General features: G+C 36.4%; 47 protein-coding genes and 1 pseudogene (2 of these 48 cut by a window edge). 39 read left to right on the top strand and 9 right to left on the bottom strand.

Annotated elements, in window-relative coordinates:
* The 14 genes from C7390_RS11815 to C7390_RS11750 all read left to right on the top strand — a co-directional run.
* Positions 1-84, top strand: partial view of a hypothetical protein gene (locus C7390_RS11815; protein ID WP_090140945.1) — the 3' end only. 378 nt of this gene lie to the left of the window's left edge; only the last 84 of its 462 coding nucleotides appear in the window; its start codon lies off the left edge, out of view; the stop codon is at positions 82-84.
* A gap of 256 nt (positions 85-340) precedes the next feature.
* Positions 341-775, top strand: a complete 435-nt coding sequence (locus C7390_RS11810; protein WP_090140948.1) for a hypothetical protein — start codon at positions 341-343, stop codon at positions 773-775.
* A gap of 43 nt (positions 776-818) precedes the next feature.
* Positions 819-2195, top strand: a complete 1377-nt coding sequence (locus C7390_RS11805) for a hypothetical protein (protein ID WP_090140949.1) — start codon at positions 819-821, stop codon at positions 2193-2195.
* 22 nt (positions 2196-2217) lie between these two features.
* Positions 2218-4401 carry a hypothetical protein gene (locus C7390_RS11800; RefSeq protein ID WP_090140951.1) on the top strand — a complete coding sequence of 728 codons (2184 nt, stop codon included), beginning with the start codon at positions 2218-2220 and terminating at the stop codon, positions 4399-4401.
* A gap of 74 nt (positions 4402-4475) precedes the next feature.
* On the top strand, positions 4476-5408 hold the full coding sequence (locus C7390_RS11795) for an ATP-binding cassette domain-containing protein (RefSeq protein ID WP_090140954.1): 933 nt from the start codon (positions 4476-4478) through the stop codon (positions 5406-5408).
* A 217-nt stretch (positions 5409-5625) separates the two neighbouring features.
* A complete protein-coding gene (locus C7390_RS11790) occupies positions 5626-6222 on the top strand; it encodes an accessory gene regulator ArgB-like protein (protein ID WP_116444240.1) in 597 nt (198 codons plus the stop codon).
* Positions 6188-6322, top strand: a complete 135-nt coding sequence (locus tag C7390_RS11785; RefSeq protein WP_318295688.1) for a cyclic lactone autoinducer peptide — start codon at positions 6188-6190, stop codon at positions 6320-6322. The genes C7390_RS11790 and C7390_RS11785 overlap by 35 nt, the downstream gene beginning before the upstream one ends.
* A 16-nt stretch (positions 6323-6338) precedes the next feature.
* Entirely contained in the window at positions 6339-6785 is a 447-nt protein-coding gene (locus tag C7390_RS11780) for a hypothetical protein (protein ID WP_116444239.1), read from the top strand.
* 71 nt (positions 6786-6856) lie between these two features.
* Positions 6857-8230 (top strand): hypothetical protein, encoded by a 1374-nt coding sequence (locus C7390_RS11775; protein ID WP_116444238.1) that lies wholly within the window; start codon positions 6857-6859, stop codon positions 8228-8230.
* 273 nt (positions 8231-8503) lie between these two features.
* Positions 8504-9220: a LytR/AlgR family response regulator transcription factor gene (locus tag C7390_RS11770; protein ID WP_090140959.1), complete on the top strand. Its 717-nt coding sequence runs from the start codon at positions 8504-8506 to the stop codon at positions 9218-9220.
* Between the two features lie 58 nt (positions 9221-9278).
* Positions 9279-10583, top strand: coding sequence for a sensor histidine kinase (locus C7390_RS11765; RefSeq protein WP_116444237.1), 1305 nt, complete (start codon positions 9279-9281; stop codon positions 10581-10583).
* 233 nt (positions 10584-10816) lie between these two features.
* Positions 10817-13291 (top strand): glycogen/starch/alpha-glucan phosphorylase, encoded by a 2475-nt coding sequence (locus C7390_RS11760; RefSeq protein ID WP_022501257.1) that lies wholly within the window; start codon positions 10817-10819, stop codon positions 13289-13291.
* Between the two features lie 76 nt (positions 13292-13367).
* The gene (locus C7390_RS11755; RefSeq protein WP_116444236.1) at positions 13368-14342 is read left to right on the top strand and encodes a SpoIID/LytB domain-containing protein; all 975 of its coding nucleotides are present in this window, start codon (positions 13368-13370) and stop codon (positions 14340-14342) included.
* 107 nt (positions 14343-14449) lie between these two features.
* Positions 14450-15268 carry a M23 family metallopeptidase gene (locus C7390_RS11750; protein ID WP_055306918.1) on the top strand — a complete coding sequence of 273 codons (819 nt, stop codon included), beginning with the start codon at positions 14450-14452 and terminating at the stop codon, positions 15266-15268.
* 222 nt (positions 15269-15490) lie between these two features.
* Here C7390_RS11750 and C7390_RS11745 read toward each other — a convergent pair whose 3' ends face one another.
* From C7390_RS11745 to C7390_RS11735, 3 genes are all read right to left on the bottom strand, one after another.
* Positions 15491-16555: an undecaprenyldiphospho-muramoylpentapeptide beta-N-acetylglucosaminyltransferase gene (locus tag C7390_RS11745; RefSeq protein ID WP_116444235.1), complete on the bottom strand. Its 1065-nt coding sequence runs from the start codon at positions 16553-16555 to the stop codon at positions 15491-15493.
* A 108-nt stretch (positions 16556-16663) separates the two neighbouring features.
* Positions 16664-17467: a radical SAM/SPASM domain-containing protein gene (locus tag C7390_RS11740; protein ID WP_207643376.1), complete on the bottom strand. Its 804-nt coding sequence runs from the start codon at positions 17465-17467 to the stop codon at positions 16664-16666.
* A 3-nt stretch (positions 17468-17470) separates the two neighbouring features.
* Complete coding sequence (locus C7390_RS11735) at positions 17471-17716, bottom strand: TIGR03905 family TSCPD domain-containing protein (RefSeq protein ID WP_022501252.1); 246 nt, start codon at positions 17714-17716, stop codon at positions 17471-17473.
* 601 nt (positions 17717-18317) lie between these two features.
* Here C7390_RS11735 and C7390_RS11730 point away from each other — a divergent pair.
* The gene (locus C7390_RS11730) at positions 18318-19010 is read left to right on the top strand and encodes a 5'-methylthioadenosine/adenosylhomocysteine nucleosidase (protein WP_022501251.1); all 693 of its coding nucleotides are present in this window, start codon (positions 18318-18320) and stop codon (positions 19008-19010) included.
* A gap of 905 nt (positions 19011-19915) precedes the next feature.
* Here the strand turns inward: C7390_RS11730 and C7390_RS11720 are convergent.
* Both C7390_RS11720 and C7390_RS11715 read right to left on the bottom strand, forming a co-directional pair.
* Positions 19916-21496 (bottom strand): glucose-6-phosphate isomerase, encoded by a 1581-nt coding sequence (locus C7390_RS11720; RefSeq protein ID WP_116444233.1) that lies wholly within the window; start codon positions 21494-21496, stop codon positions 19916-19918.
* Between the two features lie 229 nt (positions 21497-21725).
* Positions 21726-23093 (bottom strand): MATE family efflux transporter, encoded by a 1368-nt coding sequence (locus C7390_RS11715; RefSeq protein ID WP_116444232.1) that lies wholly within the window; start codon positions 23091-23093, stop codon positions 21726-21728.
* Between the two features lie 264 nt (positions 23094-23357).
* Here C7390_RS11715 and C7390_RS11710 point away from each other — a divergent pair, with 264 nt between their 5' ends.
* The gene (locus tag C7390_RS11710; RefSeq protein WP_116444231.1) at positions 23358-24320 is read left to right on the top strand and encodes a D-2-hydroxyacid dehydrogenase; all 963 of its coding nucleotides are present in this window, start codon (positions 23358-23360) and stop codon (positions 24318-24320) included.
* A 43-nt stretch (positions 24321-24363) separates the two neighbouring features.
* Complete coding sequence (locus tag C7390_RS11705) at positions 24364-25032, top strand: DUF4867 family protein (protein ID WP_055306912.1); 669 nt, start codon at positions 24364-24366, stop codon at positions 25030-25032.
* On the opposite strand, the gene C7390_RS11700 is transcribed toward C7390_RS11705, so the two are convergent.
* The 3 genes from C7390_RS11700 to C7390_RS11690 all read right to left on the bottom strand — a co-directional run bounded on the left by C7390_RS11700 (position 25029) and on the right by C7390_RS11690 (position 27540).
* The gene (locus tag C7390_RS11700) at positions 25029-25301 is read right to left on the bottom strand and encodes a hypothetical protein (RefSeq protein WP_055176835.1); all 273 of its coding nucleotides are present in this window, start codon (positions 25299-25301) and stop codon (positions 25029-25031) included. The two genes, C7390_RS11705 and C7390_RS11700, sit on opposite strands and share 4 nt — an antisense overlap.
* A 101-nt stretch (positions 25302-25402) precedes the next feature.
* On the bottom strand, positions 25403-26035 hold the full coding sequence (locus C7390_RS11695; RefSeq protein ID WP_055176839.1) for a DUF4230 domain-containing protein: 633 nt from the start codon (positions 26033-26035) through the stop codon (positions 25403-25405).
* 278 nt (positions 26036-26313) lie between these two features.
* Entirely contained in the window at positions 26314-27540 is a 1227-nt protein-coding gene (locus C7390_RS11690; protein ID WP_022501840.1) for a 6-phosphofructokinase, read from the bottom strand.
* 491 nt (positions 27541-28031) lie between these two features.
* Here C7390_RS11690 and C7390_RS11685 point away from each other — a divergent pair, with 491 nt between their 5' ends.
* The 14 genes and pseudogenes from C7390_RS11685 to C7390_RS11620 all read left to right on the top strand — a co-directional run bounded on the left by C7390_RS11685 (position 28032) and on the right by C7390_RS11620 (position 46961).
* Complete coding sequence (locus tag C7390_RS11685; RefSeq protein ID WP_022502347.1) at positions 28032-28592, top strand: flavin reductase family protein; 561 nt, start codon at positions 28032-28034, stop codon at positions 28590-28592.
* Positions 28593-28826: 234 nt separating this feature from the next.
* On the top strand, positions 28827-30356 hold the full coding sequence (locus C7390_RS11680) for a peptidoglycan DD-metalloendopeptidase family protein (RefSeq protein ID WP_055176842.1): 1530 nt from the start codon (positions 28827-28829) through the stop codon (positions 30354-30356).
* 261 nt (positions 30357-30617) lie between these two features.
* Complete coding sequence (locus C7390_RS11675) at positions 30618-31910, top strand: UDP-N-acetylglucosamine 1-carboxyvinyltransferase (protein WP_022502349.1); 1293 nt, start codon at positions 30618-30620, stop codon at positions 31908-31910.
* A 268-nt stretch (positions 31911-32178) separates the two neighbouring features.
* Entirely contained in the window at positions 32179-33687 is a 1509-nt protein-coding gene (locus C7390_RS11670) for a HAMP domain-containing sensor histidine kinase (protein WP_055306910.1), read from the top strand.
* A gap of 29 nt (positions 33688-33716) precedes the next feature.
* Positions 33717-34406 (top strand): response regulator transcription factor, encoded by a 690-nt coding sequence (locus C7390_RS11665; protein WP_022502351.1) that lies wholly within the window; start codon positions 33717-33719, stop codon positions 34404-34406.
* Positions 34407-34512: 106 nt separating this feature from the next.
* A complete protein-coding gene (locus C7390_RS11660; RefSeq protein WP_022502352.1) occupies positions 34513-34902 on the top strand; it encodes a hypothetical protein in 390 nt (129 codons plus the stop codon).
* A gap of 20 nt (positions 34903-34922) precedes the next feature.
* Entirely contained in the window at positions 34923-35582 is a 660-nt protein-coding gene (locus tag C7390_RS11655) for an RluA family pseudouridine synthase (RefSeq protein ID WP_116444230.1), read from the top strand.
* Positions 35583-35716: 134 nt separating this feature from the next.
* On the top strand, positions 35717-36817 hold the full coding sequence (locus C7390_RS11650) for an AI-2E family transporter (protein WP_318295687.1): 1101 nt from the start codon (positions 35717-35719) through the stop codon (positions 36815-36817).
* A 198-nt stretch (positions 36818-37015) separates the two neighbouring features.
* Positions 37016-38455, top strand: a complete 1440-nt coding sequence (gene proS / locus C7390_RS11645) for a proline--tRNA ligase (RefSeq protein ID WP_022502355.1) — start codon at positions 37016-37018, stop codon at positions 38453-38455.
* Between the two features lie 532 nt (positions 38456-38987).
* A pseudogene (gene ppdK / locus C7390_RS11640) lies at positions 38988-41612 on the top strand (pyruvate, phosphate dikinase); the annotation flags it as partial.
* Positions 41613-42140: 528 nt separating this feature from the next.
* Positions 42141-42704 (top strand): TetR-like C-terminal domain-containing protein, encoded by a 564-nt coding sequence (locus C7390_RS11635; protein WP_022502357.1) that lies wholly within the window; start codon positions 42141-42143, stop codon positions 42702-42704.
* Between the two features lie 154 nt (positions 42705-42858).
* A complete protein-coding gene (locus C7390_RS11630) occupies positions 42859-43407 on the top strand; it encodes an HdeD family acid-resistance protein (RefSeq protein WP_022502358.1) in 549 nt (182 codons plus the stop codon).
* A gap of 133 nt (positions 43408-43540) precedes the next feature.
* Positions 43541-44938, top strand: a complete 1398-nt coding sequence (locus tag C7390_RS11625) for a radical SAM protein (protein ID WP_022502359.1) — start codon at positions 43541-43543, stop codon at positions 44936-44938.
* A gap of 34 nt (positions 44939-44972) precedes the next feature.
* Positions 44973-46961 carry an oleate hydratase gene (locus C7390_RS11620; protein ID WP_055306907.1) on the top strand — a complete coding sequence of 663 codons (1989 nt, stop codon included), beginning with the start codon at positions 44973-44975 and terminating at the stop codon, positions 46959-46961.
* A gap of 219 nt (positions 46962-47180) precedes the next feature.
* On the opposite strand, the gene C7390_RS11615 is transcribed toward C7390_RS11620, so the two are convergent.
* Positions 47181-48437, bottom strand: a complete 1257-nt coding sequence (locus C7390_RS11615; protein WP_090141151.1) for a CCA tRNA nucleotidyltransferase — start codon at positions 48435-48437, stop codon at positions 47181-47183.
* 208 nt (positions 48438-48645) lie between these two features.
* Here C7390_RS11615 and C7390_RS11610 point away from each other — a divergent pair, with 208 nt between their 5' ends.
* The 8 genes in view from C7390_RS11610 to C7390_RS11575 are tightly spaced (at most 48 nt apart) and all read left to right on the top strand, a layout consistent with a single transcriptional unit that may run on beyond the window.
* The gene (locus C7390_RS11610; RefSeq protein WP_116444227.1) at positions 48646-49695 is read left to right on the top strand and encodes a protein kinase family protein; all 1050 of its coding nucleotides are present in this window, start codon (positions 48646-48648) and stop codon (positions 49693-49695) included.
* A gap of 48 nt (positions 49696-49743) precedes the next feature.
* Positions 49744-51186 carry a PEGA domain-containing protein gene (locus C7390_RS11605; protein WP_116444226.1) on the top strand — a complete coding sequence of 481 codons (1443 nt, stop codon included), beginning with the start codon at positions 49744-49746 and terminating at the stop codon, positions 51184-51186.
* 39 nt (positions 51187-51225) lie between these two features.
* A complete protein-coding gene (locus C7390_RS11600; RefSeq protein WP_318295686.1) occupies positions 51226-52428 on the top strand; it encodes a DegT/DnrJ/EryC1/StrS family aminotransferase in 1203 nt (400 codons plus the stop codon).
* A gap of 33 nt (positions 52429-52461) precedes the next feature.
* Positions 52462-53184 (top strand): sugar transferase, encoded by a 723-nt coding sequence (locus C7390_RS11595; protein WP_022502365.1) that lies wholly within the window; start codon positions 52462-52464, stop codon positions 53182-53184.
* 3 nt (positions 53185-53187) lie between these two features.
* Positions 53188-54264 (top strand): glycosyltransferase family 2 protein, encoded by a 1077-nt coding sequence (locus C7390_RS11590; protein ID WP_022502366.1) that lies wholly within the window; start codon positions 53188-53190, stop codon positions 54262-54264.
* 2 nt (positions 54265-54266) lie between these two features.
* Positions 54267-56150, top strand: coding sequence for a polysaccharide biosynthesis protein (locus tag C7390_RS11585; RefSeq protein ID WP_022502367.1), 1884 nt, complete (start codon positions 54267-54269; stop codon positions 56148-56150).
* A gap of 22 nt (positions 56151-56172) precedes the next feature.
* Positions 56173-57261 (top strand): glycosyltransferase family 4 protein, encoded by a 1089-nt coding sequence (locus C7390_RS11580; protein WP_318255946.1) that lies wholly within the window; start codon positions 56173-56175, stop codon positions 57259-57261.
* 11 nt (positions 57262-57272) lie between these two features.
* Positions 57273-57671: the beginning of a glycosyltransferase family 4 protein gene (locus C7390_RS11575; protein ID WP_116444225.1), read on the top strand. 687 nt of this gene lie beyond the right edge of the window; 399 of the gene's 1086 nt are visible here — the first part of the coding sequence; its start codon is at positions 57273-57275; its stop codon lies off the right edge, out of view.

The raw sequence follows: 57671 nt of genomic DNA, 5'->3' as shown, positions 1-57671 counted from the left end.
ATAAAATATAAGATAAAAGCGTACGCAGATTGTTATGGTGAAACAAGTGTAGATTATGAAATAATAGATAGATATTATGATTAATGACATAATGGGAATGAACATTGTGGTAGCTAATATGTAATAAATAAAAGTAAAATTAATTGACAGAATAGGTCTAATGAGTTAGACTTGTGGTATAAATACTTTGTGCATTAATTATAAAGAACCAAGAGCTCAGTTCTTAATATTTAGTATTAGTGCAACAAAGAGTTAAATTTAATTAAGAAGGGAGGAGGTATAGATAATATTTAGTTAGTAACCGAGTAACTAAAGATATTTGCCGAAAGGAGAAAATATTATGAATTTTATGAGAATAAAGAAAATAGGTAAAATGGCAACAGCGGCTATCATAGCATTTATTGCTGTTGTAGTATTTATTAATCCACAGAAAGCACAGGCATCACAGGGAGGTGCAGTAACGGTAACAGCTACTTCCAATTATGTACTTGACAATTCACATAGTGTGGATATTTCTATAACGGCTGATGTTGAATATGCATATGATGAGGGTTCTTATGGCTGGGTTATAAATATAACTCCACGAGGATGGAGTGATTATGGTGATGTTATTATAGGTAATATGGATTACGTAGATGAATATGGATATACAACATCAATGGCAACATATGTATTCCATTATACAGGTTATTTAGGAGATAGTGATTATGAGGGATATGTATATTTCAATTTTAGTGTTGATGAATGGGGGAATATTGATTACTGGTTAGAATAATAAAATATCTAAAATGTTGATTATGGAAAGGGGCGTATCGGCTATGAAAAAGATATTATTAATTATGATGACAGTTACAACAGCATTAGTTATGACAGCGTGTTCTGGAAAGACGAACAGTCAGACATCATCTGAGGATTATAAGTATTCCTCATATGTATATGATGACAATGCACCACAGTATTATATGTCGGATAATGCAGCGGCATCAGAGACAGGATATTATTATATAGCCGGTGCGCCTGTTAATAATAATAGAAATTCGTATATATATTATTATGATATGGTGAAAGATATGACCATACCATTATGTTCTAAGATGGACTGTGACCATAGGACAGAAGAGTGTGAGGCATATATGTCTAAGGATGCCTGTCTGGGAAATAAGATATGGTATCATAACCAAAGATTATATATGATTGAGAGGACTACAGAAAAAGATATACTTGTTTCCTATGATAAGACAATGAGAGATAAGAAAGAAGAGAAGACGCTATCAATAAATGGGCTGTCAGTTAATAAAAATTATAACAGTGCCTGTTTAACTAATGGTAAATTATATTATGAAATATCTGGAGATAATCAGATATATCTGTGTGCAGTGCCTATAGATACAGATGGGCAGGCTTATATTGTAAAACAGTATGCGAGTGGGTATTATTATCACGAAGTGATTTCATTATATCCAATAGAAGATAAGCTATATGTTAACTGGCTGAGTGGAATATCAGCTGATGAGTATAGATATTATACAGAGCAGATTGATGTGTCAACAGATGGAGTTGTTATTCAGTGTAATATGAATGAGAAGTATCCAGAAATAGCATCAACTATTATATATACAGAATGGTGTAGACAGTCGCGTTTTGATAGTGATGGAAATATATATTTTGCCTGCGTAGGTGATAATAAATATATAGTAAGAAAGCTTAATATAAGTACAGGGGATATCAAAGATATATATTTGCAGGAAATGCAGCACGAAAAAGACTACATGTATGTGAGTTTGAAAAATTATGATGGTAAGTATTTATATATTTATAAAAATGTCAATGGAGAAGCACTTGATGAAAAGAGCATCGAAGAAAAATTAAAAAAATACGACAATAATATATATATATTAGATACAGATGGTAATGTAAAAGATACAGTAACATTGAATGGAACAGATGATACAGCAAGTGGAAATATTTCAGGTGAATTTTATGGAGGAGATGACAGATGTCTTCTTATTGTATTTAGCACATATGGTATAAAAGGTCTGGAGTTATCTGAAGAAAAAACAGCTCTTAGGGCGGAACTTATAGAAGAAAGTAGAAAAAATAAAAAGGGAAGTCCAGTTGTCAGTGTTTCAGCCATTTTGGATAAATCTCAGATTGGCAGTGGTGCTATAACTTTGGAGCAGATTACACCTGAATAAGTTATGGGTGAGGTGAAGGCGTATGGAACTTGTAAGAATTGTAAGAAAAAGTCTACTTTGCATAGTGTGTCTGTTTATAGCAATGATATGTATAAGCCTTTATCAGATTAATTATAATCAGGATAGTAAAGTGTATAAGTATTACAAGGAGATTATCGCAGATTATAATAATATTAAAAATGATAACGTAGCATTTACAGCAGAAAAACTTACTAAAACGTATGAACAATATAAGGAAGAAGACAGCGAATATATAGAGGAAGCTGCTGGACTGATTAAGGAAAAAGAAAAATATATCGAAAGTTATAATGCAGATAACCAGTCAAAGAATTATAACAGAATATTGCAGAGTACACTTTTTGGTAATGACAATAGTTTTTATATACTTAATGCGAATAAACAGATTAAGGATAAGGAAAATCGCCCATCTGTTGATGTAGAAATGGTTAATACAACGGCTGTTGAAAAGCTGGTAACCAACAGAACGATGCCTCTTTTGTATATAATTATATTCACAGTTATTATTATCTATTTTACAGAAGAAACAGATAATGGTGTATTGGTACTTGTAAGAACAAGCAGGCGTGGGCGCATATTACTTCCGATAGTAAGATGTGGCATTATAATTATATATAATATTGTACTTTCATTTCTGTACAACGGAATATTGTATGCTATATATGCTCGTGTATATGGAATTTCTGGCGGTGCATATATACAGAATTCCAAGTTGTTTAATATGTTTCCATATGCTATAAGCATTAACCAGTTCTTTGTTCTATATTGTCTGGTATATGCACTGGCAATGTTTACTATAGGGTTATTTATATATTTTGTAATTAATCTTATAAGTAATTATAAAGTTGCTGTTACATTGGTTATAGTAATATTTTTGTGTGAATATCTGCTATATAATAAAATTCAGTATAATAGCCAGTTTAATGCTTTGAAGTACATAAACATAATAAATATATTGTTTTCTGGAACATCTTATCTTGTGTATGAGAACTGGGGAACCAATGGCTTTATAGCAGATATAAGTACTACTACATTTGTTATGACTGCGGTTATATTCCTTATAGGTCTTGTTGGAAATATAGTTGTGTATTCATCAAAGCATACTATCAGAAAGAAGAATATTATTGATATTATGCTTGATAAAATACATATATTGATACAGAAACTGATGTATAAAATGTCGCTTCTTTTAATGGAAATATATAAGACGCTTATAATACAGAAGGGAATTCTGTTTATAATTGTATTGGTGTATGTGCTTATGACATTTAAAATTCAACGAGGCGTGGATTACACTAATAACAATTATATGGTTAATAAATTCTATAAGGAATTTGATGGACGTGCGCCAGATGAAGATGTGGAAGCCTATATAACAGATTTAAGAGATGAGTTAGAAGAAGCAAAGCAGGATGAAGCTGCAATGTTATATAAAAAGGAGGAATTGTTAAAAGAGCAGCGTAACATAGATGCAATGCAGGCGGCAGTTGATTATGTCAATGAAATTAATGATAACAGGTCAGCATCAGCAGTTATAGTTAATCCAGCCAATTATAATGATATACTTGGAGAAAGAATGTATTCTAGTAATGAGAGCGTGAATTTTATAAGTATTATTATAGTTATATTATTATTTGCAGGGGACTATGCTTTTGAAAGGCAGAATAAAATGACAGCCCATATACGTTCATCTAAAGGAAGAGTAAGGTTATGGAATAATAAAATGTTAAAGGTCTTCATAATAACCACATTATTGTGGCTGATATCAACTATAATTAATGTACATAATATATCTGACCGTTATGTATATAACCAGCTTACACAAAGTATATGGTGTTTACAGATGTTTAAGGATTTTCCAGTTAATATAAGTATTCTGGCATATATTATCTGGTGTAGTGTATACAGGCTTATATGGATGCTTGTTGTTGCATTTACAGCTTATATTATATCTTATAGATTTAGCTATAAAGTATCGTTAATGGTTTCATTTGTTATGTTAATACCACACGTTATATATATATTAGGTGTAAACTGGGCGCAAAAGTTTTCAATAGTTGTAGGTATGGATATTAACAGACTGTTTAATACATATGGCTATAACGTAAAAAGCATAATTCTGCTTATTGTAGTATTTGTAATAATGCTTGTGATAGCCTGTGCAACATATCGTAAAAATATAAAATAATATTTTTAAATATTATATAGACAGAATATCCATTAAATAAAAGCTATTTGGTATGAGAAGTATGGAGGGTTATTATGGAACTTAAGATTACAGATTTAAAGAAAACATATGGAAATGTCAAAGCTTTGAAAGGGATAAATTATACATTTACGCCGGGAGTATATGGAATACTTGGTGCTAACGGTGCAGGCAAAAGTACGATGATTAATCTGATAACAGATAATGTCAGCCGTGATAAGAATGGCGGAAGCATAATGTATAGTGATGGTGAAGATAATACAGTATCTAAGGAGCTTGTTGATATATTAAAGCTTGGGGCAAAGTTTCGTGGGGTTGTAGGATATATGCCACAGCAACAGGGCTTTTATGAGGAGTTTTCGCCTAAGGCATTTCTTAAGTATATGGCAGAGATAAAAGGTGTTAAGAGTGTAAAGTCTGTTGATGAAGCTGGAAATGTGACCATTAAAAAAGTTAATCAGCAGATAGATGAATTGCTTGAAGTGGTCAATCTTACATCAGTTGCGTATAAGAAGATAGGTGGTTTCTCTGGTGGTATGAAACAGCGTGTACTTCTTGCACAGGCATTGCTGGGTGACCCAAAGATACTTATACTTGATGAACCGACAGCAGGTCTTGACCCTAAGGAAAGAATAGGTATCCGTAATTATATTGCTGAATTATCCAGAGATAAGATTATATTATTCGCAACTCACGTTGTAAGTGATATTGAGTGTATAGCGGATAAAGTGCTTTTGTTAAAGGATGGTGAGATAATTGCAACAGGAACACCTTCACAGCTTATAGAGAATATGCAGGGCAAGGTTGGTGAAGTTGTCTGCACTCTTTCAGATGTAGCTGATTTGCAGGGAAAGTACCATATAGGAAATATCAGGCAGAGAAAGAACGGTATGGTATTAAGGCTTGTCGGAGATGAGCTTCCAGAGGAGGCTGTAAGGGTGGACAATGATATAGATTTAGAGGATGTATATCTTTATTATTTTGAATGATAAATAGAAAATATAATCAATAGTAATAAGCGTGGAAGAAGGTTGTATGATTACAATTTTTTTCCACGTTTTTATATAAATAGGTGAGATGAGGTACAATTCACGCCAAAAAATGACAGTTCACGCCAATGGTATTGAAATGTTCGCTTGGATAGATATACTGAAATTAGTAAAAACAGTTGGAAGAAATGTTGTAGAAATTTAAAAGGCAGAAAATATGAAAATGCTGACAAAGAAAATAGTGGATTGTATATATGTTAACAAGATAATAGAACAGGATATGATAGCTGTATGTGAATATGGTGTTGAACTTGTATTGGCAGGAATAGTTAATATAATTGTAATATTATTCGTAAGTGTTTTGCTACATAGTATGTTATATGGAATTATATTTCTGTTAATATTGATATCAACGAGGGCGTTTATGGGCGGATATCACGCAACTACCCATATTAGATGCAATATTTCAATGGTTTGTATATATATAATATCATTACTAATGTTAAATATTAAATACGATGGTTATGTAATGCTTGTGCATATTCTTACACTTACAGGATATATAGTTATAAGCAGATACGCACCATTAGAAAACTCAAATAAAAGCTTATCGGAACAGCAAAAGAAGAAATATAACAAAATAAGTCAGATTGCATATATTGTGTTACTTGTAATAGCAATGGTGGTTAATTATAAAGACCAGGAGCTCAGTCTTTATATTAATATAATAATGGTTATCGTAGTTGTTTTATTGATAATAGGAAAGGAGAAGAACATATATGATGAAGAAAAAGGTATTAAAAGCAGTTGCTAATATATCAATGTACACAGCAAAAGCGGCTTCTAATTCAGCATCATTTTGGGGATTATATCAGCCTAAGGAACCAAAGAAAGTAGAAAAAGATAAAAAATAAGAAAGGGGTAATTTTTATGAAAGTTAAGAAGATTATAAAGACAGTTATAACAGTATTAGCAGTATTTATAGCGGTGATTATTATTAAGAATCCAGATAAGGCATTAGCAACGCAGACTGGTGAAGATGATGTTTATGCAGAGTTAACGGATGTCCAATTAGATGATTCACATTCTATAAATATATATGCACATACACACGTTTCATATGCATATGATGAAGGTGCATATGGTTGGATAGTGGATGGATATGTAGTTGGTAATGATGGTGTTGGAAGTGATAATGTAAACGTAGAGGTGCTTCAATTAGATGAACAATATGGATATGGAACATCACAATTATGTTTTAAATATTATTTTTATGGACATTCATTTATAAATGATTACCGAGGATATATTTATATATATGTATCTATTGATGAATGGGGCAATCTGGATAGTTGTATAGAGTACAAACCGATATAATGAATAGATATATAAATATAACGTGACAAATATTACATTGATTTAGCATATTAGAAAGAGGTGTATCGGCTATGAAAAAAATAATATTAATAATAATGGCAGTAGTTACAATGCTGGGAATATCTGCCTGTGGTGATAAGCAATCTAATCAATCAACTGTAACTGATGATTACAGGTATTCTTCATATACTTATGACGATAATGCACCGCAGTATTATATGGCGGGTTCCGCAGCTGCATCGGAGACAGGATATTATTACATAGACGGTGCACCAGTTATTAATAATAGTAATATGTATATATATTATTATGATATGATTAAAGATATGACGATACCATTATGTTCTAAGGTTGATTGCGACCATAGAACAGATGAATGTGAGGCATATATATCACAGAATATCTGTGTAGGAAGCAAGATATGGTATCATAATCAAAGATTATATATGATTGAGAAAACTGAGGAAAAAGATATACTTGTTTCTTATGATAAGACGATGAGAGATAAGAAGGAAGAGAAGACTTTATCAATAAATGGATTGTCAGTTAATAAAAATAGTAAGAACGCCTGTATAACTAATGGTAAGCTGTATTATGAATTATCAGGAGATAATTCACTGTTTATATGTGCGGTTTCTTTGAATTCAGATGAACAGGCATATGTTGTTAAAGAGTATGTGAGTGAATATAATTATTATGAAAGAGTATCGTTATATCCAATAGAGGATAAGATATATGTGAATTGGTTAAGTGGAGTATCTGCCGATAAAAGCTTATATTATATAGAACAGATAGATATCTCTACAGACAATGTGAGTAGACTGTGTGATATGAATGAAAAGTACCCTGAAATATCATCAACGATTATAAATTGGAATAGTGAAACGTATTTTGATAAGGATGGCAACTTATATTTTACTTGTGTTGATAAAGATAATTATATGGTTAAAAAGCTTAATGTAAGTACAGGAGATATCAAAGATTTATATGTACAGGAATTACAGCACGAAAAAGACTATGGTTATGTACATTTAAAGAATTATGATGGAAACTATATCTATATATATAAGGGTGTTAATCTGATGGCTTTGAGTGGAAAGCCTCTTGATGAGCAATTTAAAAAATATGATAATTATATTTATATATTAGATACTGATGGTAATATAAAGGATACAGTAATATTAAATAATACGGATGAAAAGGTATCAGGAAATATTAGTGCTGAATTTTATGGAGGAGACGAGCGGTGTCTGCTGATAGGATTTTCCACACACGATATAAAAGGCTTGGAATTATCAGAAGAAGAACAAAATCTTAGAATAAAATTAGAAGACGAAGTATTTAAAAATAAAAAAGGTTTCGTGGATGTTAATGTTTCAGCGATTTTGGATAAATCGCAGATTGGTAGTGGAAATATAACGCTGGAACCAGTTACACCAGAATAAGTTATATAAAAGGGGAATATAGTATTATATTGAATAATAGCAAAGAAATATAGTCAAAGGTAATCAACAAGTGCGGATGAAAGAATTTCTATGGAAGATTTTATGAATATAATGTGTAGATAATAGATAGAATAGGTAAATAACGATATAGATTTGGAATACGCATATCTTTATTATCTTGAATAATAATGATAAAATATTACTGTTTGAAGCAATTCATATTGAGGGGTGATTGTTTTAAACAGTAATATTTTTATATGGAGAGATAAGCATATGATAAGATTAGCAATATGTGATGACGATAATGAAAATATGAGTTATATGAAAGAAAAAATAAATGAAGCATTTATTAAAAGTGGTTATAACGATGAGATAATATATAATCTTTTTAATACAGGAGAAGAACTTGTAAATGCTCATATTGCTAATGAATTAGATATAGTATTTATGGACATTGAACTTGAAAATAAAAGTATTGGGTTTGATGTAGCAAGGATATTGTGCAGACAAAATAAAAACATTGCAATTATATATATGTCCAATCACGACCATTATGTCACTAAGAGTTTTGTATGCAGACCTTTGGGGTTTATAAGAAAAAAATATGCCAGTGAAGACCTTAAAATGGTTATGGATGAGATTAAATTATATCTTGGTGAAGAGTACAGAACAATAACATTTAACAACAATACTAAGAGAGTGGAATTAAATGCTAATGATATATATTCGGTTGAGGTATTTAATCATCAGCTTCGTATTGTTCTTAAAAATAATAAGGATATTACAATTAGAGATCAGATGGTAAAGCATATAGAGGAACTTGAAGAGAATGGCTTTATTCAGGTGAGAAGGGGAATAGTAGTAAATTCAAGGTATATAAAAAACATAAAAGAAGCGAATTTGATTATGGACAATGGAGAAATGTATCCTATTGGGAGGGAAAATGTTACTAAGGTAAAACAACAATGGCTTAATAAAAGATTATTGTAAGGGATTATTACGATATTATGTAAAGTTATATGGAGCAAAGATATAGGAGTGAGAGAATATGTCTGGTTGGGGAGTATACGATGTAATTATAGAGATTATTTTAAATATATTTCAGGGATTTATGGTTACCTGGTATTTGCAAAAATGTCTTGGAACTGATAGAGAAAAAAAGGATGTATACATAACGGGAACAGTGTATACATTTTTATATCTTATGTTACAGGGATATTTTACAGATTTTGAAGGTGTCGGAATTTTAATATATCTGGGGTTATCATTGTTTTTTAGTTATATGATGCTTGGAGGTACTTTTATAAAGAAACTTGTATATAATATTATGCTTGTATTTGTTCTGGCTTTCTCATCAGTTATTGCGGGGAATATTGTGGGACTGGTTTTATCCAAGGATTTTATGGAGCTTATAAAGACTAGAAATATAGATTATTATATTGCGGCATTTGTCAATCAGATTGTATTAATGTCATTTTTATTGATTATAGTTAAAATGGAAGAAAGAACAAGAAGCTTTTTGAAAGACCGGTACATTATACTTACATTGTCTATACCTATTATTACTATTATGGTATGTGCGGGAGTTTTAAGCATTGATGCTGATAATGGTAATAATATTGTATATACATCGGTTGTTATAATAGGACTTGTGGCTATAAATATTATAACAATTATATTGTTAATGATGGAACAAAATATATGTCAGAAACAGGCGGAAAATGCTATTCAGATGGAGATGTTGGAGCATCAGAAGCAAAATGTTGATGAGATTAATAAAGTGTATCTTGAAACTAAAAAAGTGCGCCATGAAATTACAAAAGTTATAGATATGACACAATATCTTATAGAAAATGGGCAACAAGAGAGAGCGGTCAATTATCTGAGTGAATTTCAGAAAGAAGGAAAGCTGTATAGGCAGGATAATATATATTCAGAAAATGCAATTATCAATCATATTCTCAACAGAAAGATAGAGTATTGCAACAATAATGGATTATCAATAAAGTGTATGGTATGTGGAGAACTTAAAGGTGTATCCGACTATGATATACATATTATTCTGGAGAATTTGCTGGATAATGCAATAGAGGCAGCATTAAAAGCAGTCAATAAAAGAATAAGTGTGGACATATATTCAGATGAACAGGCTATGGTAATAAAAATAAGTAATACTACAGAAGAAAATGTGTTAAAAAACAATCCGGAAATGAACACAACCAAAAAAGATAACAGCTATCACGGATATGGTATTAAGAATGTAAGTGAGCTTGTTAAGAAGAATAACGGAACAATAGAATATATACAGTTGGGAGTTGATATAGTTCAGTGCAGGGTATTGCTTATGTTGTAATAAAGATGATTTTCGTGAAAAGTATGTTGTTTTTTTAACAATTTTATGTTGTATTTACACTAAAATAAGTTTATTAAATTGCAATAGGTGTGGTAATCGTGTATAATTTACTTATATAGTATTTCTGGCTGGAGATACAGTTGGAAAGCGGAGTTGATGATTAATTAACTCTTAATTTGGTAATAAAAGGTATACAGATTGGGTATATCTATATATAAGGAGGAGAATACAGTATGACAGACACAGCAGTATCTTTTAGCAAAGAAGAATTTAAGAAGAAGGTCGTAAGCAATTGTAAGTCTTTGTATAGAAAGAACATAGATGAAGCTGACAAACAGCAGGTGTTCCAATCAGTGGCATATGCAGTTAAAGATCTTATAATAGATAAGTGGATAGCAACTCATAAGACATATGATAAGGAAGATCCTAAGGTTGTATATTATATGTCAATGGAATTCCTTATGGGTCGTGCACTTGGCAATAATATGATTAATCTTACTAAGTACAATGAGATAAAAGAAGCTCTTGAAGAATTAGGTCTTGATATCAATGTTATCGAAGATCAGGAACCTGATGCGGCACTTGGTAATGGTGGTCTTGGAAGACTTGCAGCATGTTTTCTTGATTCTTTAGCTACACTTGAATATCCAGCATACGGCTGTGGTATAAGATATAAGTACGGAATGTTTAAGCAGGAGATTAAGGACGGATATCAGGTAGAAGTTCCAGATAACTGGTTAAAGGATGGCAATCCATTTGAGATTAAGCGTTCTGAATACAAGTATGAAGTAAAGTTTGGTGGATATGTACGTTCTTACAGAGATGAAGCATCAGGACGTGATATATTCGTTCAGGAAGATTACCGTTCGGTTATAGCTGTTCCATACGACCTTCCTGTTATTGGATATGGCAATAACACAGTTAATTCACTTAGAATATGGGATGCAGAGCCAGTTAATACATTTAACTTAAGCTCATTTGATAAAGGTGATTACCAGAAGGCTATTGAGGAGGAGAACCTTGCTAAGAATATCGTAGAAGTTCTTTACCCTAATGATAACCACTATGCTGGTAAGGAATTAAGACTTAAGCAGCAGTATTTCTTCGTATCAGCATCAGTACAGAGAGCTGTTGACAGATATAAGAGTATGCACAACGGTGATGTAAGAAAGCTCTATGAGAAAGTTACATTCCAGCTTAATGATACACATCCAACAGTTGCAGTTGCAGAGCTTATGAGAATTCTTATGGATGAAAATGGTCTTGAATGGGATGAGGCATGGGATATCACAACTAAGACAGTTGCATATACTAACCATACTATTATGGCAGAAGCACTTGAAAAATGGCCTATCGAATTATTCTCAAGACTTCTTCCTAGAATTTATCAGATAGTAGAAGAGATTAATAGAAGATTTGTAGAAGAGATTAAAGCTAAATATCCTGGAGATCAGGAAAAGGTTAGAAAGATGGCTGTTATCTATGACGGGCAGGTTAAGATGGCACATCTTGCTATATGTGCAGGCTACTCTGTTAACGGTGTTGCAAAGCTTCACACAGAAATATTAGAGAAGCAGGAGCTTAAGGACTTTTATGAGATGATGCCAGAGAAGTTCAACAACAAGACTAATGGTATTACACAGAGAAGATTCCTTCTTCACGCTAATCCACTTCTTGCAGACTGGATTACAGACAAGATTGGTGACGGCTGGATAACAGACCTTAAGCAGTTAGAGAAGCTTTTAGTATATGTTAATGATGAAAAAGCAAGACAGGAATTTATGCAGATTAAGCATAAGAATAAAGTAAGACTTGCTAAGTACATTAAGGAGCATAATGGAATAGATGTTAATCCGGATTCAATATTTGATGTTCAGGTAAAGAGACTTCACGAATATAAGAGACAGCTTCTTAATATTCTTCACATAATGTATCTTTACAATGAGATTAAGAAGAATCCAGATATGGATATTGTGCCAAGAACATTTATATTTGGTGCAAAGGCAGCAGCAGGTTACAAGATTGCGAAGCAGACAATCAAGCTTATCAATAATGTAGCAGAAGTAATCAATAATGATGAGTCTATCAATGGTAAGATTAAGGTTGTATTCATAGAGAACTACAGAGTATCTAATGCTGAGATTATATTTGCAGCAGCAGATGTATCAGAGCAGATTTCAACAGCTTCTAAGGAAGCTTCTGGTACAGGTAATATGAAGTTTATGCTTAACGGTGCTATGACACTTGGAACAATGGACGGTGCTAACGTAGAGATAGTACAGGAAGTTGGAGCAGACAATGCAGTTATATTCGGACTTAGCTCAGACGAAGTTATACGTTATGAGAATGAGGGCGGATATGACCCAATGGAAATCTTCAACAATGATCAGGATATAAGAGAAGTTCTTATGGAACTTATCAATGGTAAGTATTCTAAGGAAGACCCAGAGATGTTCAGAGATATTTACAATTCACTTCTTAATACACAGGAAGGCAGAAGGGCAGATACTTACTTTATCCTTAAAGATTTCTGTTCTTATGCAGATGCACAGAAGAAGATTGATGAAAGATATAGAGATGAGAAGAGCTGGGCTAAGACAGTTATGATTAATTCGTTCAAGGCTGGTAAGTTCTCATCGGACAGAACTATAGAAGAGTACGCTACAGAAATCTGGAAGCTTACTAAGACACCGGTTAAAGTACAGTAATAACAAGAATAAATTCTATCCATAATTCATACTCTTTAATATGCGCCATATAAGTGCAGACATAAAGGAGTGCTGAATGTTGGATAGAATTTTTTTAAGCAATTCATATAGTTATAGAAATAAAAAATGCGTGGCGGTAATTGTATTTATCGCCATATATCTGCTTATACCGACTATTGTTACACTGAATGTTACAGGAGTTGTGTACACGCCTGTGAATGAAGATTACAGCGATGGAAGAAAAGTGATTGTAAAATACAGAAATGCCACGCAGGAGGTAAGCGTTGACAGATTCGTAGCAATGGTGCTTGCCAAAAGGCTTTATATGAGCAGTGAAGTAGAAGTTCTTAAAGCAGAAAGCATTATGATAAGGACAGATGTATACAGGCTTATGGGTGAGCAAATGATTATAGACAGCAGTGAGCTTGGAATGGAATATATGACGACACAGCAGATGAAAAGCAAATGGGGGAAGGATTACGAGGATAATTATAATCTTGTTAAGGACTGCACGGCTGCGACAAGTGGACTTGCAATCAGGTATAACGATAAGTATATTGAGGCAAGATATACATATATAACATCTGGAAGCACGCTTTCAGGGGCTTCAATACTAGGTGATGAGTATGCTTATCTTTCAGCAGTGGAGTGTAATAATGATAAAAATGCACAGGACTATCTTGTTGTTAAGACTATAAGCAATAAAGATTTTGTTAATTCATTTGAGAAAAAATACGACAGCATTAATCTTGATAAAAATAATCTGGCACAGCAAATTCAGATTGTATCCAAGAATGAAGCTGGTTATGTGTTAAAGCTTCAGATAGGGAATGTTGTTATGTCGGGAAGTGAATTTGCATATGTACTTGGTATTAATTCGCCCAATTTTAGTATTGAATATATGCAGACTGGCGTTAAGATAATGACAATCGGTGTTGGAGAAGGCTTTGGTGTCAGCGTATATACGGCAGATTGTATGGCAAAGGCTGGCTCATCTTATGAAGATATTATAGAAACATTTTATAATAAAATAAATATAATAAGTGAATAATACGCAGGATTATGGAAAGCATATTAACATAGAAAGGTTTTGATAACTGTAGGTTTTACCTACAGCACCGGACTTTATGCCCTTTATGGGCAGGAATGGAGGTTAATATGGATAAGAACACAGCCAGTAAGACAAAGATAGTTTCAATCGTTATATCATTAGGAATTATTGCAACACTTATTATAGGAGTAATTTCGGTGGTAAGAAGCGTTAATTCCAATAGAAATAATGAGAATAACATTGTTAATCTTAATGAAACTCAGGAAAATGTTGCAATAAAGACAGAAGATGTGACGGACGATGTGCTGGGGAATATCGATGATGAATTACAGGAAGCTAATGCTGGTGCAAGTATGGCGGTGGATACAGATAATATCAGTAATAAAGCAGATAATACTTATAACACACATAAAGCTGGCACTGACGATGCAGATAAGGAAACTGAGCCGACAGTTCCACCGACTTTATCATCAGAAGAAGTTATGGCTGAGGCAATGAAGAATTTTGCATTTGATGAGAGCAACAAGCTTGCGTGGCCAGTGCTTGGCCAGATTGTACTCGACTATAATATGGACGAGACCATTTTCTTTAAGAGTCTTGGAATGTACAAATGTAATCCAGCAATAATTATACAATCCGAGGTAGGAACTAATGTTGCAGCGGCGGCATCGGGAATTGTAACAGATGTGGCTAATCTTTCAGAAACAGGAACAACAGTTACAGTATCAATTGGAAATGGTTATGAAACAACAACTGGTCTTATAGAAAATGTTAATTTGAAAAAAGGGGATAAGGTTGTAGCCGGACAGCTGATTGGTACAGTGGCAAGCCCAAGTGCATACTATATAGAAGAGGGTCCTGGAGTGTATTTCAAACTTACACAATATGGAGAACCAATAAACCCAGACACATATTTTGTGGAATAGATAAAATAAGCACCCACTTAATTTCTTACAATAGTTTCAAATCATATATTATTTATATACGGCTTACAGTGGGTGCTTTATATATATTTTATGTAATAGAAAAATCCGATATAATTCCCTATTACATAAAAGGGACTAGTGCTAGTGATTAGCACTTGCGTGAAAATGTAGTTTGTCGCAAACGACCGAGCTTAGTGCAGGAATGTGCTTTGCACATTCTTTTTATTTAGCAGTAGAATTAATTAAGTTCATTATTATAGGAATAGCGTGGCTTTCCTTGCTTTCTGACATAGCGTTGATATATGTCTGTCTGTTAGTATAGAGTTCATTAACAGCTTTTAATAAGCTTTCTGGTGTAAGGTCTTCCTCAAATAATACACTTGAATAACCGTGCTCCTGAAATGATTTTGCATTAAGAATCTGGTCGCCACGGCTTGCGTTAGCTGAAAGTGGAATTAAGAGGTTAGGCTTTTTAAGGGCTAATAATTCACATATAGCGTTAGCACCAGCTCTTGATATTACGATATCGCTTATTGCAAATAAATCGCGCATTTCCTCACTTATATATTCAAATTGTACATAGCCTTCAATGTTGTTAAGTGAGTTATCAGTCTTGCCTTTTCCACAAAGGTGAACAACCTGATAATCTTTAAGAAGTTCAGGAAGAACTTTTCTTACCGCTTCATTAACGTGAACAGCACCAGTACTTCCGCCGACAACCATAATTATTGGTTTGCCACTTGTGAAATTGCAAAGCTTAAGTCCGGCAAGCTTATTACCCTGTAAAAGCTCCTGACGGATAGGAGAGCCTGTAAGAACAGCCTTGTCAGCAGGAAGGTACTTGATAGTTTCAGGAAAATTACAGCATACCTTTGTAGCCTTTTTAATAGCTATTCTGTTGGCAAGTCCTGGTGTCATATCTGATTCGTGTATGATAACAGGAATGTGCTTGTGTCCAGCTGCAAGTACAACTGGAACAGATACGAAGCCGCCCTTTGAGAATATGATATCAGGCTTAATTCTTCTCATAAGCCTGCGTGCCTGAAAATATCCCTTTATAACCCTGAATGGGTCAGTAAGATTTTTAAAGCTCTTATAACGTCTTAATTTACCTGAAGATATTCCATAGTAGGGAATGTCCAGATTTTCTATTAATGTCTTTTCGATTCCAGTGTATGAACCAATATAGAATACTTCGTAGCCAGCTTCCTTAAGGCTGGGAAGTAATGCTATATTAGGTGTTACGTGGCCGGCTGTACCACCACCTGTTAATATAATCTTTTTCATAGCCAATCCTCATTTTCTTAATTATAATTATTGTTTATGGTAAATTTTAATATTTTATAGCAGTAATTTACTGTTGCATTAGTGAGTGTCAGAATTCACGCGGTGTTATTATATTTTGTGTGAAAACCTTTCCTTGAAACTGCAATGCCTGCATAGCGGTTCAACTGCATATTTGTCATTGAAGCCCTGAACAAATGCCTTGCTTTTATCGCTTTTAAGTATATCAGAAAGCGGAGTATCAAGTATATTGCCAAGAGCCATAACGCCGTTGCCGTCAAGACAGCAGGGTACAACTGTTCCGTCACTTAATATGGCAATATGTGTGCGTATTCCCTGACAGAAGCCGCGTTCGTTATAATAACTTCCGTTAAGTTCAGGCCATTCAAATGGACTTTGCACATTGACATAAAGATGACGTTTGATAGTGCAGTTTCGCTCACCAAATAAAAATGGCTCATTTTTCGTGTTCCATAATCTTAACGAAATCTCTGTATCAGTCTTATCAAGAAGTGTCTCACAGGAATAGAACAAATCATTAATATAAGTATCCATATCTATGCAGTCGTTGTCATCGGCACTGTGCATAGATACATTAATCTGGTGTACTGGATATTTAATCAAAGTATCAAGTCTTTGTCTTATAAGAGTTCCATTGGTAGTGAGGTTGACCGTTATGCCACAATCCCTGCACAGGGAAAGTATGTCGGCAAGCTGTGGGTGAAGCAGTGGCTCACCCTTGACGTGAAGATATATATAATTCGTATACGGACGTATTTCATCAAGTATATGTCCGAAATCTTCAATCGGCATAAAATGTGCCGGGCGTTTGGTTTCCTGACAGAAAGAGCATTTCAGATTACAGGAACTTGTTATTTCTATATATATTCGTTTGAAGCGTTTAATATTTCCCATAAATTACTTATTGGCAATATATTGCTTGAGTGCAGTTGCAAGCTGGTCAGGACAGGATGTTGGCTTAAAGCCGCATTTAATTCCTTCCATACGTTTGATAGCTTCATTAACGTCCATACCCTCAACGAGTGCGGCAACACCCTGAGTATTACCAGAACAGCCACCCTCAAACTTAACGCCAGTAACCTTATTATCGACTACATCGAATTCAATAGAACGTGAACATACGCCTCTTGTAGTATATTTCATAATTATCCTCATTTCTACGCACAGTCAGTTAGTACAAAAATGTTATATAGACGGAAATGCATTGTGTGCGTTCAACGCATCCGAAGTTTCGAAGAAACATCTAAGTGACTACGAAGTAGTCATATTATATCATAGTTTCTGCGTTGCTTTTCCACGCATCTGAAGTTTCGAAGAAACATCTAAGTGACTACGAAGTAGTCATATTATATCATAGTTTTTGCGCAGTTTTTCAGCGCATCTGAAGTTTCGAAGAAACTTCTAAGTGACTACGAAGTAGTCATATTATATCATAATTTTTAAAGAGTTGTATTATGTAAGATGTAATTAATTCAATATTCAGGTGAAAATCAGAGTAAATCAAATGATTTTCGTTTATGATGTTATAGAGACTAATATTTAAAAATAAAGGTTGACACAAACATTGTGATATTGCCGATTAATTGGTACAATAAGTAAAACGCATTTTAACTGTGAATAATTAACTAATAAAGTAATAACAGGAGATTAGTGTGGAAAACAGATTTTCACACAGTGGATTTGTGACTGTGCGTACCATACACAAACCAGTATGCGAAAAATGTGCGCAGAAATGAGGATTATTATGATAGGTATTATTGGAGCTATGGACGAAGAAGTAGCTAAGATTGTTGAAGCTATGGAAATTGAAAGACAGGAAGATAAGGCTTGTATGTCATTTAAGGCTGGAAAGCTTAATGGCAAAGATGTTGTTGTTGTAAGAAGCGGAATCGGCAAGGTAAATGCGGCAGTATGCACACAGATACTTGTAGATGATTTCGGTGTTGATTATGTTATTAATACAGGAATTGCAGGTTCACTTAAGGCAGAGATTAATATTGCAGATATTGTTATATCAAGTGATGTATTACATCACGATATGGATGCTTCAGGATTTGGATATCCTTTAGGACAGATTCCAAGAATGGACGTATTGTCTTTTGAAGCAGACAAGCACCTTATAGATGTTGCCAAAGAGGCTTGTGATAAGGTTCTTCCAGAGATAGGAACACATATTGGCAGGGTTGTAAGTGGTGATCAGTTCATATCAGACAAGGCTGTTAAAGAAAGAATATCAGCTAATTTTGATGGATACTGCACAGAGATGGAAGGTGCAGCAATTGCACAGGCAGCATATCTTAATAAAGTTCCATTTGTTATATTAAGAGCAATCTCAGATAAGGCTGATGACAGTGCAACTATGGATTACCCTACATTCGAGAAGCAGGCGATTGAGAATTCGGTTAAGCTGCTTAAGGAATTGGTGGGACAGATATAGATATAGACAGATATAATTTCTGCTGATTTATTATGTCGGACGCGGAGTGCGGTTGTGGCAAATGGTTGTGACAAACGGACGGGCTGTGGCTAGGGGCTGTGGTGGTGCGTGTGAGACTGCTATAAGATAATTGGATATTACTAAGTCATTCCCGGTGGAGTTATGGTGCCGGACGCACCGCTCCAAATTCGCCATCGTGGCTCAGTTGTCGCTTGCCCAGACCTCGTGTCTGGGCATTGCTGTATGGTGGAGGGAATGACTAAGGAATATCAGCAATTATCTTATAATGTCAGTCCCCACACGCACCACCACAGCCCCTACCCGCACCCCTGTCGGGTTGCGATGGCAGGGGCACACACTACCGGGGTTGCGGATAATAGGGCAGAAATATGGCTGGGAAGGGGGATAGGAGTGTGGCGGGCAAGATGTAGTAGTTGGAAAGCTGTAGAAGTCAGTGGAACCTGTAGTTCGTGAAGTTAGCTGTAGAGGTGTATTGTATATTCCTTCACAATGCAGGAATTAAGGCGGACGGCTGGACGGTTGTGTCAGCGTGGGCTGGCGGGGGCTTGTTACGCAAGTATTATAAGCACAATTGAGATACAACTTAGCCTTTCCCCTCACCAAACAGCAATGCCCAGACACGAGGTCTGGGCAAGCGACAACTGAGCCACGATGGCGAATTTGGAGCGGTGTGTCCGTTCTCTCTGCCTATCGGGAAAGGCTTAGTAGTATCCAATTGTCTTATAACTTAAGTAACGAGCCCCCGCCAGTCCAGCCACACAACCACCCAGCCGTCTGCCTTAATTCCGTCCGTTATAAGCCGTAATTATATAACCTAATAAATCTAATATTACAGAATAATTTACAGCATATCATCTTATAATGCCTTAATAGCGCACAACCGCCTAAATCCCAAGCATCTGACTATAAACCTTCAATGCCCCATCAGTATCGTGTGCCAGCACTCTCTTAGCAAGCACCTTTCCAAGCTGTACGCCTTCCTGATCGAAGCTGTTGATATTCCATAAAAATCCCTGGAACATAACCTTATTTTCAAAATGAGAAAGCAAAGCACCTAAAGACTTAGGAGTAAGCTTATCTCCAGTTATAATGCTTGAAGGTCTTCCACCCTTGAAAGTCTTGTTAGGGTTCTCATCATCTTTTCCACATGCAAATGCAACAATCTGAGCCGCTACATTAGCACATAACTTCTGCTGGCTTGTGCTGTCCTGAATAGTAACATCATTTTCAAGCTGGCTGTTCTTAAATCCAATGAACTGTAAAGGAACGATATTAGTTCCCTGATGAAGAAGCTGATAAAAAGAATGTTGTCCATTAGTTCCCGGTTCACCAAATATTACTGGACCTGTAGGGTAATTAACCGGTTCATTAAATCTGTTGACGGACTTACCATTAGACTCCATATCAAGCTGCTGTAAATGTGCAGGGAAACGGCTTAAGCCCTGTGAGTATGGAAGTACAGCAGTACATTCATATCCAAGTACATTGCGTTCATATACGCCAATAAGTGCATCAAGCATTGCTGGGTTCTTAAGAATGTCTTTGTTTAATGCAAGCTTGTCCTCAGCAGAGGCACCTTCAAGAAAATCTGCGAATACATCAGGACCAAATGCCAATGATAATACAGCACCGCCTACAGAAGATGTTGAAGAGAAACGTCCTCCGATGTAATCGTCCATATAAAATGCATCTAAATAATCATCACTTTTGGCAAGAGGTGAGGTCTCGCTTGTTACTGCAATCATATGCTTTGCAGGGTCAAGACCAGCTTCCTTAAGAGCATTTTTAACAAATGATTCATTAGTTAACGTCTCAAGAGTTGTTCCAGACTTAGATACAAGAATGAATAATGAGTGTGCAACATCAATAGAAGCAAGTACAGCAGATGCATCATCTGGATCTACATTACTTATAAAATGAGCTTCCATTTTAAATGAATTATTCTTTTTAGCCCAGTTCTCAAGAGCAATATACATAGCACGAGGACCTAAATCACTTCCACCGATACCAATCTGAACAACAGTTGTGAACTTCTCGCCAGCACCATTAGTAATAGCACCATTATGTACCTTGTCAGCAAATTCAGCGATACGCTTCTGTTGTGTTGTATAGAATGTACGCTTGTCTACGCCGTCAGCATTAACAGCTTCACCGAGCTGTCCGCGTGTCATATGGTGGAGTACAAGTCTGTTCTCGCCGGTATTAACAACTTCGCCATTGTAAAGAGCAGCAAATTTGTTTGAAAGTTCAGCTTCTGTAGCAAGCTTTTCAAGTGCCTTAAGAGTTGTATCATCTACTTTCTTAGCTGCGAAGTTGTAGTTAAGTCCCTCAGCCATAGGAATATTATATGTCTTAACACGTTCAGCACCAGCTTCGCCCGACATAACCTTATTAAGGTCAACAAGCGGAGTTTCCTTTAATTCCTTAAAAGCTTCAAGTGTGTCAAGATTGTTCCAATTAATCATAAAATATCTCCTCCTAGTATAATTGAGTTGTAGGTAATTGCGAAAACTGCTAAGACCATTCGCAATTACCTATAATAAGTTGCAACATTAAAAGATATAATGCCAGAATATATCGAAATAACATTTAAAATGTTATCCATTAAGGCATTATATTGATATATTGTCGCACAAAATATCTTAATTGAATTATACTATCAATGTCTGTCGAATACAAGGAGAAAAGTCGTTATTATCTATCATTTTCCATCTGTTTAAGTTCGGGGAGAATGGTACACAGCATAGTTATAAAACATATGCTTCCGCCGATTATATTAGATACAGGTTCGGCTGCAAATACACCATTTGTTCCCATATTAAGAGCGTAAGGCATAATATATGTAAGAGGTATTACAATAAATACTTTTCTTAATAAAGAGAAGAATATAGCCTGTTTTTTCTTATTAAGGGATTTGAAAATGGTCTGTCCGATATATTGCAGGTCCATAAATATAAAGGCGGCAAAATATATCTTCAATGCTGATACTGCATTTTCCATAAGTGAAGTATCAGAGCTGAAAATATTAATAAGCATATGAGGGGCAAGAAGTATTATGCTCCACATAACTGCGGTATATCCTAATATTAATGCCCCCATAGTAAGTCCGGCTTTACGCACCCTTCCTGGCCTTTTGGCACCATAATTATAGCTGATAATTGGTGAAGAACCTTCGTTGATTGCGTATATAGGTGTCTCAACCATTTGCCGTATGCTAGAAACAATAGTCATTACAGAAATGTAAATATCGCCGCCGGTAACTGAGAGAACATTGTTACAGCATATTGATACTAGGCTGTTAGTAAGCTGCATTACAAAGCCGGAAGTACCAAGGCTGATTATATCTTTTGCAAAATTCAGACAATGTGGCAGTTCATTTTTTCTTATAAAGCTTATCTTTAATTCAGCTTTAAATCTTAAGAAATATATTACAAATGAAGCTGACATAAGCTGTGAAATAACAGTTGCCACAGCCGCACCTTTTATTCCAAGATTAAGGATAAATATAAATACCGGGTCTAATATAAGATTGGCAATAGCACCGATTGCAACAGAGAGCATACCGATTGTTGAGTAGCCCTGTGCATTGATAAATGGGTTCATTCCTGTTGCTATCATTGAAGGAAGGGTTCCGATAAGGTAAATGCACAGATAAGGATATGCGTACTTAAGTGCTGTGTCAGAAGCTCCAAAGAGTGTGAGCAGAGGGGCTGCAAATAAGAGGCATATGCACATAAGAATAATTGCGGAGCCGCAAAGCATTGTAAAAGAAGTGTTCATAATGGTGTTAGCACTTTTTTCATCACCCATTCCTCTCTTAATTGAGAATAAAGGTGCACCTCCGCTTCCAAAGAGATTGCTGAAAGCGGTCATAATCATAATTATTGGAAAGCATAGTCCAACTGCACCAAGGGCATTTGTTCCGACATCGGGAATTCTTGCAATGTACACTCTGTCTACAATATTGTATAACAGACTTAAAATCTGTGCCACAAGCATAGGTATAGCCGCATTTAAAATATTATTGGTTATAGTTCCATTTTCAAAATCAATACGTTTCATATATTTCACTTTCTCCATTTGTGATTAAAAAGTTATTAATAAAGATTATATATTTAATATTACATGTATAAAATGTTATTCCTTAAAACGATTGCAAGTATATCACTTTGATATTGTAAACACAAATTAAAACTTATGTAAAATTAAACGATAACATTTACAATTGAATTATAAATTACAGAGAAGTATAATTGAAATGTCAGAAAATGAAGCCGTGAAAAGTTATGTTTTAAAGGCATACAAAGGCAGAATGGAGGTATTATTATGAAAATTCTTATGCTTGATTCGTCTACATACGGAGAAGATGTTAATGTAGACAAGTTCTATGGTCTTGGTGAGGTTAAGAGCTACCAGACAAGTACAAGGCAGGAGGCACTTGAAAGAACTGCAGGGTTTAATCCGGACGTTGTTATTATCAATAAGATTGTTGCAGACAAGGAATTTATAGATTGTGCACCAGCATTAAAGATGATAGCAGAAACAGCAACGGGTTATAATAATATTGATATTAATTATGCTAAGGAAAAGAATATAAGAGTAGCCAATGTTGCGGGATATTCAACAGACTCAGTTGTACAGCATACATTTGCATTGGGACTGTATCTTATAGAGAAGATGAACTATTATGACAACTATGTTAAATCAGGTGAGTATGCAGAATGTCCGATTTTTTCACATTTTTCCAATGTATTCCACGAACTTTCAGGAAAGACATGGGGCATAGTTGGTCTTGGAACTATAGGAAAAGGTGTTGCAAAGATAGCCTCAGATTTCGGATGTAAGGTTATATATTATTCAGCAAGTGGAAAGACACAGGATGTGCCTTATGAGAGAGAAGAGTTTGACGAATTCTTGAAAAAATCAGACATAATATCTATTCACGCACCACTTAATGATAAGACCAATAATCTTTTTAATAAAGAAGCATTTGATAAGATGAAGGCAAGTGCAGTGCTTTTAAATCTTGGACGAGGTCCTATCGTTAATGATGCAGATTTAACAGAGGCACTTGAACAGGGAAAGATTGCTGCGGCAGGACTTGATGTACTTGGAAAAGAGCCTATAGAAAAGGATAACCCGCTTCTTAGGATTAAGGATAGCACAAAGCTTGTGATTACACCACATGTAGCGTGGGGTACAGTAGAAGCAAGAACAAGACTTATGGACGAAGTATATGAGAATATTGCAGCTTTCACTAAGGGTGAAGCAAGAAATGCGGTAGTGTAAGTGTAGAAGAAATGGCAGTATAATAAGCGGAATGGAGAAGAGTATGCAGATTTTATCAGTTAATGATGATGAATTTAAGAAATATGGACGTGTAGTTGATAATGTGGATTTTACAGAGCTTATACAGGAATTAAAAAGAACTCCAATACCATCAGGTGTTGTATATGAACCAGCAGTAAAGGAGCTTGAAGCACTTCCTATAAGGCTTGACATTTCCTCAGTTGTATATGGTGAAATGCCAATTCAGATAGGTTACTGTAATGGACATAATTCAAAGCTTAATGCACTTGAGTATCACAGGGATTCAGAGATTAATATTGCGGCTACGGATATGATTCTTATGCTGGGACTGCTGACAGATGTTAACGATGATTATATATATGACACAGCTAATGTAAAAGCTTTCAGGGTTCCAGCAGGAACGGCTGTTGAAGTGTATTCTACAACACTTCATTATGCGCCTTGCGGCATAGATGGTAAGGGATTTCAGGTTGCAGTCGTGCTTCCAAAGGGAACTAACTATCCATTAAAGTCAAAGCATATAAGAATAGATAATAAAACAGCCAGCACCTCAAATGAGAATACTGGCAGTAGTAATATCAATGAAGATGCACTTCTTGCGGCTACTAATAAGTGGCTTATAGGCCACGCCGAAGGCGGTCTTGATGATAGTGCATATATTGGACTTAAGGGTGAGAATATTGAGATTTAATCTTCTTCAATAACCTGAACTTCCATATAAGCAAAGTCAATTGAATCAATAAAATTATCTTTAGTAAATCTTACTTTAGAGTGGCGCTGGAAGTCTGCTATATTAGAGTCAAGCCATATAGGCTCGCTCAGATCGAATGTATAGCAGGCTTCTTTTATGCCATCAAATATCTTTTTGGTTCTGTTAATATCTATATCAGAATTAGCATAGACCATATCTTTCATAAGATGATTGGACTCATCGAAAAGTTTACACCATAATCGAAACATATATTTTCTCCGTTCTTACATTAATATAGGCTGGTAATCTGTGGCTGTATTATATGTCTGTGTCGCAGCTGAATTTTAGCTGCGAGTCGTAACTTGTTGTATTACTCACTAGCACGCTCTGAGAATATTATGTTATATTCATTTGAAGGGTATACCTGACTAATAAATGAAGTAAGAATAGTCTTAGCGTTATCAAGTGCCCTGTCGTACAAGCCGCTGTTTATTGCGTCTGATAAAGCATTTTCTCTTAGCTGGATTAAAGAGTCGTTATGCTCAGTAAGTGTTATAGGAGAGAAAATGTTGTTCTCCTCGTGTAGTACTTTGAAGGAGTCAAGGTCAATGTCAGCCGATAAAGTCTTAACTTCAGGAATGTCTACATATATGTTATGGCTTGTATCGTCAGTGTCGCCGAGCTGCCATTTGACATCGCTGAAATTAATTCCAGCCTTGATAGTTGTATTATATGTATATATGTATTTGGATTGTGTCAAAGGTATGCTTACATTAAACAGCTTAAGGTCTTTGGTTTCAACCCTTACAGTAGTGGTTGTTACTGACTGGGTTGCAAGCTCACCGATATTTTCAAAGCCGATTTCTGTAATCTTTTCATCAGAAACGTAATTGCTTTTAGCTTCTTTTCTTGTGTATACAAGCACAGCACATAATAATATGATGATTATTACAGCGATTATAAATTTAATATCGAGTACCTTTTGTAACTTATTGCGGGACATAGTAATCCTCCATAGTAGTAGTTTTATAATAGCGTTGTTGCATATATATTAATCATATTAATGCGATTTTATCATAATGTAATAAACAGGTCAAAAATATTTTTGTCTTATAGGTTAATAAAGTGCTGGAATTTTAAAAATGGAATTCTGTTATGTGCAATTTGATATATAATAAAGAAACCTGATGCTTACGCACCAGGCTTCTAATATGTGATACATATAATAAAGATTAGCAGAAGACCGGCATATAAAAGAGGGAAGCCAGTCTGTTTGGACTACTAGTCCATATTAACATTAAGATGTCTAGGAAGACCATCAACCATAATTGGTGAAAGTTCAGCCTGAATTAATGGTCTGATATAGTGAATAAGGTCTTCTGTGACAAAATCATCTTCAGTAATCCACTCAAGTGGAACTTTCTTCTCGATGTTGGCAATCTGGTGTACATCGTGTGTTTCTGTAATGCACATATATGGATCATCAGAAACTCTCTTAAGTACAACAACTTTACCAGTCTCGCCTTCAAATGCAGCCTTAACAGCAGCACCACCAACGTTGAATGCTTCTGTGATATCTGTACGAGATGTCATATGAGCTGCACAACGCTGTAATGTTGATAATTCAATAGCTCTTGTCTTGATACCAAGTTCAGAACCGACTTTGTTAGCAAGGAACTTAGCAGAACCAGCTAACTGCTTGTGACCGAAAGCATCAACGAATTCAACGTGGTCAGAAAGTTCAAATACATATCTTCCGTCCATAACTTTAATACCTTCAGAAACGGCGATTACCATTGAACGTCCCTTAGAAGCGATTTCTTTAACTCTTTCAAGGAAGTGGTCAATATCAAATACCTTTTCTGGAAGATAAATGAGGTCTACGCCTTCACAATCCTCGCCTCTTGCAAGAGCAGAAGCGGCTGTAAGCCAACCGGCATTACGTCCCATAATCTCAACGATAGTTACTGTTGGATAGTCATATACAAGACCATCGCGGATAATCTCTTTCATAGTAGCGGCTATGAATTTAGCAGCACTACCAAATCCAGGAGTGTGGTCAGTAACTGCAAGGTCATTATCGATTGTCTTAGGAACACCCATAAACTTGATATCACTGCCTACAAGAAGAGCGTAGTCAGAAAGCTTCTTGATAGTGTCCATTGAATCGTTACCACCTATGTAGAAGAAGTATGAAATGTTGAGTTCTTTAAGTATTTCAAAAATCTTCTCGTAAGTATCTCTGTCATCAGATATTTCTGGGAGCTTATAACGACATGAACCTAAATAAGAAGAAGGTGTTCTCTTTAAAAGGTCGATATCGATATCAGTCTTAATCTTCTCTGAGAGATCTACATACTGCTTGTCAAGCAGACCCTTGATGCCGTGAAGCATACCATATACTTTGTTAGCTCCTCTATCTTTTGCTGTCTTGAATACACCTGCAAGACTTGAATTGATTACGGAAGTTGGTCCACCAGACTGTCCTACGATAACATTACCTAACATAAATGTCCTCCGAAAATTATTATAATAATAAAGATGTAAACAGACCTAAATTCCCTCTAGACTTAAATCTGTCATAAATATTTTATTAAATTAATATTAACATAATTAAAGCAATCATACAACTTAAAAAAGATAATTAATTTAATAAATTCTTCCCACCAAAACAGGAAACTTTCAAAATATTTATAATATGATATAATATGACTACTTCGTAGTCACTTAGAAGTTTCTTCGAAACTTCGGATGCGTGGAAAAGCAACGCAGGGCATATGATATAATGTGCGTAAGCAATGAGCCGTGCTGGACAAAAAAATAAAAAAGAACTGTGCTTGCACGAAGTTCTTTTTTAACTTTTTGTCCAATAGGGCGAACGCCCGACAGTCAAGGGAAGCAAAGCTTTCCTTGACGTGCACGGCGGGGTAAATTGGCAAAACAAGAAGAAAAATAAAAAAGAACCCAACAACCAGAAGAAACGAAAGGACAATTGAAAGATGAGCAAACAGACATGGAAACCCGGCAATATGTTATACCCAGTACCAGCAGTAATGGTTAGCTGTCGAAGAGAGGGTGAGAAGCCTAACATAATTACTGTTGCGTGGGCAGGAACAATATGTTCTGACCCTGCTATGGTGTCAATATCAGTGAGAAAGGAAAGATACAGCCATGATATTATAAAAGATTCAGGCGAATTTGTGGTCAATCTCACAACAAGAAAGTTATGCTATGCAACTGATTACTGCGGTGTTAAATCTGGAAGAAATACGGATAAATTCGCAGATATGCACCTTACACCACAGCAATCGGTTAAGATAGCTGCACCGGCAATAAAGGAAAGCCCTGTTAATATTGAATGTAAGGTTAAGGATATTATAGAACTTGGAAGCCACGATATGTTTATAGCGGAAGTTGTAGCTGTAAATGTAGATGAGAAGCTTCTTGACAGCAAGGGTGCATTAAGGCTTCAGGATGCTGACCTTATAGCATATTCACACGGACAGTATTACACACTGGGAGATAATATAGGCAAGTTTGGATACTCAGTTAAGAAGTAAAGGGTTTATTGCGTAGCACGGAACAATTTGTAGGTATCAAAGTCTGGGGCTTTTGACCCCGGCATCATAATAATGAACAGTTCATTATTATTTCATTATTTATAAGAAGTGTAAGACTTTACAAATAAGCATATGCGTGGTAGTATAAAATTTGTTACGAAAATGTTACAGAAATATTACGTCATCATATTATACGAATAATGGCATTAAATATACTATTTGTTGGAGGAATGTATGACACGCATAACGAGATATGGTAGGGAGATGAGAACTACCTTTATCGCGACAATGTTTATTGCATGCCTTGTAATAGTGATAGGTATTCCATTTGTATCAAAGCAGATGTTTGATAATGAGGTGGGATATTACAGTATTTCTATTCAGGGTAATTATATTGGCGCTGCTAATACAGAAGACGAAGTCAATGTTGCACTGGCTGATGCAAGATTACAGCTCTGCAAAGAATTTGCAGATTATATATATATGGACTGCGATGTTAAGATAACAAAGCAGAGAAGAGCGATAGCGAAACGTATGACTACCAAGCAGTTACAGAATGCAATATACAGTTCATTATTTGACTGTATCGTTGATGTTGAAACACAGCTTGCTTATACTGTAAGGGTTGATGATAATATGGTAACTCTTGCTACTAAAGAAGAAGTTGAGGAGTTATTCAGAAAGATTATACAGCCATACAATGTAGCTGATGAGTTTGAACCTGTCATAAAGGCTGGAACATCGATTGATGAACAGTACACAATTGCTATCAATAAGAATGAGGAAGAGTCAGTTCAGGATACACAGATAGTTGCTTCATTCTTTGAAGATAATAATTCGGAAAATGGAACTAACAAGAAATCGCCTGACCAGCTTATGGGAATTGATTTTGCGGAAAATGTATCTGTTAACGCAGTAAGCGGGGATAAGGCAGATGTAGTGTCTGTACAGGAAGCTTATGACATTTTAACAAGAGAGAATAAATCCCAGGTATCTTATATAATAAAGGAAGGCGATACTCTTGAACAGATTGCCAAAGATTATCAGATGACTTTGGATGATCTGCTTAAGCTTAATGACATAGCTTCACAAAATGTGGTTGTTGTACCAGGCGATGAGCTTGTGGTAACAGTACCGGATACGCAGATAACAGTGCTTACAACCAAGCAGCTCTCGTATGATGAGGACTACAAGGCGGAAGTGAGTTATATTGACGATAATAATAATTCAAGAGGGACTAATACAATTCTTGATGAGGGAACGTCAGGAAAAAGAACGGTGGTTGCTAATGTCACATATGCTAATGGCAGGGAAGTGGCAAGAGATATTGTAAAAGAGAATATAACAGAGGAGTCAAAGCCTGGGAAGATTGCAGTGGGAACCCTTACACAGACTGATTATATTAAGCCGGTGGCAGGAACTTTTGTTTCGGGTTATGGAACTGGAGAAGATACAGTTAATTACGGCGTTGACTGGACGTGTAGTGAAGGCATAACAGTTGTTGCAGCAAGAGCTGGTAAAGTTACAAGAGCAGGCTGGTATGGTGGATATGGTTACTGTGTTGATATACAGCATGAAGATGGAAGCCTGACAAGGTATGCTAATAACAGCAGACTTACTGTCAGTGTTGGAGAGCAGGTAAGTCAGGGTCAGCAGATAGCGTTAAGTGGAAGCACAGGCGATGTGACAAGTCCACGTCTGCATTTTGAAATATGGATTGATGGCACAAGGGTTAATCCTCTTAATTATGTTAATAAGAACTAGAATAAAACGTACAAAGGGTGTGGATATTTTCCATACCCTTTTTAAATCATAATAAAATGCGGATAAGACAGATTGACATAATGATATGGTGTGATATAATCATAAGGATATTGAAATATTTGAACATATGCCTTAATATATTTAAGGATAACGATAGAGTAATACCATAATTGTAACGGTATAGAATATGAGATTATGGTTAGGATATTTAGAGATTAGTAACTTTTTATGAATTAGTAAGTAGTGACAGAGGTGCGAATTATGGAACAGTATGTTGTCAAGGGAGGAGTGCCACTTCGTGGAGAGGTGTCCATAGGTGGAGCAAAGAATGCCGCACTTGGTATTCTGGCAGCAGCAATTATGACGGATGAGACCGTAACAATAGAGAATGTGCCTAATGTAAGAGACACAAGAGTGCTATTACAGGCAATAGAGGGCATAGGTGCAAAGGTTAAATATATATATAACAACACAGTTCAGATTAACGGGGGTTCAATAAGCGATCTTAATGTTGAATACGAATATATCAGAAAGATAAGAGCTTCTTATTATTTACTTGGGGCACTTCTTGGAAAGTATAAGGAGTCCAATGTGGCACTTCCGGGTGGCTGTAATATAGGAAGCAGACCAATAGACCAGCATTTAAAGGGCTTTAAGGCTCTTGGAGCAAAGGTAAATATTGACCACGGAGTTGTAAGTGCGAAGGCAGAAAATCTGGTTGGAGGTCATATTTATTTTGATGTTGTAACAGTTGGAGCAACAATTAATCTTATGATGGCATCGTGTATGGCTGAGGGAGAGACAATTCTGGAGAATGCGGCAAAAGAGCCACATATTGTAGATGTAGCGAACTTTCTTAATGCTATGGGTGCTAATATTAAAGGTGCAGGAACAGATGTTATAAGAATTAAGGGTGTGAACAGGCTTCACGGTTGCACATATTCAATAATACCTGACCAGATTGAAGCTGGTACATTTATGATGGCAGCAGCAGCCACAAGAGGAGATATTGTTATTAAAGATGTAATTCCAAAGCATCTTGAGTCAATAACAGCAAAGCTTCTTGAGATGGGCTGTAAGCTTGTTGAGGGCGATGACTGGATAAGAGTTATAGCTGAGGGTGAAGTGGGAAGCACTAATGTAAAGACGCTTCCGTATCCTGGTTTTCCTACAGATATGCAGCCTCAGATAGCGGTAGCACTTGCGCTTGCCAAGGGTTCTAGTATGGTTACGGAAAGCATATTTGAGAACAGATTCAAGTATGTTGATGAACTTAACAGAATGGGTGCTAAGATAAAGGTTGAAGGTAATACAGCATATATAGAAGGTGTGGAGAAGTTCACATCGGCTCAGTTATCTGCACCTGATTTAAGAGCCGGAGCGGCTCTTGTTATTGCTGCACTTGCGGCTGACGGAATTTCACAGATAGATGATATTGAATATATTCAGAGAGGTTATGAGGATTTTGAAGGTAAGCTCTCAGCACTTGGTGCAATTATTGCTAAAGTGGATTCAGAAAGAGAACTTCAGAAGTTCAAATTAAAGATTGGCTGATAATAATGGACTGCGGATATTTTTATGATATCTGTAGTTCATTTTATTTTTATATTTTTAATACTTTGTTATAATAATAGTGTGCTAATTTGTGGTATTATTATAAAGTGATTAATATATTTATATAATGATGTCCGATTTATAATAATAATGTTAAGATGTTATAACATTTGGATATTTAATATATAATATTTTATGTGCCGATGATGCACATTCTTTTTTATACACGATATTTAGAGAGAATACATATTTATAGCAAGAGGAATATATGAAATTAAGAGATAAGTTAAAGATTTCATTCTGTGTAATGATAGTACTTCCGGTTATTATGCTGTGTGTGTTTGTCGTAGGAATTTTCAAAATGCAGTCAGACAGCATATGCAAGACATATAATGTTGAAGGTGATACGGTGTTATTATATTTTTATTCGCCTATGACGTTGTTTGGAAGCATAACCGATGATGTGTATGAGCAGGTAAGAGAACAGGCAGAGACCGAACCAGAGAAGTTTAATAACAGAATATATCTAGAGGAGCTTAATGATACATTAAAAGAAAAGTTATCAAAGCTTGTTGTAAGAAAGAATAATAATGTTATATACAATTCGACAGGGTTAAGTTCAACAGAGCTTATTAATATACTTCCAGAGTATGAGATAGATGGAAGTAATATTGTAGATGTTGCAACATATAAAGGTGGAAGCTATCACAGCCTTATAAAGCAGGTTGATTTTACAGATGATTTCGGGAATACATATAGTGTATCAATACTCACTTCTGTTAAACAGAGTGTTCCACAGATAAGACATATGATTGTTGAGCTTATAGTAGTTATAATACTTATTCTTGCAATTACGAGCCTTATTCTTAATCTGTGGATATATAGTTCGATTATTAAGCCGGTTAATAAGCTTAAGCTTGCGACAGATAATATTAAAGAAGGCAATTTTGATTTTGAGATGCCAAAAGTACCTGATAATGAGATTGGAGATGTGTGTAAGGATTTTGAGGAAATGCGTCTTATATTAAAGAAGTCGTCAGAGGACAAGCTCCAGTCGGATAAAGAAGAGAAGGAACTTATAAGAAACATTTCCCACGACCTAAAGACACCTCTTACAGCAATCAAAGGATATGTAGAGGGCTTAAGGGATGGAATTGCAGATACACCTGAGAAGCAGGCAAAGTATGTTAAGACAATTGCTAATAAGGTTAATGATATGGATAAGCTAATAGATGAGCTTACTATATATTCAAGGCTTGATGCTAACAGGGTATTGTATACATTTGTTAAATTTGATGTGTCAGAATATTTTGATGACTGCTGTGATGAGATAGGAACAGAGCTTGATGCGGCAGGCATAGAGCTTAATTACAGAAATCATATTAAAGAGCCGGTCATAATTGCCGCTGACCCAGAGCAGTTAAAGAGAGTTATCAATAATATTATCAGCAACTCAGTTAAGTATATGGCTGAGGGGCGCAAGGGAAAGATAGATATAGATTTGTATGATGAGAGTGATTATGTACACATCATCATTGCAGATAATGGCAAGGGAATAGCTGGAAAAGATGTTTCGCATATATTTGAAAGGTTCTATAGAACTGATGAGTCGCGTAACTCGAAACAAGGAGGAAGCGGCATAGGTCTTGCGATTGTAAAGAAGATTGTCGAGGACCACAAAGGAAAGATATGGGCAGAGAGTGTTGAAGGAGAAGGCACTACAATGCATTTGAATTTACTCAAATATAATGTGCAGAACCCACAGCCTAAAGAATAACAGATTATAGAAAGATGAGGAATGAGATTATGAGCAAAGTATTAATAGTAGAAGACGAGGAAGCAATTGCAGATATTGAAAAGGATTATCTTGAATTAAGTGGATTTGAAGTAACAATATGCAAAGATGGTACAAGCGGACTTGCAGAAGCACTTGACGGAGAATATGACATCTGCATACTTGATGTTATGCTTCCGGGAATTGACGGATTTGAGATATGCAAGAAGGTAAGAGAGACTAAGAATATACCTATTATAATGGTATCAGCCAAGAAAGAAGATATTGATAAGATAAGAGGTCTTGGTGTAGGTGCTGATGATTATATGACTAAGCCATTTAGTCCAAGTGAACTTGTGGCAAGAGTTAAGGCTCACCTTTCAAGATATGAAAGACTTATTAACAGCTCGCAGCCAGAGAATGATATAATTGAAATACGTGGTATCAAGATTGATAAGACTGCAAGAAGAGTATTTGTTAATGGTGAGGAGAAGATATTTACAACAAAGGAATTCGATCTTCTTACATTCCTTGCTGAGCATCCTAATCATGTATATACTAAAGAAGAATTATTTAAGGAAATATGGGATATGGATTCTATCGGTGATATAGCTACAGTTACAGTTCATATTAAGAAGATAAGAGAAAAGATTGAGCTTGATACAAGCAAGCCACAGTATATTGAAACAATATGGGGTGTTGGCTACAGATTTAAGTTATAATCAGTTAATGGGAGCCGTCAGGATGGATAACTCCCTGCGTTATGTAAGGAGTATTAACCATAAATTATCACATAAGTATATCATAATATAGAAAGAAGTGTTGAATATGATTATTGAGAAAGATTATTTTGATGCTGAGGAAGTTGATATTGCTAATGCAATGAATGATAAGTCAAGAGCACCTATAAGAAAGATACGTCTTGCAACAACTGATAGTAATAAGTATTATGCAAAGGCGATTCTTGTTGGAGATCAGGAAAATATTCTGTCAGGTGAAATAGTATTCAGACCGGATTCACAGGTTTCCAAGGAAGGTCTTGCTTTCAGTAAAGTCATTATAAAGGAAACAGCTGACGTTGAGGAATATTTTAAAAATCTTATCAGATTTGAAGGCTATAGAATTATAAGTGAGAAAGCTGACAGTGAGAATTTCAGGGCTGGATATGATGAATTATGTATGCAGGCTAATAAACTGTTATTTATGAAAAGTGAATAAACGGAAAGAGAATAGTTAAGATGTTAAATGTCATATATGAGGATAAAGATAAAATAATAGTTAATAAACCGGCAGGGCAGCTTTCGCAGAGTGCCAGAGGCTTTGATATGGATCTGGTAAGCGAAGTGCTTACATATAGAAAGAATAAGGGTGAGGAAGCCTATGCGGCAATTATTAACAGGCTTGACAGACCAGTATCAGGTCTTGTGCTTATAGCAAAGAACAAGAAAGAAGCGGCAAGGCTTTCAGCACTTATGCAAAGGGAATCTTTATGCAAGCAGTATCTGGTACTTGTATGCGGCAGACCTCATAGTGATACAGGCACATTTACAGATTATCTTTTAAAAAATAGCAAAGATAACACATCAAAGGTGGTATCAAAGGAACAGGCAGGAGCAAAAAAGGCTGTGCTTGAGTATAGCCTTATTGACTATGACGAGGAAAGAAATGTTTCACGCCTTTTGATTAATCTTATAACAGGACGACATCATCAGATACGTGTCCAGTTATCATCAAGGAATCTGCCCGTTGTTGGCGATGGCAAATATGGTGGAAACCCAGCGGTTAAGAAAGCAGAGGAGTACCATATTAAAAGGGGCTGTATAGCATTATGTGCTAAGAGCCTTACAGTTGATGGAAAGGTGTATGAAATTGAGCCTGAATTTTCAGGAGGAAAATAGAAAGACTAAAAACAGAGATTGGACAGCTCAGGAAAACAAGCAATCAATATAGAATTTTTTCAAGTATAATTTGTCGGTAATGTGGAATTATTTCATATATAGATGATGAATTATTACGGAGGAGATTGTATATTTTGCGTGATGAAAAGAGTGGTAAGACCAGAATAAAATTTCTTTTTGGAATAGCTGTTATAGTGGCGGCTGTATATATAAGCTTTAAGTATCTGATTGTGTATGTATGGCCATTTGTTATAGGTGTGTTTATAGCAGTTATACTTGAGAAGAAGGTAATATATCTGTCAGATAAGCTATACATAGGACTAGATAAGATTTTAGGATGGAACAAAAGAATAACAATTAAGAAAAAGAAGTGTCAGGGGATTGCTGCAACGATTATTGTATCATTGATATTTGTTGTACTGCTGGCACTTTTTAGTTTTATAATTTTTAAGGGTGTAGATGAGTTCAGCAGGCTGTTAAGAAACCTTGATTATAACCTGATTGCGGTAAAGCAGCTCACAGCCAGAATGTGTTTTGATGCAGATGCATTTCTGGGACTGGAAGGAGGCTGTTGTCTTGAGTCACTTATTGCGTGTGGACATAAACTTATGAGCATAATGCCTGAGAAGATAATATTGATATCTGCTCCAGTTGTAAAAAATGCTGTTATTATTGTGGGTGGAATTGTTGTATGCTTCATAGCAGTTATATATCTTGTGTCTGATTTGCAGAAGTTCAGGGATAATATAAGACAAGTAGTATTCTATGAAGAAATCCGTATGATATGGAAAGAAGTAAGAAGGCTTATAAATATTTATTTCAAAGTACAGCTAAGAATTATGTTGATTAACTCTGGGTTATGTATGCTGGCATTTGCGATACTTAAGAATCCATACGCTATTGTGCTGGGAATTATTATAGGGATAATTGATGCACTTCCTGTATTCGGAACGGGTACTGTGCTTATTCCATGGATATTAATAAGCTTTCTTATAAGAAATTACAGATATGCGGTAATTTTGTTAATGGCATATATAATCACGTATTTTGTGCGTGAGATTATGGAGTCCAAGAGTATGGGCGACAGACTGGGAATATCACCATTTACAATGCTTGTGATAATATTCACTGGACTGCTTGTATATGGTGTGGCAGGTTTTATAACAGGACCGGTAAGTTATGTCATAATTAAGGCATTGGTTATAAGACTTAGGTGTGAAATGGGGATAGAGTAGGCATATAAAATATTTAAATAACGGATATCTGTGTTCTACTTGAAAATCCCTGCTGAAAATGTTAGACTATTACAGATTATGTGAGCTTTAATATGTGGATAACCTGTAGCATCTTTTATTGTGGGTTATCTGCTTAGATTACAGGCTTGCGGCACATTTAACAGGACGCGCAGACAGCGCAGGAAATGAGGTATATTTATGGCAGAGGATAAGAAGTTAGTAGAAGCGATTACTTCCATGGATGTAGACTTTGCACAGTGGTACACAGATGTATGTAAGAAGGCAGAGCTTATGTCATATTCAAGCGTTAAAGGATGTATGATATTTAAGCCGGCTGGATATGCAATCTGGGAGAATATAAAGAATGAAATGGATAGAAGATTCAAGGAGACAGGCGTAGAGAATGTATATCTTCCTATGTTTATTCCAGAAAGTCTTCTTGAGAAAGAAAAGGATCATGTAGAAGGATTTGCACCAGAGGTAGCCTGGGTTACTTATGGAGGACTTAATCCACTTCAGGAGAGAATGTGTGTAAGACCAACATCCGAGACACTTTTCTGTGATTTCTACAAGGATGAGATACAGTCTTACAGAGATTTACCAAAGGTATATAACCAGTGGTGTTCAGTTGTAAGATGGGAGAAAGAGACAAGACCATTCCTTCGTTCAAGAGAATTCTTATGGCAGGAAGGACATACAGCACACGCAACAGCAGAAGATGCAGAAGCACGTACACAGCAGATGCTTAATCTTTATGCTGACTTCTGTGAGGAAGTTCTTGCTATCCCGGTTATCAAGGGCCGCAAGACAGATAAAGAGAAGTTCGCTGGTGCAGAAGCTACTTATACTATCGAAGCACTTATGCACGATGGAAAGGCTTTACAGTCAGGAACAAGCCATAACTTTGGTGATGGATTTGCTAAGGCATTTGGTATACAGTATACAGATAAAGATAACAAGCTTAAGTATGTTCATCAGACATCATGGGGAACAACAACAAGACTTATCGGTGCTGTTATTATGACACACGGAGATAATTCAGGACTTGTGCTTCCACCTAAGGTTGCACCAGTTCAGGTTGATATTATTCCTATTATGCAGAAGAAGGAAGGTGTGCTTGATAAGGCATACGAAGTAAGAGATGCTATCAAGGCAGCAGGTCTTAGAGTTAAGGTTGATGATTCTGATAAGAATCCAGGCTGGAAGTTCTCAGAGCAGGAAATGCGTGGTATTCCAGTAAGAGTTGAGATGGGACCAAGAGATATTGAAGCTAATCAGGCTATCGTTGTACGCCGTGATACAAGAGAGAAGATTACAGTTGCAATTGATGAACTTGCAGTTAAGCTTCCGGAAATTCTTGACACTATCCAGAAAGATATGCTTGAGAGAGCAAGAGCACATAGGGATGCACATACATATGTAGCAGTTAACTATGATGAGTTCAAGGAAACAGCAGCTAATAAGCCAGGCTTTATCAAGGCTATGTGGTGCGGCGAGCAGGCTTGTGAAGATAAGATTAAAGAAGAGACAACTTGTACATCAAGATGTATGCCATTTGCACAGGAGCAGTTAAGCGATGTGTGCGTATGCTGTGGCAAGCCAGCTAAGAAGATGGTTTATTGGGGTAAGGCATACTAATTAAATGCAGCAATTCTGACATATCAGTGAACTGCATAGTAATGGGAGCAATCCGAGGGCATAAGTCAAGGGCAGAGTACCTTTTGCCTCTGACATTAATATATAAGATTATATAGAATACTGATAAGAATGGCAGACAATCCGTAAATACGGCTGGTTACCAGACTTGTCAGTATTTTTTACATTTATTTTATAAATATTAACACTGGATTTACGATTGCATACAAGCAGATTTTATAAACTCCCCATATATTATATATAGTCTTTAATTAAGCTGTTATCTGCAAAATACGTAGGGCAGACAGATTGATAAAGACCAGGCTGAAAATGCAGAACACATAATTACCAGAAGCTTTAACGGGCAGGAATATAATTCCATAAATTGAATACAATATAAATACAGCATAAAATTAAAACAATATATGAATTGCTTAGAACTCGTTGATGTATTAATAAAAGTATGTTATACTTTTAACAATAAATTAACGGACGTAATAACTAAATACGTTATAGGAATAATGGAGGGAAGCTTATGGCGAAATGGGTTTACAGATTTTCAGAAGGCAACGCTTCAATGCGGCCATTACTTGGTGGAAAAGGAGCTAATCTTGCAGAGATGACAGGGCTTGGTATGCCAATTCCACAAGGTTTCACAGTTACAACAGAGGCCTGCACTGAATATTACAGACACGGAAAGCAGATTACAGATGAGATACAAGCTCAGATATTTGAAGCTATTGGCTGGCTTGAGGAGTATAACGGAAAGAAGTTCGGGGATACACAGGATCCTCTCTTAGTTTCTGTAAGATCAGGTGCAAGGGCATCTATGCCGGGTATGATGGATACAATACTTAATCTTGGACTTAATGATGTGGCAGTTGAGGGCTTTGCGGTTAAGACAGGTAACCCAAGATTTGCGTATGATTCATATAGAAGATTTATACAGATGTTCTCAGATGTTGTTATGGAAGTTCCTAAGTCATATTTTGAGAAGATTATAGATGAAGTTAAGGCTGATAAGGGTGTTGTATATGATACAGAGCTTACAGCAGATGATTTAAAAGAACTTATTGTAAGATTTAAGGCTGTATACAAGGAAGCTATGAAGGGTGAAGAGTTCCCACAGGATCCTAAGGTTCAGCTTATGGAAGCAGTTAAGGCAGTATTCCGTTCATGGGACAACCCTAGGGCAATTGTATACAGAAGAATGAATGATATTCCGGGCGACTGGGGAACAGCGGTTAATGTACAGACTATGGTATTTGGTAATAAGGGTGATACATCAGGAACTGGTGTAGCATTTACAAGAAATCCATCTACAGGTGCTAAGGGAATATACGGAGAATATCTTATCAATGCACAGGGCGAGGACGTAGTTGCTGGTGTCAGAACACCTCAGCCAATAACACAGCTTGAGAAAGACCTTCCAGAGTGTTATTCACAGTTTATGGAACTTGCAATGAAGCTTGAGAACCACTACAAAGATATGCAGGATATGGAATTTACTATAGAAGAAGGCAAATTGTATTTCTTGCAGACACGTAACGGCAAGAGAACTGCACAGGCGGCTATCCAGATTGCGTGTGATCTTGTAGATGAGGGAATGATAACACCTAAAGAAGCAGTAATGAGAATAGAAGCTAAGTCTTTAGACCAGTTATTACACCCAATGTTTGATACTGATGCACTTAAGGCAGGGGAAGTTATTGGAGAAGCACTTCCAGCATCTCCTGGAGCTGCCGCAGGTAAAGTAGTATTTACAGCCGAAGAAGCCAAGGAACTTGGAAAAGGCGGCAAGGGAGAAAGAGTTATCCTTGTAAGACTTGAGACATCTCCAGAGGATATAGAAGGTATGCACGCTTCACAGGGCATACTTACAGTAAGGGGAGGTATGACATCACACGCTGCTGTAGTTGCAAGAGGTATGGGTACTTGTTGTGTTTCAGGCTGTGGAGCAATATCTATAGACGAGGAAGCTAAGCAGTTTACACTTGGTGGATATACATTTACAGAGGGGGATTATATATCACTTGATGGTTCAACAGGTAAGATATACAAAGGCGATATTAAGACAGTGGAAGCTACTGTAAGTGGTAATTTTGGAAGAATTATGGCTTGGGCTGATGAATATAGAAAGCTTGGTGTAAGAACTAACGCAGATACACCAGCAGATACTAAGAATGCTGTAAGGCTTGGTGCTGAGGGAATAGGACTTTGCCGTACAGAGCATATGTTCTTTGGTGAAGACAGAATTCCTAAGTTCAGAAGAATGATTCTTTCTGATACAGTGGAGAAGAGAGTAGAAGCATTAAAGCCAATTGGTGAGTTCCAGAAGACAGATTTCAAGGCTATGTATGAAGCACTTGAAGGCAGGCCAATGACTGTAAGATACCTTGATCCACCTCTTCACGAATTCGTGCCAACAGAGGAAGAAGATATTAAGGCACTTGCAGATGATATGGGACTTACAGTAGAAGAAGTTAAAGCAAAATGTGAGGCACTTCACGAGTTCAATCCAATGATGGGACATAGAGGCTGCCGTCTTGCAGTAACATATCCAGAGATTGCAAGAATGCAGACAAGAGCAGTAATGGAAGCTGCGATTGAAGTTTCAGAAGAAAAAGGCTATGAGATTACACCAGAGATAATGATACCTCTTGTGGGCGAGAAGAAAGAATTAAAGTTCGTTAAAGATGTTGTAATAGAAGAAGCGGAAGCTGTTAAGAAAGAAAAGAATTCAGATATCAAGTATAAGATTGGTACAATGATAGAAATTCCAAGAGCGGCACTTCTTGCTGATGAGATTGCAGAAGAAGCAGAGTTCTTCTCATTTGGTACTAATGATCTTACACAGATGACTTTTGGATTTTCAAGAGATGATGCAGGAAAGTTCCTTGACTCATATTATAAGAGCAAGATATATGAGTCAGATCCATTTGCAAGATTAGACCAGAATGGTGTAGGACAGCTTGTTAAAATGGCAGTTGCCAACGGAAGAAAGACAAGACCAGCACTTAAGTGCGGAATATGCGGAGAGCACGGTGGAGATCCATCAAGCATAGAATTCTGTCATAAGGCAGGACTTGATTATGTAAGCTGTTCACCATTCAGAGTACCTATTGCAAGACTTGCAGCAGCACAGGCAGCAATCGCCAGCGAATTGCAGAATGACAGTGAAGGTGACACTAATGCCGCGGCTAAGGAAGGCATAGATACAGATGAGCTTAAGGAGAAAGCTAAGAAAGCTGCTAACGAAGCCGCCAAGGTAGGCAGGGAAGTAGCTAAAGAGGCTGTCAAGGTGGGTAAGGAAGCCGCCAAGGCCGGTAAAGAGGTAGCATTTGCAGGGGTGGCTGGACTTAAAGCAGGAATAGCAGAAGCGAAGAAGGCTTATAAAGAGAATAAGAATAAAGATAACTAGGTCGGATTATTTACACAGGTATTGGTGTGATTGTGTTATCATAATAGTAAAAGAGCTAATCATTAATATGCAGGCATAGCTTTGTGGCATATAATGGTTAGCTCTTTACATTTTAAAAGATATGGCTGAATTTATATTTGAAATAATAATATGGTATAAAAATTAAATTAAAGTTGGATTTTTAAGGTAGGCGAAAAGCCAAACCTGTGTTATATTATAGAACATATAAGCTGAATATATATTTAGAATGTGAGGATAGATATTACTATGGCTAAATTTACAAAAAGAGCTATAATGTTAAGCCTTTTAAAATTACTAAAGCAGAAATCAGTTGATAAAGTTACGGTTAAAGATATATGTGATGAGTGTGAAATTAACAGAAACACATTTTATTATTATTTTAAGGATATATACGATGTTCTCAATAACATATTTATGGAAGAGATTGAGAAGAATTTAAGAGAAGCTGGAAGTAATGGTTCATTTTATGAGGAGTACAGCAGGGCTGCGGCGATACTTGTGGAGTATAAGGACGTTGTGATACACGTCTATAATTCCAGGAACCGCGATATTATTACCAATTATCTTGAAAAGATGACCGCTGAGGTAGTAAGAAGTTATATTGCGGCTAAGAGTGAGGGCGAGAATATCTCAGAAAAGGATCTGGAATTCATGTCGTATTTTTATGGCTATGCGATAATCGGAAGTACATATAAATGGATAGAAAGTGGTATGCAGGCTGATTTTGAGCATTTTATAGCAAGAATTTCTGAGTCAATAGATGCAACACTTCCAGTTATGATTTCAAAAGCTAAAGCAAATAGTAACTAACATTTATAATAATTTCATTTTCAGACAGATTGAGGGAAGTGTACGAATTTAGGTACACTTCCCTCAATCTGTCTGTATTAATTGATATGAAAATGAGTTATCCTAACTTTAGGTTAAAGAATTCACAAAGATATTTAAGAAAGGAGGCAGCATTATGAATGGCATAAAGAACTTTAAGAATATGTACAGTATTCTTACAATATGTCTTATTCTTGTTGGGGCTGTACTTCTTATAGCACCGGGAATTGCGTTAGATGTTGTGTGTATAATATTCGGGATATATATGATAATATACGGCGCAGTCAAGATTATGGGATATTTTGCAAAAGATGCTTACCAGCTTGCATTCCAGTTCGATCTGGCACTTGGTATAGTTATTGCAATTGTGGGAATTGTATTTGTGTGCAGGACAGCAAGAGTGGTGCAGTTGTTATCAACATGTATAGGAATTGTAATGCTTGTAGATGCGACATTTAAAATACAGACATCTATAGATTCCAAAAGATTTGGAATAAGCCGCTGGTGGCTGATGCTTATACTGGCAGTTATTGTAGCTGCGATTGGCATATTGCTTATATTAATGCCGGGTGAGACAACAAGGCTTATGGTAAGGCTTATAGGGCTTAATCTGTGTATGGATGGAATTCTTAATCTTGTTATCGTGATAGATACGGTTAAGACAGACAAAGCATTAAGGCAGTGATTATATAGATAATTAACGCAGTAGTTAACAATTGGAATATTAATAAATAATTAATGCAGTAATAAATAATTAATACAGATCATAAGAGTTTATACAATAAAGAAGAAATTAAAAGCGACAGGAGTTGAAAAAAATGGGAACAATTACACATAAAGCAGGAAGAGTAGCCGTAGGAAAAGCGGCAGATGTGGTTATTAAAAATCTTGATAAAGATAGAGAAAAAGAGATATTAAAGCTTGTCGATTTTATGGAAAAATATATGGACGGTGAGAAGCTTGATGTTGATTTTGACAGCGTGAGAAAGAAAATCAAAGATAAGGATAGTGCACTTAATAAGTATATTAATAAGGCATTAGATGAGATAGACCCTGGCGTATTAAAGACTATGGTGCTTAATCTTGGATTTGAGGCATTCTTAAATGGAACTAAGACAATAAGAAAGATGAGAGAAAAGTATAACTGTAATGTTCCTTGGCTCATTCTTATGGATCCTACAAGTGCCTGCAACCTTCATTGTACAGGTTGCTGGGCGGCAGAATATGGCAACAGGCTTAATCTTACATTTGACGAAATGGACAGTGTTGTAACACAGGGCAAGGAGTTAGGAATATATCTTTATATGTTTACAGGCGGTGAACCACTTGTAAGAAAGAGCGACATAATAAAGTTATGTGAGAAGCATAATGACTGTGCATTTCTTTCATTTACTAATGGAACACTTGTTGATGAAGCATTTTGTCAGGAGATGAAAAGAGTAGGCAATCTTTATCTTGCAATAAGTCTTGAGGGATTTGAAGCGGTCAATGACTTAAGACGTGGCGATGGTGTATATGGCAAGGTTATGAATGCAATGGATCTTTTAAAGAAAAATGGTCTTGTATTCGGTACTTCAATATGCTACACATCTAAGAATACAGAAACAGTAACAAGTGATGAATTCATACAGCTTATGGTAGATAAGGGCTGCCGTTATGCAATGTATTTCCATTATATGCCAGTTGGAAATGATGCTTCAGTTGAATTGCTTCCAACACCAGAGCAGAGAATATATATGAAAGACCGCATAAGACAGATAAGAAGTCTTACAACAGGACAGGGCTTATTTACATTTGATTTCCAGAATGATGGTGAGTTCGTTGGTGGCTGTATAGCAGGCGGAAGAAACTATTTCCACATTAATGCAAATGGTGATGCAGAGCCTTGTGTATTTATTCATTATTCAGGTGCGAATATAAGAACTAATACATTACTTGAGATACTTAACCAGCCATTATTTATGGCATATAGAAAGAACCAGCCATTTAATAAGAACCATTTAAGACCTTGTCCTATGCTTGAAAATCCTGAGATTTTACAGAAAATGGTCAAGGAAACAGGTGCTAAATCAACAGATTTACAGTCGCCAGAGACAGCAGAGCATCTTTGCAGCAAATGTGTTCCATATGCCAATGCGTGGAAGCCATATGCTGATAAGATATGGAGTGAAACTCCTGTAAAGAAGAGTAGCTATGAGAATTATGGACATTGTTGATTGCAGGTCAGCAGATATGTGAAAGGAGAAGCTTATGAGTAAGAAGTCAATCGGAAGCAGGACATTAAAGGCGGGAGCAGCACTCCTTGCAGTAGGAGCAGGAGTTGCGGCTATTAATGCAAAGAATAAGAACGGTACAGAGAAGAAAGAGATAAAAGAAATACAGAAGAAAGAATACGAGCAGTACAGAAATACTGAGCGTGGTAAATATGATAAGAACAGCAAGGGTATATATTACTCAAATGGTAATTATGAAGCATTTGCAAGACCAGAAAAGCCAGAGGGCGTTGATGCTAAGTCAGCATATATTGTAGGTAGCGGACTTGCCTCACTTGCAGCGGCTTGTTTCCTTGTAAGAGATGGACAGATGAAGGGAAGCCATATTCACATTCTTGAAGCTATGGATATAGCTGGTGGTGCGTGCGATGGCATTAATGATCCAACAAGAGGGTATGTAATGCGTGGCGGTAGAGAGATGGAGAATCATTTTGAGTGCCTTTGGGATTTGTTCAGAAGTATTCCATCATTAGAGAAGCCGGGTGCATCAGTGCTTGATGAGTATTATTGGCTTAATAAGCACGACCCTAACTATTCACTTTGCAGGGCAACAGTTAATCAGGGTGAAGATGCACATACAGATGGCAAATTCAATTTAAGCCAGAAGGGCTGTATGGAGATAATGAAATTGTTCTTCACTAAAGATGAAGATTTGTATGACAAGAAGATTGAGGATTTCTTTGATGAAGAAGTGTTTGACTCGGATTTCTGGCTCTACTGGAGAACAATGTTTGCATTTGAGAACTGGCACAGTGCGTTAGAGATGAAGCTTTATATCCAGAGATTTATTCATCATATAGGCGGACTTCCAGATTTCTCAGCACTCAAATTCACTAAGTATAACCAGTATGAATCACTTATCCTGCCTATGCAGAAGTATCTTGAGGCAGCAGGTGTTAAGTTCCAGTTCAATACAAGGGTGGAAAATGTTATATTTGAGTTCAAGGATGGCAAGAAGATTGCCAGGACAATAGAGTGCAATGTCAAGGGTAAGGAAGAAACAATTGAGCTTACAGAGAATGACCTTGTGTTTGTAACTAACGGAAGCTGTACAGAGAGTACAATCTATGGTGACCATACTCACGCACCTGTAGGAGATGCAGAGGTAAGAACAAGCGGCTGCTGGAGTCTTTGGAAGAATATTGCAAAGCAGGATCCATCATTTGGACACCCAGAAAAGTTCTGTGGCAATGTATCTAAGTCTAACTGGGAGTCAGCTACAGTTACAACAAGTGATGAAAAGATTATCGATCATATTAAGAAGATATGTAAAAGAGACCCTAGAACAGGAAATGTTGTTACAGGCGGTATCGTAAGCTGTAAGGATTCAAGCTGGCTTCTTAGCTGGACAATTAACAGACAGGGACAGTTCAAGGAACAGAAGAAAGATGAAGTATGCGTATGGGTATACAGCTTATTTACAGATGTAGCTGGTGATTATGTCAAGAAGCCTATGAAAGAGTGTACTGGTCAAGAGATTACAGCAGAGTGGTTATACCATATTGGAATACCAGTAGATGAAATAGATGAACTTGCTAAGAACCACTGCAATACAACACCTACGATGATGCCTTATATCACAGCATTCTTTATGCCAAGAAGAAAAGGTGACAGACCAGACGTTATACCAGATGGCTGTGTGAACTTTGCATTCCTTGGACAGTTTGCTGAGACACCAAGAGATACTATATTCACAACAGAATATTCAGTAAGAACAGCTATGGAGGCTGTATACGGACTTCTTGGCGTAGACAGGGGCGTTCCAGAAGTATGGGGAAGCGTATATGATGTAAGAGATCTCTTAGATGCTTCTGTTAAGCTTATGGACGGCAAGTCACCTCTTGAAATAGAACTTCCTGGCGTGCTTGATAACATTAAGAAACCACTCCTTAGAAGGATAAAGGGAACTGTAATTGAAAAGGTTCTTAAAGACCATAATGTTATTAAGGATTATATGAAGTATTAATATAAGCGATAGTTGTCTGATAAATACGATGTTTTAAGATAACATAGTGTTTAAAAATGCAGCATTTTAAAATAGTGCAGGAAACTGTTGTGCTATATACAGAATATCAAAAATATTTGTCATATAAAAAGCTCAGCCTCAAGCTGATGGATAATTCCAGCAGCCAGGGCTGAGCCTTTTTATGTATTAGGAAAGCACCTGTGATTGGTGCACATATGACTACTTTAAATTATCAAGAAGTGCAATTAAAGTAGCCTTATCATTAAGCTTAGGGTTCTCAATTACAATATCAAGCAGTGTATTAAGTGTATTGCCGATTTCTGCACCCTTAAGACCATATTCGATAAGGTCAACTCCTGTTATATCAAGGTCTTTTATTGTAAAGCAGTCACCTCTTTCAAGTATATCATCTGCCATACGCTGTAATTTATTCAGGTGGTTATACTTGGCAGGGTTACTTATAAATGTAATCTCTTCACTTGCTTTAATAGAAGCACGCTGTAATCTTATTACTAACATAAAAATGTCACGTCCACACTGATGAAGTGCTTCCCTTACAGCAGGTTCAGTTTCATCAATGTGAAGCGGGGTGTATGTTAATATCTTTACAACAGTATCAATAGTCTTGTTATCCATTCTAAGATTTCTTAAAGCTGTTCTTGCCTCATCAGGTGAGCATACAAAAAGAATTGCGGCTAATCTAAGTGGAAGCTCATTATCAGTATATTTGCAGGTAAGAAGCAGCTTCTTGGCATATCTGCCGGTAAGATTATCTGCTATTACAGGCAGAATATTATTAAAAAGACCTGTTGTTGCATAAAGACTGCAATAATCAGGGTTATCTGATAAAAGAGTCTTTTTAAGTTCTACGCATACACGTTCCATACTGACTTTATCTATATTGCGGTTAAGCTTTTCAATAGCCTTAAATGTATCCGGTTCAATGGTAAAGCCAAGCTGTGCAGAAAATCTTATGGCTCTCATCATTCTTAAAGCATCTTCTGTAAAACGCTCAATTGGGTTGCCAACGCATTTTATTATGCGGTTATTAATATCGTCTATTCCGCCATATTCATCGACAAGCCCAGTTATATTATTGTAAGCCATAGCATTTATTGTAAAATCACGTCTGCATAAATCGTCTGTCAGCCTGTCGGAGAATTCAACAGAAGATGGGTGTCTGCCGTCTTTGTACTCGCCGTCAATTCTGTAGGTTGTAACCTCATATCCAACATTGTGCAACATAACTGTTACTGTGCCGTGTTCAATTCCGGTATCAATTGTCTTGTTGAAATATTCTTTGATATCGGAAGGGAGTGCAGAGGTTGTTATATCCCAGTCATTAGGAGTGAGTCCCATAATAGAATCGCGGACACAGCCACCTACAGCATAAGCCTGATGGCCGTGGCTTTTAATTGTGTTGATTATAAATTCAACGTCATTAGGCATATCAATTTTAAAATTACTATAATCCATACTTAATTACCAATCTTTAAATTATTATTTTGATTTCATTTTTAAATCTTTAAATCTGTTATTTGGCTATATAAAATTTGCAATAGTTCGCATTATTACTGCCCATAATTTTAACAAAAAAAACTATGTTTGTCACTGAATGGCAACGCATTTTTTATTGAACACATGCATATGATAAGTAGGCCTAGTTGGATTGGAGGGTATATTCGTGAATGAGAAATCAGAAAAGGTGTTAGAACAATATAATATCAGCATTAACCGTATGATAAGAGGCAGGGGCGGTATTATTATTGCAACTGGACAGGGGTATAAGCTTTTTACCCAGTGTGAGAAGCCTGACAAGTATTATGAGAGGGAGAATAATATTACACAGATATTAAAATCAGCGGGATTTGGCAATACAGATACATATGTAAGAAATAATGAGGGACAGCTTGTGTCGCAGGATGAGGACGGCAGAAGATATATTTTAAAAGACTGGTTTGATGCGAAGGAAAGTGATGTAAAGGATATGGGGGATATGTGCAGAGCGGTGAGTATGATGGCGTATCTTCATATCGCGTTAAGGGAGGCTGGAAGCGAGCTTAAGATTAATCCATGTGGTGAGACAGAGTACAAGGAGTATGCACAGGCAGAGCTTAAGGCATGCCAGAACAGGAAGGAAACAGCACTAAGAAAGACATATGTGAAGCACACAAGGGAATTAAAGAAAGCATACAATTATCTTAAGCAGAAAAAAGGCAGACAGACATTTGAGCAGCTGGCATTTAAGCATATCGGTGACTATTATGAGGAGGCGTGCAATGCAAGCGAGAGGCTTATGGACGAAAGATTTGATGAGAGGCTTCTAGATGCGGCGGTTAATGGAGAGATTTCGCATGGAAGCTATACTTACCATAATGTGCTTATCGGTGGAAAGGATACTTATGTTGTTAATTTTGACAGATATAAGAATGAGTGCCAGATTAGTGATTTGTACCAGTTCATAAGAAAAGTTATGGAGAAGTATAACTGGGAAAATAGTGTGTTCTACAGGCTTCTTGATGAATATGACAGAATATGTCCTCTTGATGATAATGAGCTTGAACTTCTTATGACACTTTTGTCATATCCGGAGAAATTCTGGAAGATAATTAACCAGTATATTAATAGTAATAAATCGTGGATTCCAGATAAAAATGTAGATAAACTAAGGAAGGTTATTGAGCAGAATGAAAGAAGAAGAGAATTAATTGATAAAATATGCTGTGTGTGGTAAAATTCCCATAGGTATAGCCAATAAACGATTATAATCAGGATACAGGGAATGAAACATACATTTATATATAATAAAGCTAATAGAACAAAGAACGAAAGTGGTATTACAAGAAGCAGGACACATCTGTTTAACATAATTAAGCCATATTCGGTTGTAAAGAGAATGGCAGTTATTATAATGACTGCCATTATGATAATATGCCAGACAGGTTGTGGAACATCGGGAAGTAACGGAGCGATTGTACCGGGCAGTTCAATTACACCAGCGAAGAAAAAGGGCAATGTAACAGACATAGCCAAGAACAGTGACAATGCAACACTAGTGGGGATAGTATCGTCAATAGATACCACGCTTAAGAATATACATTTTATTGATGTTGAAACTGGAACGGAATATTCAGTAATGTATACAGGTGGTACTGATATACAGGATGCTTATGGAAAGCTTAAGGCGGCGACATTGATACAGCCCGGAGAGATATATGATGTATACTGCAACAAATATGGCAAGGCAACCAAGATATATGGTTCAAAGAATGCGTGGAGCAGGACATCAGTTACGGATATAGAGCTTGATGAAAGCTCTAAGAGTGTGGTGATTGGACAGACTACGCTTAATTACAGGGATTATACGGTAGTAACCTCTGGAGGTAATCTTATAAGCATTGCACAGATTGTAAAGGAAGATGAACTTACGTTAAGAGGAATTGATGATAAGCTGTACTCAATATCGGTTGATAATGGGCACGGATATCTGGAACTGACAGGAATAGATGCATTTGTAGGTGGTTATGTGACATTAGGAAGCAGTCTTTTGTATGGTGTTACACAGGATATGATGCTTACTGTCGGAGTTGGTACTTATGATGTTGAGCTTCAGAGTGCAGATATGACAGCAACCAAGAAAGTAACTATTAAGAAAGATGCGACTTCAACGCTTGATTTCTCAGAATATAAGCAGCTTTCAGCTAAAAAGGGTGCAATCAACTTCTCAGTTACACCAGAGAATGCAATTATGGCAATAGATGGAAGTGAAGTTGATTACTCAAAGCCTGTGTCATTAACATATGGTTCTCATACACTTACATTACAGGCTAACCATTATGAAACTTATACAGAGACATTTACGGTTAATTCAGATTACAAGACTAAGGTTATTGATATGACAAGTACAAGCTCGTCAACAACAGCAAAGACGACATCAGCGAGCCTTACTAATGGTTATAGTGTTAATATAACAGCACCATCAGGAGCTGCTTTGTATGTAGATAGTGTATACATAGGTGTTGTTCCCTGCTCATTTAGCAAATCAAGTGGCAACAAGACTATAACATTGTCACAATCTGGGTATAATACAGTAAGCTATACTATATCAATACCTAATACAGCAGGTGATATGACATATGCGTTCCCGGATATGACAAAGACAAGTGAGACTGCGACTGTACAGACGCCAACGGTAACAACGCCTACAGCCACATCTTCTAATTAGATTATGCAGAATGTATAGAAAAGAGGCAGAAGGATAATAATGACAAAAAAGATGAATATACCATTTTCACCACCAGATATATCAGAAAAGGAAATTGAAGCAGTAAGCGAAGCATTAAGGTCGGGCTGGATTACAACAGGTCCAAGAACCAAGGAATTAGAAAGACAGATGGCAGAGTTCACTGGCACTAAGAGAGGTGCGTGTCTTAATTCAGCTACAGCGTGTATGGAGACGGCTCTTAGATTATTCGGAATTGGAGCGGGAGATGAGGTGATAGTTCCGGCATACACATATACAGCATCAGCAAGTGTTGTATGCCACGTTGGTGCAACTTTAAAGCTTATTGATGTGCAGGAGGGAACTTATCATCTTGATTATGATGAGCTTGAAGCAGCCATAACAGAGAAGACCAAGGCGGTTATTCCAGTGGATATAGCTGGTGTAATGGTCGATTATGATAAGATAAGGGCAATACTTGAGAGCAAGAAGGCTTTATTTAAGCCGGCTAATGCTTATCAGGAGGCACTTGGAAGAGTTCTTATACTTGCTGATTCGGCACACGGATATGGTGCGTCAAGAAATGGACATAAGAGCGGACAATGTGCGGACTTTACATCATTTTCTTTCCATGCTGTTAAGAACTTTACAACAGGTGAAGGTGGAGGCCTTGTATGGAGAGAACTTGACGGAATAGACGATGAAGAAATATACAAAAAGATTATGCTTATGAGCCTTCACGGACAGTCAAAGGATGCACTTGCAAAGACTAAGCTTGGTGCGTGGGAATATGACATTATTGCACCACTTTATAAGTGTAATATGACAGATATAACAGCCGCCATAGGTCTTGCTCAGATGACAAGATATGAGGGGATGCTTGCAAGAAGAAAGCAGATGATTAATATGTATACAGATGGTATTAAGGCAGATGATGTTGAGTGCCTGTGCCATTATACAGATGAATATTCATCAAGTGGACATCTGTTTCTTACAAGACTCCTTGGAAGAGATGTAGAAGACAGAAACCAGTTTATAATAAGAATGGCAGAAGCAGGAATTGCAACGAATGTACATTTCAAGCCGCTTCCTATGCACACAGCATATAAGCAGCTTGGCTTTGATATAAAAGATTTCCCAAAATCTTTTGAAATGTATCACAATGAAGTCACACTTCCACTTCATACTAATCTTACAGATGAACAGATAGAATATGTTATAGAGAATTTTAACAGCCTTAAATAACAGGTTTAACAGACTGGCAGAAAAGAGGTTGGTATGCAGCTTAGAAAATGGAATGAGCTTCCAAAGTTTATGAGAACAAGGGAAGTAAGAAAATATTACAATATAGTTAATAAACGTAGAGCTTCTTTAATGGTGAAGAGATTATTTGATATCGTAGTTGCATCAATAATGCTTGCTGTGCTTGCATTGCCGATGTTAATAATTGCAATACTTATAAAATGTGATTCAAGAGGACCTGTATTTTTCAGACAGGAAAGAGTTACACAGTATGGAAGAATATTTAAGATATACAAGTTCAGGACAATGGTTGTTAATGCTAATGAGCTTGGTGCTTCTGTGACTGTGGATAATGACAGAAGAATAACAAGAATGGGAAAGCTTTTAAGAAAGATAAGAGCTGATGAATTCCCACAGTTATTTAACATTCTTGCAGGAGATATGACACTTGTCGGCACAAGACCGGAAGTGCCTGAGTATGTAAAGCAGTATTCTAAAGAAATGTATGCAACACTGCTTTTGCCGGCTGGGCTTACATCAAGAACAAGCATAGCTTATAAAGATGAAGATAAAATATTAGGCAATGCCGCCAATCCGGATAAAGCGTATGTTGAGGAAGTACTTCCTGCGAAGATGAAGTATAATCTTGAGGCATTAAGAAAGTTTGGTTTTGCAGAGGATTGCAGGGTGCTTTGGGATACATTTGAATCTGTTGTTGGAAGCGAGAGGCTTTCAGTGACAAAGAGTAGAAGGAGATAATAAATGTCTGATATGCTTATTACTATGTGTGTTATTGCATATAACGAGGAACAGAATATTAATGGAATATTAGAATGTATTAAAAATCAGGATTATGACCATAACAATATGGAGGTTGTGCTTGTAGACGGAGCATCAACTGATAATACAAGAGCACTTATGTGTGAATTTGCACTTGATAATAAAGATGAATTCAGAAGGGTTGTAGTGCTTGACAATCCTAAAAAGACACTTCCATCAGGCTGGAACGTTGCATTGAGGGAATATAAGGGTGATGCGATAATAAAGGTAGATGCACACGCTGTAATTCCAGAGGATTTTGTCAGTAAGAATGTGAGGGTGCTTGAAACAGGCGAATATATATGTGGTGGACAAAGACCTAACATAATAGACAAGCCAACTCCATTTAAGGAGACACTTCTTCTTGCAGAGAGCAGTATGTTTGGTTCAAGCATTGCTTCATACAGGAATAATCCTGGAAAGACTTATGTTAAATCGTTATTTCACGCAGCATATAGAAGAGAAGTATTTGAAAAGGTTGGTTTCTTTAATGAGGAACTTGTGCGTACAGAAGATAATGAAATTCATTATAGAATGAGAAAAGCTGGATATAAGCTGTGCTTTGACCCTGATATAATATCATACCAGTATACAAGAAGCAGTCTTAAGGCAATGCTTAAGCAGAAGTATGCTAACGGCTACTGGATAGGAAAGACAAGCAAGGTATGTCCTAAGTGCCTTAGCATATATCATTTTGTGCCATTTGCATTTGTCAGTGCAATAATAGCTTCAGGTTCGGTTATTGGAGCGACAGGACTTGCAGAGTGCATTAAGAAAAGGCACAACCATACACTTGGAAAAGGTATTTCGGCATTAAGAAAAGTAACAGTAGTGCTTACAACTGTTATGTGGGTGCTCTATGCTTTAATGGCATCTGGTATGGCGGCAGTATCTGCATTTAAAGCTGAAGATAAAAGAAATATAACTAATGCCTGTCTTCCTGTATTATTCCTGCTTCTTCATTTAAGTTATGGAATAGGCACAATAGCAGGACTTATGGATAAATCAAAAAGAGGTTAATTATGGAAGAGACAAGGAAAGATAAGCTACAGTTAATAGTCAGACGCTTTTTTCTTATAATAACAGATATAATTCTTGTTAACGGCTGTGTATTTATATCGCTGGTAATGAGGTTTAACGTTGATCTGGCGGCGATAGAGTCACAATATATACAGAATTTTAAGAGTACCTGCGTACCATTTACACTTATAACACTGCTTATATTCTGGTGTTTCAGAATGTATCACAGTCTGTGGCAGTATGCGAGTATAGCCGAGCTTTATAAGATAGTTGAGGCTTGTATTGTATCGGAGGTGGCACACGTCTGTCTTACAACAGTTATGGGAACACCGCTTCCTAGAGCCTGTTATTTTATGTCAGTAGTATTTCTTATAGTTGCAATGTGTGCGAGCCGTTTTATGTACAGGCTTATAAGAACACTTTTACAGGAATACAGACATACATCAGAGCAGATTAAGATTATGATAATTGGTGCCGGTGAGGCTACCAATGTTCTTATGAGAGAGATTGCTAATTCAAGATACCTTGATAATTCCAAGGTTGTATGTATTATTGATGATGACCCTAAAAAGGTTGGAAAGTATATACGAGGCGTTAAGATTGTTGGAACAAGGGAGCGTATTAAGGAATATGCAAGATACTATGAGATAGATGAGATAATATTTGCTATTCCATCAGCATCGCAGGAAACTAAAAGACAGATACTTAATATCTGTAAAGAAACTAACTGTAATTTAAAGATTATACCTGGCGTGTATCAGATGATGGACGGCGAGATTAATGTTCAGGATATCAGAAATGTTGATGTGGACGATTTACTTGGAAGGGATCCTATCAATGTTGATGTGGAGTCAATTCTTGGATATGTATCGGGCAAGACTGTTCTTGTAACAGGCGGCGGTGGTTCAATTGGTTCTGAGCTTTGCAGGCAGTTAGTCAAGCATAACCCTAAGTGCCTTATTATATTTGATATATATGAGAACAGTGCCTATGATATACAGCAGGAATTAAAGATGAATTGTCCTTATGCCAATGTGGTGACGCTTATTGGTTCAATAAGAAATAACACAAGACTTGAGTGGATATTCTCACATTACAGACCGGATATTGTATATCACGCAGCGGCACATAAGCACGTTCCGCTTATGGAGGGAAGCCCTAATGAGGCAGTTAAGAATAATGTAGCCGGTACCTGGAATCTTGCAAGAATGGCAGACAAATATAATACAAAGAGATTTGTAATGATAAGTACAGATAAAGCCGTTAATCCGACTAATATAATGGGTGCGACAAAACGTATATGTGAGATGATAATTCAGTATTATAATGGAGTATCTAATACAGAATTCGTAGCCGTAAGATTTGGTAATGTACTTGGAAGCAATGGCTCTGTAATTCCTCTTTTTAAGAAGCAGATTGCAGCAGGGGGTCCGGTTACAGTTACACACCCTGATATAATAAGATATTTTATGACAATACCGGAGGCCGTGTCGCTTGTTATTCAGGCGGGTGCATACGCCAAGGGTGGTGAGATATTTATTCTTGATATGGGTGAGCCGGTAAAGATAGATGACCTTGCAAAGAATCTTATAAGACTATCAGGTTACACACTTGGTGTGGATATGGAGATTAAATATACTGGTTTAAGACCTGGTGAGAAGTTATATGAAGAACTTCTTATGGCAGAGGAAGGGCTTCAGGATACACAGAATAAGCTTATTCATATAGGCAAGCCTATTGAATTTGATAAAGACAATTTTGAGGACAAGCTAGAAGTCCTTAAGGAAACAGCTTACAAAGAAGATGCGATGGCAGTAAGACGGCTTGTAAAGGAATTCGTTCCAACTTATAAGCCTGACCATGTATCGGATAATGATATACAATAAGAAACTGCAAAAAGAGGTTACTATGAAATATATTATTGATGGAAGCTTTTTGTATGGACATATTAAAGGTGTCCAGAGGTACGCAAGACAAATAACAAAAGAACTTGATAAATATATGGCGGATAAGCCTTACGAGGTTGAGATAGCTGTGCCCGAGATTGATTCAGAAGGTACATCTGCGGAGATTAACAGCTATAAGACACACTATAATAACATTAAGATTGTTATATTGGCTGGAAAATCCGGAAGAATGTGGGAACAGTTCACGTTTCAGAGATATGTGGACAAGCAGAAGGCTAAGCCTGTATATTTATGTAATGAAGTATCACTGTTTATGAAAAATGGAATAGTTACGGTACACGACATAGCATTTAAGACACATAAGGAGTTCTTTAGAGAGCCGGGTGACTGGCATGAGATATTGTTCAGAAAGCTTATGTATCTTAAAGCCTTTAAGAGTGCTGATGCGATAATAACGGTCAGTGGGTTTTCCAGAAAAGAAATCATTGATAATTATAATACCCATGGTAAGGAAATAGTAGTTGCAGGCAATGGCTGGCAGCACTTTGATGTGAACAGCATAGACGAGAGTATATTTGACAAGTATGCCTCAAGAATAAAAAGACATAAATATTATCTGTATATGGCTTCATTGGCACCTAATAAGAATCTTAACTGGATTCTTAATAATGCGAAGCTTCACCCAGAAAGTACATATGTAATAGCAGGTGAAAGTCTTGGGGACAGGTCTGGAATAGAAAAGCTTGGCAATGTAGTGGCGATTGGTTATGCCAGGGATTCAGAGGCAAGAGCACTTATGAAATACTGCAAAGCATTTTTATTCCCATCAACCTATGAGGGCTTTGGAATACCACCTATGGAGGCACTCTGTATGGGAGCTGAGATTGTTCTTGGTGATATTCCGGTGCTGCACGAGATTTACAAAAATGCGGCTACATATGTCAACTGTCATAAGCCTGATGTGAATATAGATGAGCTGTTAGAAAAGAATAAGGTGAGTGACGAGGCAGTGCAGAATGTACTTTCAAGTCATTCGTGGGACAGGTCAGCCCATATAATTGCAGGAATTATGGACAAATATGCAGAATAAGGATTAAAAAGATGAAGATAGCGGTTGATGCAAGAACGCTTGGTAGCAGACCAAGCGGAGTGGGAATGTATCTTAATGACTTTCTTAAGCAGCTTATGAAATATGAGGATTTGGAATTCGTTCTTATATCAGATGTTGCAGAGAGTGAATATATTAAGTCATTTATTAAAAATGGAATAAAAGTATATACAAAGGGAAAACAGGTGTATAAGAGTGCCGGAGTTTATGCTTATTTTGCATATGTGAAAAAGCAGCTTGATATTATTAAGCCTGATATATTCTGGGAAGTTAATACGATAATTCCGATTAACCTCGGCGGTAGCTTTAAGACTATGATTACAATACACGATATGTTTCCAATAGAATATGTTGAATATTTCGGACAAGTATATAGTATGTATTTTAAGTAC

Origin of the sequence: Bacteroides galacturonicus, assembly GCF_003096855.1 — a bacterium.
Classification (GTDB): Bacteria; Bacillota; Clostridia; order Lachnospirales; family Lachnospiraceae; genus Lachnospira; species Lachnospira rogosae.
This window is presented reverse-complemented; position numbering and strand designations above follow the sequence as displayed.

What these genes read in the sequence shown, in the direction of transcription:
- C7390_RS11590 (WP_022502366.1), top strand. Translation starts at nt 53,188, where the DNA reads ATGTCTGATATGCTTATTACTATGTGTGTTATTGCATATAACGAGGAA.
- C7390_RS11660 (WP_022502352.1), top strand. Translation starts at nt 34,513, where the DNA reads ATGATTATTGAGAAAGATTATTTTGATGCTGAGGAAGTTGATATTGCT.
- C7390_RS11750 (WP_055306918.1), top strand. Translation starts at nt 14,450, where the DNA reads ATGGATAAGAACACAGCCAGTAAGACAAAGATAGTTTCAATCGTTATA.
- C7390_RS11680 (WP_055176842.1), top strand. Translation starts at nt 28,827, where the DNA reads ATGACACGCATAACGAGATATGGTAGGGAGATGAGAACTACCTTTATC.
- C7390_RS11795 (WP_090140954.1), top strand. Translation starts at nt 4,476, where the DNA reads ATGGAACTTAAGATTACAGATTTAAAGAAAACATATGGAAATGTCAAA.
- C7390_RS11710 (WP_116444231.1), top strand. Translation starts at nt 23,358, where the DNA reads ATGAAAATTCTTATGCTTGATTCGTCTACATACGGAGAAGATGTTAAT.
- C7390_RS11800 (WP_090140951.1), top strand. Translation starts at nt 2,218, where the DNA reads ATGGAACTTGTAAGAATTGTAAGAAAAAGTCTACTTTGCATAGTGTGT.
- C7390_RS11805 (WP_090140949.1), top strand. Translation starts at nt 819, where the DNA reads ATGAAAAAGATATTATTAATTATGATGACAGTTACAACAGCATTAGTT.
- C7390_RS11705 (WP_055306912.1), top strand. Translation starts at nt 24,364, where the DNA reads ATGCAGATTTTATCAGTTAATGATGATGAATTTAAGAAATATGGACGT.
- C7390_RS11785 (WP_318295688.1), top strand. Translation starts at nt 6,188, where the DNA reads ATGATGAAGAAAAAGGTATTAAAAGCAGTTGCTAATATATCAATGTAC.
- C7390_RS11600 (WP_318295686.1), top strand. Translation starts at nt 51,226, where the DNA reads ATGACAAAAAAGATGAATATACCATTTTCACCACCAGATATATCAGAA.
- C7390_RS11595 (WP_022502365.1), top strand. Translation starts at nt 52,462, where the DNA reads ATGCAGCTTAGAAAATGGAATGAGCTTCCAAAGTTTATGAGAACAAGG.
- C7390_RS11615 (WP_090141151.1), bottom strand. Translation starts at nt 48,437, where the DNA reads ATGGATTATAGTAATTTTAAAATTGATATGCCTAATGACGTTGAATTT.
- C7390_RS11735 (WP_022501252.1), bottom strand. Translation starts at nt 17,716, where the DNA reads ATGAAATATACTACAAGAGGCGTATGTTCACGTTCTATTGAATTCGAT.
- proS (WP_022502355.1), top strand. Translation starts at nt 37,016, where the DNA reads ATGGCAGAGGATAAGAAGTTAGTAGAAGCGATTACTTCCATGGATGTA.
- C7390_RS11765 (WP_116444237.1), top strand. Translation starts at nt 9,279, where the DNA reads ATGTCTGGTTGGGGAGTATACGATGTAATTATAGAGATTATTTTAAAT.
- C7390_RS11745 (WP_116444235.1), bottom strand. Translation starts at nt 16,555, where the DNA reads ATGAAAAAGATTATATTAACAGGTGGTGGTACAGCCGGCCACGTAACA.
- C7390_RS11730 (WP_022501251.1), top strand. Translation starts at nt 18,318, where the DNA reads ATGATAGGTATTATTGGAGCTATGGACGAAGAAGTAGCTAAGATTGTT.
- C7390_RS11670 (WP_055306910.1), top strand. Translation starts at nt 32,179, where the DNA reads ATGAAATTAAGAGATAAGTTAAAGATTTCATTCTGTGTAATGATAGTA.
- C7390_RS11715 (WP_116444232.1), bottom strand. Translation starts at nt 23,093, where the DNA reads ATGAAACGTATTGATTTTGAAAATGGAACTATAACCAATAATATTTTA.
- C7390_RS11780 (WP_116444239.1), top strand. Translation starts at nt 6,339, where the DNA reads ATGAAAGTTAAGAAGATTATAAAGACAGTTATAACAGTATTAGCAGTA.
- C7390_RS11720 (WP_116444233.1), bottom strand. Translation starts at nt 21,496, where the DNA reads ATGATTAATTGGAACAATCTTGACACACTTGAAGCTTTTAAGGAATTA.
- C7390_RS11625 (WP_022502359.1), top strand. Translation starts at nt 43,541, where the DNA reads ATGGGAACAATTACACATAAAGCAGGAAGAGTAGCCGTAGGAAAAGCG.
- C7390_RS11760 (WP_022501257.1), top strand. Translation starts at nt 10,817, where the DNA reads ATGACAGACACAGCAGTATCTTTTAGCAAAGAAGAATTTAAGAAGAAG.
- C7390_RS11690 (WP_022501840.1), bottom strand. Translation starts at nt 27,540, where the DNA reads ATGTTAGGTAATGTTATCGTAGGACAGTCTGGTGGACCAACTTCCGTA.
- C7390_RS11770 (WP_090140959.1), top strand. Translation starts at nt 8,504, where the DNA reads ATGATAAGATTAGCAATATGTGATGACGATAATGAAAATATGAGTTAT.
- C7390_RS11775 (WP_116444238.1), top strand. Translation starts at nt 6,857, where the DNA reads ATGAAAAAAATAATATTAATAATAATGGCAGTAGTTACAATGCTGGGA.
- C7390_RS11585 (WP_022502367.1), top strand. Translation starts at nt 54,267, where the DNA reads ATGGAAGAGACAAGGAAAGATAAGCTACAGTTAATAGTCAGACGCTTT.
- C7390_RS11675 (WP_022502349.1), top strand. Translation starts at nt 30,618, where the DNA reads ATGGAACAGTATGTTGTCAAGGGAGGAGTGCCACTTCGTGGAGAGGTG.
- C7390_RS11620 (WP_055306907.1), top strand. Translation starts at nt 44,973, where the DNA reads ATGAGTAAGAAGTCAATCGGAAGCAGGACATTAAAGGCGGGAGCAGCA.
- C7390_RS11655 (WP_116444230.1), top strand. Translation starts at nt 34,923, where the DNA reads ATGTTAAATGTCATATATGAGGATAAAGATAAAATAATAGTTAATAAA.
- C7390_RS11630 (WP_022502358.1), top strand. Translation starts at nt 42,859, where the DNA reads ATGAATGGCATAAAGAACTTTAAGAATATGTACAGTATTCTTACAATA.
- C7390_RS11685 (WP_022502347.1), top strand. Translation starts at nt 28,032, where the DNA reads ATGAGCAAACAGACATGGAAACCCGGCAATATGTTATACCCAGTACCA.
- C7390_RS11740 (WP_207643376.1), bottom strand. Translation starts at nt 17,467, where the DNA reads ATGGGAAATATTAAACGCTTCAAACGAATATATATAGAAATAACAAGT.
- C7390_RS11635 (WP_022502357.1), top strand. Translation starts at nt 42,141, where the DNA reads ATGGCTAAATTTACAAAAAGAGCTATAATGTTAAGCCTTTTAAAATTA.
- C7390_RS11700 (WP_055176835.1), bottom strand. Translation starts at nt 25,301, where the DNA reads ATGTTTCGATTATGGTGTAAACTTTTCGATGAGTCCAATCATCTTATG.
- C7390_RS11790 (WP_116444240.1), top strand. Translation starts at nt 5,626, where the DNA reads ATGAAAATGCTGACAAAGAAAATAGTGGATTGTATATATGTTAACAAG.
- C7390_RS11665 (WP_022502351.1), top strand. Translation starts at nt 33,717, where the DNA reads ATGAGCAAAGTATTAATAGTAGAAGACGAGGAAGCAATTGCAGATATT.
- C7390_RS11580 (WP_318255946.1), top strand. Translation starts at nt 56,173, where the DNA reads ATGAAATATATTATTGATGGAAGCTTTTTGTATGGACATATTAAAGGT.
- C7390_RS11755 (WP_116444236.1), top strand. Translation starts at nt 13,368, where the DNA reads ATGTTGGATAGAATTTTTTTAAGCAATTCATATAGTTATAGAAATAAA.
- C7390_RS11810 (WP_090140948.1), top strand. Translation starts at nt 341, where the DNA reads ATGAATTTTATGAGAATAAAGAAAATAGGTAAAATGGCAACAGCGGCT.
- C7390_RS11695 (WP_055176839.1), bottom strand. Translation starts at nt 26,035, where the DNA reads ATGTCCCGCAATAAGTTACAAAAGGTACTCGATATTAAATTTATAATC.
- C7390_RS11605 (WP_116444226.1), top strand. Translation starts at nt 49,744, where the DNA reads ATGAAACATACATTTATATATAATAAAGCTAATAGAACAAAGAACGAA.